The organism is Rhodococcus sp. NPDC056960, assembly GCF_042674125.1.
Taxonomy (GTDB): Bacteria; Actinomycetota; Actinomycetes; order Mycobacteriales; family Mycobacteriaceae; genus Rhodococcus_F.
The window spans coordinates 57672-113209 of sequence record NZ_JBHURF010000019.1; the positions used below are offsets into that span (position 1 = coordinate 57672).

General features: G+C 67.9%; 56 protein-coding genes and 2 pseudogenes (2 of these 58 cut by a window edge). 29 read left to right on the forward strand and 29 right to left on the reverse strand.

The features are described 5' to 3' along the window. The 3 genes from ACFTWF_RS27945 to ACFTWF_RS27955 all read right to left on the reverse strand — a co-directional run. Positions 1-655, reverse strand: the 5' portion of a protein-coding gene (locus tag ACFTWF_RS27945; protein WP_378464393.1) for a fumarylacetoacetate hydrolase family protein. It extends 173 nt beyond the left edge of the window; only the first 655 of its 828 coding nucleotides appear in the window; it begins with the start codon at positions 653-655; its stop codon lies off the left edge, out of view. Positions 656-662: 7 nt separating this feature from the next. Next, entirely contained in the window at positions 663-1739 is a 1077-nt protein-coding gene (locus ACFTWF_RS27950) for a cupin domain-containing protein (RefSeq protein ID WP_378464394.1), read from the reverse strand. 62 nt (positions 1740-1801) lie between these two features. Continuing rightward, a complete protein-coding gene (locus ACFTWF_RS27955; RefSeq protein WP_378464395.1) occupies positions 1802-2608 on the reverse strand; it encodes an IclR family transcriptional regulator in 807 nt (268 codons plus the stop codon). 48 nt (positions 2609-2656) lie between these two features. Between ACFTWF_RS27955 and ACFTWF_RS27960 the strand changes: the two genes are divergently transcribed. From ACFTWF_RS27960 to ACFTWF_RS27970, 3 genes are all read left to right on the forward strand, one after another. After that, on the forward strand, positions 2657-3886 hold the full coding sequence (locus tag ACFTWF_RS27960; protein WP_378464396.1) for an MFS transporter: 1230 nt from the start codon (positions 2657-2659) through the stop codon (positions 3884-3886). A 68-nt stretch (positions 3887-3954) separates the two neighbouring features. Then, the gene (locus tag ACFTWF_RS27965) at positions 3955-5157 is read left to right on the forward strand and encodes an FAD-dependent monooxygenase (RefSeq protein ID WP_378464397.1); all 1203 of its coding nucleotides are present in this window, start codon (positions 3955-3957) and stop codon (positions 5155-5157) included. 37 nt (positions 5158-5194) lie between these two features. Further along, positions 5195-6217: a magnesium transporter CorA family protein gene (locus ACFTWF_RS27970; RefSeq protein WP_378464398.1), complete on the forward strand. Its 1023-nt coding sequence runs from the start codon at positions 5195-5197 to the stop codon at positions 6215-6217. A 5-nt stretch (positions 6218-6222) separates the two neighbouring features. Here ACFTWF_RS27970 and ACFTWF_RS27975 read toward each other — a convergent pair whose 3' ends face one another. Continuing rightward, a complete protein-coding gene (locus ACFTWF_RS27975) occupies positions 6223-6828 on the reverse strand; it encodes a TetR/AcrR family transcriptional regulator (RefSeq protein ID WP_378464399.1) in 606 nt (201 codons plus the stop codon). A gap of 81 nt (positions 6829-6909) precedes the next feature. Here ACFTWF_RS27975 and ACFTWF_RS27980 point away from each other — a divergent pair. Next, positions 6910-7134 (forward strand): annotated as a pseudogene (locus ACFTWF_RS27980) (patatin); the annotation flags it as partial. 80 nt (positions 7135-7214) lie between these two features. Continuing rightward, the gene (locus tag ACFTWF_RS27985) at positions 7215-8693 is read left to right on the forward strand and encodes a flavin-containing monooxygenase (protein WP_378464400.1); all 1479 of its coding nucleotides are present in this window, start codon (positions 7215-7217) and stop codon (positions 8691-8693) included. Here the strand turns inward: ACFTWF_RS27985 and ACFTWF_RS27990 are convergent. The 5 genes from ACFTWF_RS27990 to ACFTWF_RS28010 all read right to left on the reverse strand — a co-directional run bounded on the left by ACFTWF_RS27990 (position 8674) and on the right by ACFTWF_RS28010 (position 15752). Beyond that, complete coding sequence (locus tag ACFTWF_RS27990; protein WP_378464401.1) at positions 8674-9819, reverse strand: acyl-CoA dehydrogenase family protein; 1146 nt, start codon at positions 9817-9819, stop codon at positions 8674-8676. The genes ACFTWF_RS27985 and ACFTWF_RS27990 overlap by 20 nt on opposite strands. A 15-nt stretch (positions 9820-9834) precedes the next feature. After that, positions 9835-11016: a thiolase family protein gene (locus tag ACFTWF_RS27995; protein WP_378464402.1), complete on the reverse strand. Its 1182-nt coding sequence runs from the start codon at positions 11014-11016 to the stop codon at positions 9835-9837. Between the two features lie 90 nt (positions 11017-11106). Beyond that, positions 11107-12663 carry a GMC family oxidoreductase gene (locus tag ACFTWF_RS28000; RefSeq protein WP_378464403.1) on the reverse strand — a complete coding sequence of 519 codons (1557 nt, stop codon included), beginning with the start codon at positions 12661-12663 and terminating at the stop codon, positions 11107-11109. Continuing rightward, positions 12660-14222 (reverse strand): APC family permease, encoded by a 1563-nt coding sequence (locus tag ACFTWF_RS28005; protein WP_378464404.1) that lies wholly within the window; start codon positions 14220-14222, stop codon positions 12660-12662. Before ACFTWF_RS28005 ends, ACFTWF_RS28000 begins: the two co-directional genes overlap by 4 nt. 27 nt (positions 14223-14249) lie before the next feature. Further along, positions 14250-15752 carry an aldehyde dehydrogenase family protein gene (locus tag ACFTWF_RS28010; RefSeq protein ID WP_378464405.1) on the reverse strand — a complete coding sequence of 501 codons (1503 nt, stop codon included), beginning with the start codon at positions 15750-15752 and terminating at the stop codon, positions 14250-14252. A 231-nt stretch (positions 15753-15983) separates the two neighbouring features. On the opposite strand from ACFTWF_RS28010, the gene ACFTWF_RS28015 reads away from it, so the two are divergent. After that, positions 15984-16931 (forward strand): aldo/keto reductase, encoded by a 948-nt coding sequence (locus ACFTWF_RS28015; protein ID WP_378464406.1) that lies wholly within the window; start codon positions 15984-15986, stop codon positions 16929-16931. A gap of 13 nt (positions 16932-16944) precedes the next feature. Here the strand turns inward: ACFTWF_RS28015 and ACFTWF_RS28020 are convergent, their stop codons facing one another. Further along, positions 16945-17862: a tyrosine-protein phosphatase gene (locus ACFTWF_RS28020; RefSeq protein ID WP_378464407.1), complete on the reverse strand. Its 918-nt coding sequence runs from the start codon at positions 17860-17862 to the stop codon at positions 16945-16947. A 224-nt stretch (positions 17863-18086) separates the two neighbouring features. Here ACFTWF_RS28020 and ACFTWF_RS28025 point away from each other — a divergent pair, with 224 nt between their 5' ends. From ACFTWF_RS28025 to ACFTWF_RS28040, 4 genes and pseudogenes are all read left to right on the forward strand, one after another. Beyond that, positions 18087-18863, forward strand: coding sequence for an SDR family oxidoreductase (locus ACFTWF_RS28025; RefSeq protein WP_378464408.1), 777 nt, complete (start codon positions 18087-18089; stop codon positions 18861-18863). Positions 18864-18896: 33 nt separating this feature from the next. After that, on the forward strand, positions 18897-19688 hold the full coding sequence (locus tag ACFTWF_RS28030) for an SDR family NAD(P)-dependent oxidoreductase (RefSeq protein WP_378464409.1): 792 nt from the start codon (positions 18897-18899) through the stop codon (positions 19686-19688). A gap of 48 nt (positions 19689-19736) precedes the next feature. Next, positions 19737-20549, forward strand: a complete 813-nt coding sequence (locus ACFTWF_RS28035) for an SDR family NAD(P)-dependent oxidoreductase (protein ID WP_378464410.1) — start codon at positions 19737-19739, stop codon at positions 20547-20549. Between the two features lie 5 nt (positions 20550-20554). Beyond that, positions 20555-20766 (forward strand): annotated as a pseudogene (locus ACFTWF_RS28040) (hypothetical protein); the annotation flags it as partial. Positions 20767-20772: 6 nt separating this feature from the next. On the opposite strand, the gene ACFTWF_RS28045 reads toward ACFTWF_RS28040, so the two are convergent. Continuing rightward, positions 20773-21384, reverse strand: coding sequence for a maleylpyruvate isomerase family mycothiol-dependent enzyme (locus ACFTWF_RS28045; protein WP_378464411.1), 612 nt, complete (start codon positions 21382-21384; stop codon positions 20773-20775). Between the two features lie 133 nt (positions 21385-21517). On the opposite strand from ACFTWF_RS28045, the gene ACFTWF_RS28050 reads away from it, so the two are divergent. Next, positions 21518-22807, forward strand: a complete 1290-nt coding sequence (locus ACFTWF_RS28050; RefSeq protein WP_378464412.1) for an HNH endonuclease — start codon at positions 21518-21520, stop codon at positions 22805-22807. On the opposite strand, the gene ACFTWF_RS28055 is transcribed toward ACFTWF_RS28050, so the two are convergent. Together ACFTWF_RS28055 and ACFTWF_RS28060 are read right to left on the reverse strand one after the other, a co-directional pair. After that, positions 22802-23218: a PPOX class F420-dependent oxidoreductase gene (locus ACFTWF_RS28055; protein WP_378464413.1), complete on the reverse strand. Its 417-nt coding sequence runs from the start codon at positions 23216-23218 to the stop codon at positions 22802-22804. The genes ACFTWF_RS28050 and ACFTWF_RS28055 overlap by 6 nt on opposite strands. After that, entirely contained in the window at positions 23215-24384 is a 1170-nt protein-coding gene (locus ACFTWF_RS28060; RefSeq protein ID WP_378464414.1) for a hypothetical protein, read from the reverse strand. The genes ACFTWF_RS28055 and ACFTWF_RS28060 overlap by 4 nt, the downstream gene beginning before the upstream one ends. A 70-nt stretch (positions 24385-24454) precedes the next feature. Between ACFTWF_RS28060 and ACFTWF_RS28065 the strand changes: the two genes are divergently transcribed. Next, positions 24455-25093, forward strand: a complete 639-nt coding sequence (locus tag ACFTWF_RS28065) for a hypothetical protein (RefSeq protein WP_378464415.1) — start codon at positions 24455-24457, stop codon at positions 25091-25093. Positions 25094-25097: 4 nt separating this feature from the next. On the opposite strand, the gene ACFTWF_RS28070 is transcribed toward ACFTWF_RS28065, so the two are convergent. Together ACFTWF_RS28070 and ACFTWF_RS28075 are read right to left on the reverse strand one after the other, a co-directional pair. After that, positions 25098-26333: a type II toxin-antitoxin system HipA family toxin gene (locus tag ACFTWF_RS28070; protein ID WP_378464416.1), complete on the reverse strand. Its 1236-nt coding sequence runs from the start codon at positions 26331-26333 to the stop codon at positions 25098-25100. Further along, positions 26333-26581: a helix-turn-helix transcriptional regulator gene (locus tag ACFTWF_RS28075; protein ID WP_378464417.1), complete on the reverse strand. Its 249-nt coding sequence runs from the start codon at positions 26579-26581 to the stop codon at positions 26333-26335. The genes ACFTWF_RS28070 and ACFTWF_RS28075 overlap by 1 nt, the downstream gene beginning before the upstream one ends. Before the next feature lie 202 nt (positions 26582-26783). Here ACFTWF_RS28075 and ACFTWF_RS28080 point away from each other — a divergent pair, with 202 nt between their 5' ends. Then, positions 26784-27554, forward strand: coding sequence for a deoxyribonuclease IV (locus tag ACFTWF_RS28080; protein WP_378464418.1), 771 nt, complete (start codon positions 26784-26786; stop codon positions 27552-27554). On the opposite strand, the gene ACFTWF_RS28085 is transcribed toward ACFTWF_RS28080, so the two are convergent. Next, complete coding sequence (locus ACFTWF_RS28085; RefSeq protein ID WP_378464419.1) at positions 27551-29014, reverse strand: SulP family inorganic anion transporter; 1464 nt, start codon at positions 29012-29014, stop codon at positions 27551-27553. The two genes, ACFTWF_RS28080 and ACFTWF_RS28085, sit on opposite strands and share 4 nt — an antisense overlap. A gap of 98 nt (positions 29015-29112) precedes the next feature. Here ACFTWF_RS28085 and ACFTWF_RS28090 point away from each other — a divergent pair, with 98 nt between their 5' ends. From ACFTWF_RS28090 to ACFTWF_RS28100, 3 genes are read left to right on the forward strand one after another with little or no spacing between them, the layout of a single operon-like run. Continuing rightward, positions 29113-29901, forward strand: coding sequence for a transporter substrate-binding domain-containing protein (locus ACFTWF_RS28090; protein ID WP_378464420.1), 789 nt, complete (start codon positions 29113-29115; stop codon positions 29899-29901). Positions 29902-29911: 10 nt separating this feature from the next. Beyond that, positions 29912-30580 carry an amino acid ABC transporter permease gene (locus ACFTWF_RS28095; protein WP_378464421.1) on the forward strand — a complete coding sequence of 223 codons (669 nt, stop codon included), beginning with the start codon at positions 29912-29914 and terminating at the stop codon, positions 30578-30580. After that, positions 30577-31338 carry an amino acid ABC transporter ATP-binding protein gene (locus ACFTWF_RS28100; RefSeq protein ID WP_378464422.1) on the forward strand — a complete coding sequence of 254 codons (762 nt, stop codon included), beginning with the start codon at positions 30577-30579 and terminating at the stop codon, positions 31336-31338. Before ACFTWF_RS28095 ends, ACFTWF_RS28100 begins: the two co-directional genes overlap by 4 nt. 4 nt (positions 31339-31342) lie before the next feature. Here ACFTWF_RS28100 and ACFTWF_RS28105 read toward each other — a convergent pair whose 3' ends face one another. Beyond that, a complete protein-coding gene (locus tag ACFTWF_RS28105) occupies positions 31343-31837 on the reverse strand; it encodes a GNAT family N-acetyltransferase (protein WP_378464423.1) in 495 nt (164 codons plus the stop codon). A gap of 123 nt (positions 31838-31960) precedes the next feature. Between ACFTWF_RS28105 and ACFTWF_RS28110 the strand changes: the two genes are divergently transcribed. Further along, positions 31961-33208 (forward strand): lipase family protein, encoded by a 1248-nt coding sequence (locus tag ACFTWF_RS28110; protein WP_378464424.1) that lies wholly within the window; start codon positions 31961-31963, stop codon positions 33206-33208. Between the two features lie 3 nt (positions 33209-33211). Here the strand turns inward: ACFTWF_RS28110 and ACFTWF_RS28115 are convergent, their stop codons facing one another. From ACFTWF_RS28115 to ACFTWF_RS28125, 3 genes are read right to left on the reverse strand one after another with little or no spacing between them, the layout of a single operon-like run. Next, on the reverse strand, positions 33212-34060 hold the full coding sequence (locus tag ACFTWF_RS28115; protein WP_378464425.1) for a patatin-like phospholipase family protein: 849 nt from the start codon (positions 34058-34060) through the stop codon (positions 33212-33214). Between the two features lie 17 nt (positions 34061-34077). After that, entirely contained in the window at positions 34078-35877 is a 1800-nt protein-coding gene (locus ACFTWF_RS28120; RefSeq protein ID WP_378464426.1) for an AMP-dependent synthetase/ligase, read from the reverse strand. Continuing rightward, on the reverse strand, positions 35870-36394 hold the full coding sequence (locus ACFTWF_RS28125) for a MarR family winged helix-turn-helix transcriptional regulator (RefSeq protein ID WP_378464427.1): 525 nt from the start codon (positions 36392-36394) through the stop codon (positions 35870-35872). Before ACFTWF_RS28125 ends, ACFTWF_RS28120 begins: the two co-directional genes overlap by 8 nt. A gap of 192 nt (positions 36395-36586) precedes the next feature. On the opposite strand from ACFTWF_RS28125, the gene ACFTWF_RS28130 reads away from it, so the two are divergent. Then, positions 36587-37090 (forward strand): GNAT family N-acetyltransferase, encoded by a 504-nt coding sequence (locus ACFTWF_RS28130; RefSeq protein ID WP_378464428.1) that lies wholly within the window; start codon positions 36587-36589, stop codon positions 37088-37090. Positions 37091-37157: 67 nt separating this feature from the next. Beyond that, positions 37158-37514 (forward strand): antibiotic biosynthesis monooxygenase, encoded by a 357-nt coding sequence (locus ACFTWF_RS28135; RefSeq protein WP_378464429.1) that lies wholly within the window; start codon positions 37158-37160, stop codon positions 37512-37514. Positions 37515-37524: 10 nt separating this feature from the next. On the opposite strand, the gene ACFTWF_RS28140 is transcribed toward ACFTWF_RS28135, so the two are convergent. Beyond that, positions 37525-38040 carry an SRPBCC family protein gene (locus ACFTWF_RS28140; protein ID WP_378464430.1) on the reverse strand — a complete coding sequence of 172 codons (516 nt, stop codon included), beginning with the start codon at positions 38038-38040 and terminating at the stop codon, positions 37525-37527. A 126-nt stretch (positions 38041-38166) separates the two neighbouring features. On the opposite strand from ACFTWF_RS28140, the gene ACFTWF_RS28145 reads away from it, so the two are divergent. The 5 genes from ACFTWF_RS28145 to ACFTWF_RS28165 are packed head-to-tail and all read left to right on the forward strand — an operon-like array spanning position 38167 to position 45422. After that, positions 38167-39504 carry an SWIM zinc finger family protein gene (locus tag ACFTWF_RS28145; protein ID WP_378464431.1) on the forward strand — a complete coding sequence of 446 codons (1338 nt, stop codon included), beginning with the start codon at positions 38167-38169 and terminating at the stop codon, positions 39502-39504. Further along, on the forward strand, positions 39501-40976 hold the full coding sequence (locus ACFTWF_RS28150) for a DUF5691 domain-containing protein (protein ID WP_378464432.1): 1476 nt from the start codon (positions 39501-39503) through the stop codon (positions 40974-40976). The genes ACFTWF_RS28145 and ACFTWF_RS28150 overlap by 4 nt, the downstream gene beginning before the upstream one ends. Then, entirely contained in the window at positions 40973-42076 is a 1104-nt protein-coding gene (locus ACFTWF_RS28155; RefSeq protein ID WP_378464433.1) for an AAA family ATPase, read from the forward strand. The genes ACFTWF_RS28150 and ACFTWF_RS28155 overlap by 4 nt, the downstream gene beginning before the upstream one ends. 11 nt (positions 42077-42087) lie before the next feature. After that, a complete protein-coding gene (locus ACFTWF_RS28160) occupies positions 42088-44265 on the forward strand; it encodes a DUF5682 family protein (RefSeq protein ID WP_378464509.1) in 2178 nt (725 codons plus the stop codon). Further along, positions 44262-45422, forward strand: coding sequence for a VWA domain-containing protein (locus ACFTWF_RS28165; RefSeq protein ID WP_378464434.1), 1161 nt, complete (start codon positions 44262-44264; stop codon positions 45420-45422). The genes ACFTWF_RS28160 and ACFTWF_RS28165 overlap by 4 nt, the downstream gene beginning before the upstream one ends. Positions 45423-45430: 8 nt before the next feature. On the opposite strand, the gene ACFTWF_RS28170 is transcribed toward ACFTWF_RS28165, so the two are convergent. The 6 genes from ACFTWF_RS28170 to ACFTWF_RS28195 form a co-directional block, all read right to left on the reverse strand. After that, positions 45431-45634 carry a hypothetical protein gene (locus ACFTWF_RS28170; protein WP_141469447.1) on the reverse strand — a complete coding sequence of 68 codons (204 nt, stop codon included), beginning with the start codon at positions 45632-45634 and terminating at the stop codon, positions 45431-45433. A gap of 185 nt (positions 45635-45819) precedes the next feature. Then, positions 45820-46947, reverse strand: coding sequence for an acyl-CoA dehydrogenase family protein (locus ACFTWF_RS28175; protein WP_378464435.1), 1128 nt, complete (start codon positions 46945-46947; stop codon positions 45820-45822). A gap of 9 nt (positions 46948-46956) precedes the next feature. Beyond that, on the reverse strand, positions 46957-48132 hold the full coding sequence (locus ACFTWF_RS28180; protein ID WP_378464436.1) for an acyl-CoA dehydrogenase family protein: 1176 nt from the start codon (positions 48130-48132) through the stop codon (positions 46957-46959). 117 nt (positions 48133-48249) lie between these two features. Beyond that, entirely contained in the window at positions 48250-48693 is a 444-nt protein-coding gene (locus ACFTWF_RS28185; RefSeq protein WP_378464437.1) for a hypothetical protein, read from the reverse strand. An 11-nt stretch (positions 48694-48704) separates the two neighbouring features. Further along, positions 48705-49220 carry a twin-arginine translocation pathway signal gene (locus tag ACFTWF_RS28190; protein ID WP_378464438.1) on the reverse strand — a complete coding sequence of 172 codons (516 nt, stop codon included), beginning with the start codon at positions 49218-49220 and terminating at the stop codon, positions 48705-48707. Next, positions 49217-49744 (reverse strand): hypothetical protein, encoded by a 528-nt coding sequence (locus ACFTWF_RS28195; protein ID WP_378464439.1) that lies wholly within the window; start codon positions 49742-49744, stop codon positions 49217-49219. Before ACFTWF_RS28195 ends, ACFTWF_RS28190 begins: the two co-directional genes overlap by 4 nt. Positions 49745-49933: 189 nt before the next feature. Here ACFTWF_RS28195 and ACFTWF_RS28200 point away from each other — a divergent pair, with 189 nt between their 5' ends. Genes ACFTWF_RS28200 through ACFTWF_RS28220 form a run of 5 tightly spaced genes read left to right on the forward strand, consistent with a single transcriptional unit; the run spans position 49934 to position 52424 of the window. Beyond that, positions 49934-50395: an Asp23/Gls24 family envelope stress response protein gene (locus tag ACFTWF_RS28200; protein ID WP_073361038.1), complete on the forward strand. Its 462-nt coding sequence runs from the start codon at positions 49934-49936 to the stop codon at positions 50393-50395. Next, positions 50392-50706 (forward strand): hypothetical protein, encoded by a 315-nt coding sequence (locus tag ACFTWF_RS28205; RefSeq protein WP_378464440.1) that lies wholly within the window; start codon positions 50392-50394, stop codon positions 50704-50706. Before ACFTWF_RS28200 ends, ACFTWF_RS28205 begins: the two co-directional genes overlap by 4 nt. Beyond that, positions 50703-50882 carry a DUF2273 domain-containing protein gene (locus ACFTWF_RS28210; protein WP_073361035.1) on the forward strand — a complete coding sequence of 60 codons (180 nt, stop codon included), beginning with the start codon at positions 50703-50705 and terminating at the stop codon, positions 50880-50882. Before ACFTWF_RS28205 ends, ACFTWF_RS28210 begins: the two co-directional genes overlap by 4 nt. Beyond that, positions 50875-51852 carry a DUF6286 domain-containing protein gene (locus tag ACFTWF_RS28215; RefSeq protein ID WP_378464441.1) on the forward strand — a complete coding sequence of 326 codons (978 nt, stop codon included), beginning with the start codon at positions 50875-50877 and terminating at the stop codon, positions 51850-51852. Before ACFTWF_RS28210 ends, ACFTWF_RS28215 begins: the two co-directional genes overlap by 8 nt. Further along, positions 51849-52424 (forward strand): hypothetical protein, encoded by a 576-nt coding sequence (locus tag ACFTWF_RS28220; RefSeq protein ID WP_378464442.1) that lies wholly within the window; start codon positions 51849-51851, stop codon positions 52422-52424. Before ACFTWF_RS28215 ends, ACFTWF_RS28220 begins: the two co-directional genes overlap by 4 nt. 70 nt (positions 52425-52494) lie before the next feature. Here ACFTWF_RS28220 and tuf read toward each other — a convergent pair whose 3' ends face one another. Then, complete coding sequence (tuf, locus tag ACFTWF_RS28225; protein WP_185725102.1) at positions 52495-53685, reverse strand: elongation factor Tu; 1191 nt, start codon at positions 53683-53685, stop codon at positions 52495-52497. Positions 53686-53774: 89 nt separating this feature from the next. Beyond that, positions 53775-55538 carry the 3' portion of an elongation factor G gene (gene fusA / locus ACFTWF_RS28230; protein ID WP_378464443.1) on the reverse strand. 339 nt of this gene lie beyond the right edge of the window, so 1764 of the gene's 2103 nt are visible here — the last part of the coding sequence; its start codon lies off the right edge, out of view; it ends in the stop codon at positions 53775-53777.

The following is a 55538-nucleotide window of genomic DNA, read 5'->3' on the forward strand; positions in this document are numbered from 1 at the left end:
CCAACTTCGCCGGGGTGAACACCAGATCGTCGGTGGTGGTGGTCTGCACCACCTGCCCCTCGAGTTTCGTGACCAGAGCACCCCCGAACGTGTAGGAGTCGGTGGTGGTCAGGAACGGTCCGAAGCCGCTGGTCTTCTCGAACGTCTTGCCCTGATCCCACTGCAGGGTGCGGTACTGGTAGTCGCGCATCGTGTAATCGTTCATCACCGAATACCCGGCGATGTACTGCTCGGCGTCCGCCTCGGACACCTGATACGCCTGTTTGCCGACGACGAACGCCAGCTCCCCCTCCCAGTCCAACTGGGCGGCCGCGTACGACGGAACGACCACGTCGTCGTACGGACCGGTGAGCGCTTCTTTGAACTTCGAGAACAGGGTGGGGTACTCCGGCAGATCCCGGCCCATCTCCTGGATGTGGTTGGCGTAGTTCAACCCGACGCAGATGATCTTCCCCGGGGACGGGACCACCGGGGCGTAGTCGGCGCCGTCGAGGCTGAGAACTTCTCCGGACGCGTTCTCGGCCAGAGACTTCCAGTCGGGGTCGGCGAGGAGCGCGGACAGGTCCGGAAACCCGTCGACGATGGTGGCGGTGGTGTCGGAATCGACGCGGACGGCGGCGGTGCCGCCGGCGCGGCGCAGGGTGGCAAGCTTCATGAGAGTGTCAGGCTCCTTCGGAAATGTACGTGCGGTGGAAGTGCAGGCGTTCGACGATCGGGGCGTCGGAGAACGCGAACAGGTCGAACTCGGTGTCGGCCTGGATGGACCATTCGGTCCAGGACGGGACCACGATCATGTCGCCCTTCCCGACGACGTGTTCGGTGCCGGCGAGCAGGAACCGCCCCTCGCCCTCGAACACCTGGTAGACGGTGGACCCGACGTCACGGCGCGGCCGGGTGTGCGCACCGGCGCGCAGCCGGTGGAACTCGGCCCGGATGGTGGGCATCACGTCGCCGCCGGTGGTCGGGTTGGTGTAGCGGACGGCGGCGTGGCCGGGTTCGGTGGTCGCCGCGTATCCCTCGTCCTCGAGTGCCAACTGTTCGCGCAGCGCGGCGTCGGTGTGCTCCCACCGGTACGCGGCGATCGGTGAGGACGTTTTCGCGTCCAGTCCGACCAGCGGTCGCAGTCCCGGATGCGCCCACAACCGCTCCGACCGGGACACGTCGGGGGTGGAGTCGTCGGTGACGTTCTCGGACCCGAATTCGAAGAATCCGGTGTCGGTGTAGTGGACGAACGGGATGTCGAGTCCGTCGATCCAGGCCATCGGCTGATCGGTTTCGTTGTGGTGGCCGTGGAAGTGCCAGCCCGGGGTGAGCAGGAAGTCGCCGCGGCGCATCGCGACCGGGTCGCCGTTGACGACCGTCCACACCCCCTCGCCCTCGACGACGAACCGGAACGCGTTCTGCGCGTGCCGGTGCTCGGGGGCGACCTCCTTCGGGCCCAGGTACTGGATGGCCGCCCACAACGTCGGTGTCACGTACGGCACCCCACCCAGACCGGGGTTGGCCAGCGCGATCGCGCGGCGTTCCCCGCCGCGGCCGACGGGCACCAGATCCCCGGCGCGCTGCGCCAGCGGATACAGCGTCGACCACTTCCACACGAACGGCACCGCCCGCGACGTCGGCGTCATCGGCATCAAATCGCCGAGCTGGGTCCACAACGGATTCAGGTGTTCGCTCTCGAAGTCCTGGTACAGCTGCGTGAGCAGCTCGTCGTCGAGATGCGGTTCGGTAGCGGTCATGGCGTCAACGCTAGAAGGGCGGGAGCCGCAGCCGGGAGGTAATTCTGCTGTGCAGAATCAGATCAGGGGGCGAGGTCGGCGATGTCCACCTCCAGTTCGCGGATCGCGTTCTTCATCTGCGACACCAACGGTCCCTGCGAGTGCTGACGGAACCGCGTGATCGGCACGGCCACGGTCATCGCTCCGACGGCCGTACGCGCCCGGTTCCGGATCGCGACCCCGAACGCCGCAACCCCCTCCTCGGTCTGCTGCACGTTGAGCGCGAACCCGACGGCACGGGCGGCGGACAGTTCACGGCAGAAGCGCTCGAATGCGTCGGCCGACAGGCGGCGGTCGCCCCACTCCCGTTCGTCGTCGGTCAGATCCGGGGGCCGCAAGTACAACTGCTCGAGGATGTCCCGCGGCAGCTCTGCCAGCAGAATCCGCCCTCCCGCAGTCAATTCCGCGTCGAGTACCTGCCCCTGACGGTCGCCGACGCGCAGCATTCCCGTCGACTCCGCGGACGAGAGGAACCGCGCCTGCGTGCCGACCCGGATCACGAGGTTGACGGTCTCACCGCACAGGATCGCGAGCGCTTCCATGTGCGGCCGGCACAGGTCGGTGAACTCGCGAGTCCACCCGCGCCGGGCCGGACCGGCGCCCATCGCCGAACCGGGGTGATACATGCGCTTCTCGTCCTGAACCGCGAACCCGCGGTACACGAGCATCGCCAGCAACCGGTGCGCGGTGGACGGCGCGATACCGAGTTCCTCAGCGGCGTCCTTGAGGCGCAATCCCCCGACGTCGCGCAGCATCTGCAACAGCCGCAGCGCGTTGTCGACGGACTCCAACATGTACGTCGGTTTCTCGATCGTCCGCTTTTTCTGCACAGCAGAACTCTATTGCACGCACCCTGTGCGCCGCATCACCCTCGAATCATGCCCCTTACCGCCACCTCCGCAGCGCCACCGGTGAACCGCGTCGGCCTGGACCGCAAGGCCACGGTCGCCGTCGTCGTCTGCTGGCTCTTCGTGGTCTTCGACGGCTACGACCTCATCGTCTACGGCAACGTCATCCCGAGCCTGCAGAAGGAATGGGGCATCAGCGCCGCCACCGCGGGCTCTCTCGGCAGCCTCGCGTTCCTGGGAATGATGATCGGCGCCGTCCTCGCGGGCCGATTGTCCGACGTGGTGGGACGCAAGCGTGCGGTGATCGGGTGCGCGATCGTCCTGTCGGTGTTCACCGCGCTGTGCGCCCTGGCGACCGGTCCGGTGATGTTCGGCGCGCTCCGCCTGATCGCCGGTCTCGGACTGGGCGGCCTCGTCCCCACATCCAATGCGCTCGCTGCTGAACTGGTTCCCGCGAAGTGGCGGGCCGCGGTGGCCACGATGATGATGTCCGGGGTTCCCATCGGCGGTTCGATCGCGGCACTGCTCGGCATCCCGGTGATCCCGCGCTGGGGCTGGGAGCCGATGTTCCTGTTCGCCCTGATCCCGCTCGTCGTGCTCGTCCCCCTCGCGTGGAAGACGCTTCCGGACCGCACGATGGGGGCCACCGGGTCGACCCCGAATCGGGTGACCGGTTTCGGCGCACTACTCGGTGCCCGTTTCCGTTCCGTCAGCATCATGTTCGCACTCGCGACGGTGGTGACCCTGCTCGCCTGGTACGGCCTCGGGACGTGGCTGCCCAAGCTCATGCAGGGTGAGGGCACCGATCTGGGCAGCGCGCTCACCTTCGCGCTGGCGCTGAATCTGGGCGCGGTGGCCGGGTCGTTCGTGACCGCGTGGGGCGGCGTCCGGTTCGGCACGATACCCACCAGCATCGTCGCCGCACTTCTCGCGGGTCTCGCCCTGCTGGCATTGCTCACGAATCCGCCGGTGGCGCTGGTTTACGTCATCTTCGTCCTCGCCGGCGTCGGGACGCACGGAACCCAGTGCCTGATCATCGCCGCGGTCGCGTCGTACTACCCCGACCATCTGCGGGGCACGGCCCTCGGCTGGGCGCTCGGCGTCGGCCGGGTCGGCGCCGTGGCCGCTCCGCAGATCGGTGGCTGGCTGCTCGCCGCGGGACTCGGCGCCGACTCGAACTTCGTCCTCTTCTGCGTCAGTGCCCTCGTCGCCGCACTGCTGCTCACCGTGATCTGGCGCCGCTTCCCCTCCCCCACGTGAGTGCCGCCGTGTGCCCCGGCACGCTTTGCCACTCACCTGCCCCGAACGCTCGAACAGAAGGAACTGTCATGTCGAACCTGCAGGACGCACGCATCATCATCGCCGGAGGCGGGATCGGCGGCGCAGCCAACGCCCTCGCCCTCGCCCGGAGAGGGGCGAACGTCACCCTGTTCGAACGCGCCGCCGAATTCGGTGAAGTCGGCGCCGGACTGCAGGTCGGACCGCACGGAGCCCGCATCCTCGACTCCTGGGGCGTGCTCGACGACGTTCTCTCCCGCGCCTTCCTGCCGAAGAACATCGTGTTCCGCGACGCGATCACCGCGGAGGTGCTCACCAAGATCGACCTCGGCTCCGAATTCCGGGCCCGGTACGGCGGTCCGTACTTCGTCACGCACCGCAGCGACTTGCACGCGACACTCGTCGACGCGGCCCGCGCGGCGGGCGCCGAACTGCGCACCGGGATCACCGTCACCGACGTGGTCACCGACGGCGACAAGGTCCTCGTCACCACCGACGACGGACACACGCACGAGGCCGACATCGCCCTCGGCATGGATGGTCTCAAATCCCGCCTGCGGGCGAAGATCTCGGACGACGAGCCCGTGTCGTCCGGCTACGCCGCGTACCGTGGCACCACCGCGTACCAGGACGTGGAACTCGACGAGGACATCGAGGACGTGGTCGGGTACATCGGACCGCACTGCCACTTCATCCAGTACCCGCTGCGCGGCGGTGCGATGCTCAATCAGGTCGCGGTGTTCGAATCCCCCGGTTACCGGCAGGGTGTCGAGAACTGGGGCGGGCCGGAGGAACTCGAACAGGCGTACGCGCACTGCCACGAGAACGTCCGTCGCGGAATCGACTACCTGTGGAAGGACCGCTGGTGGCCGATGTACGACCGGGAGCCCATCGAGAACTGGGTGGACGGCCGGATGATCCTCCTCGGCGACGCCGCACACCCGCCGCTGCAGTACCTGGCGTCGGGAGCCGTGATGGCGATCGAGGACGCGAAATGCCTCGCCGACTATGCGGCCGAGGACTTCTCCGCGGGCGGCGGGAACGCCGCGTGGCCGCAGATCCTGAAGGAGGTCAACACCGAACGGGCACCGCGCTGCAACCGGATCCTCACCACCGGACGGATGTGGGGCGAGCTGTGGCATCTGGACGGCACCGCCCGCATCGCCCGCAACGAACTGTTCCGCACCCGCGACACCTCGAGCTTCAAGTACACCGACTGGTTGTGGGGTTATTCGTCCGACCGCGCGTCGTAACCGCCTCCCGGCCCGGAGAGTTCGGCAGACTGGGTGAGTGACCCTCAACCTGGTGCGAACCCGTGTATGGCGCGATGGCCAGTGCGTGGGCAAGGATTTCCCGCTCGCCGACGTGTCCGAACGGTTGCAGGACGAGGGCGCGCTGGTGTGGGTCGACCTGTGCGACCCCGACCACGAGTGCCTGACGGAACTGGCGGCGGAACTCTCGCTCGATCCGAACGCCATCGAGGATGCCGTCGCCCGGGGTGAGCGACCGAAGGCGACGCGCTATGCGGGCCACGCGTTCGTGACCGCATATGCCACATGGTTCGACGCCGAGGACGCCGTCACGCTCGGCGTCCTCGACTCACGGCTTCGGCTCAGCCGCGTGTCGGCGTTCGTCCTGTCGAACGGGATCGTCACGGTGCGTCGCGACGACCGATTCGACATGTCCGAGGTGGTGAAGCGCTGGGAGGACGACCCCGCGCTGCTCACACGAGGTTCCGGAGCCCTGGCCCTCCTCCACGGACTCCTGGACGTCATCGTGGACGGGCAGTTCGAGACCATCGAAACGATCGACGACGCGATCGAAGCGCTCGAGGAGGGCTTGTTCGACGAGTCCGCGCGGACCCGGGAAGTCCAGCGGAGCACGTACCGGCTGCGGAAGGAACTGGTGCAACTGCGTCGCGTCGTATTGCCCATGCGGGAGGTCGTGGGCGCGATCATGCGCGGCCGCGCCGAATCCGAGCACGAGCAGTCGCCGATTCTCGACGGCCTCTACACCGACCTGTACGACCACGTGACGCGCGCGGCCGAGTGGACGGACTCATTACGCGACATGGTGGTGACCGTCTTCGAGACGAATCTGTCGCTGCAGGACGCCCGGCTCAACACCGTCATGAAGAAGCTCACCGGGTGGGCGGCGATCATCGCCGTTCCCACCGCGGTGACGGGGTGGTTCGGTCAGAACGTCCTGTTCCCCGGAGTCGGGCAGGTGTCGGGGACGATCGTCAGCACCGTCGTGATCGTGACGTCCGCCAGCCTGCTCTACATTCTCTTCCGCCGGCGCGACTGGATCTGACGGAGCTAGCTTTCACTCGGCTGCGATACCGCCAGCAGGACGCGCAGTGCGTCGGTGACCACCTGCGCGGAGACGGTGGGATCGATGGCGCGCTGAATACCCAGCCCGACACCGAGACCGAGCATGCCGCCGGCCACGTCCTCCGCAGGAATCGGCAGGACCACCCCGAGTGATTCGGTGAACGACTTCAGCAGCGACACCGTGATCTCCCGTGCGACGCCGAGCGTGGCGGTCAGTGCGTCTCGCAGTTCGGGATCGTGGCGGGACAAGACGATCAGCTCGAATTCGAGCATGGTCCACCCGACGTCGCCGAGCGTCTTCTCCGCCCAGGCCTGGAACGCCGCGAGTCGCTCCTCCATGGTGTCGCCGCCAGAGAGCGCTTCCGCGATCTCCTGCCCCTTGGTGGCGTGGATGAGGCCGAGCACCTCGAGGCACAGTTGCTTCTTGTTCTTGAAGTTGGAGTACACCGCGCCTTTGGAATAGCCGGCCACGTCGGCCACCTTGTCGAGCGACGTGGCCGCGTAACCGTCGGCCAGGAAGAGGTCGCGTGCAGTCGCGACGAGATGCGCCCGCGTCTGCGCCTGACTCTCCGACCTGGTCATTCGTGCCATATCTGCCCTTTCGCCGAAGCCTTCGGAGAATATTCTACTTTTCATATACCGTTGGTATCTGGTTTCTGCTAGCTTCTGTATATGACTTCGAGTGACAGATACCTCAGCCGCGGGCTGGTGATCGGTTGCGGAGGCACGCTCGGCGCAGCATGGACGGTGGCAGTGCTCGTGGGCACGTCCGCGGGCGCCGAACTCGTCACCATGCTGGGCGGCGGCGCCGGCGTCGACGAACTGCTCGCGATGCACCTCGGCGGGGCGACCCATCCGGCGCTCGACGGGCACCTCGCCGTCATGGGTCCGAACTTCATGGACGGCAGGCGCCGGCTCGCCACCCTCGAACATTCCCTCGTCAGCACCCGAGCCCAGTTCGCGAACGGAGTACACGCATGAAGCATTACGACATTCTCATCGTCGGCGCCGGGATCTCCGGCATCGGCGCCGCAATTCGATTGAAGCAGAGCGGAATCGACAACTTCGTCATCCTCGAGAAGAGCGACGCGCTGGGCGGTACCTGGCGTGACAACACCTACCCGGGCTGCGCCTGCGACGTCCCGTCCGCCCTGTACTCCTACTCGTTCGCACCGAACCGGGAGTGGTCGCGGCTGTTCGCCGGACAGGAGGAGATCCGCCGCTACATCGAACGCACCGCCGCCGAACACGGGGTCCCGGAACACGTGAAATTCGGCACCGAGATGCAGCGTGCCCAGTGGAGCGAGCAGAGCAGGCGGTGGACAGTGGACACGTCCGCGGGCACGGTCACCGCGAATGCCGTCATCGCCGCCGCCGGACCGTGGAACGAACCGCTCGTGCCCACCGTCCCCGGACTCGACACGTTCACCGGCGAGGTCTTCCACTCCTCCCGCTGGAACCACTCGTACGATCTCACCGGCAAACGCGTGGCCGTCGTCGGAACCGGTGCGTCCGCCGTGCAATTCGTCCCGGCCATCGCACCGAAGGTCGAGTCGCTGCATCTGTACCAGCGCACCGCCCAGTGGGTGCTGCCGAAACCCGATCACACCCTGCCGGGCGTGGAGCGCGCAGTCCTGCGGCGGGTGCCGGGTGCGATCCGGGCACTGCGACGCATCGAGTACATGATCATGGAGTCGCTCGGACTCGGCTTCCGGCACCCGTGGATCCTGCGTGTGGTGCAGCAGATCGGGAAGGCCCAACTGCGCGCGCAGGTACGAGATCCGCAGCTGCGCAAGGCCCTGACCCCCGACTACACGCTCGGCTGCAAGCGACTGTTGATGTCGAACACCTACTACCCCGCGCTCACCCGGCCCAACGTCGAGGTGCACGCGAACGCCGTGCAGTCGGTGCGCGGGAACGTGATCGTCGGCAGCGACGGCGCCGAACGGGAGGTGGACGCCATCATCTTCGGCACCGGCTTCCACATCCTCGACATGCCGATCGGCTCGAAGGTGTTCGACGGCACGGGCCGGAGCCTCGACGACCACTGGAAGGGCAGCCCGCAGGCCTACCTCGGCACGACCGTCGCGGGTTTCCCCAACGCGTTCGTTCTCCTCGGCCCCGCTCTCGGCACGGGACACACCTCGGCGTTCATGATCCTCGAGGCGCAATTGGAGTATCTGGTCCAGGCCGTCACCCGGGCCCGGAGCAACGGCTGGACCCGGATGGAACCGCGACGCGACGTACAGGACGCGTTCAACGCGCAGGTCCAGGAGGCCCTGGCCACCACCGTGTACAACGCCGGTGGCTGCCAGAGCTACTTCCTGGATGTCAACGGCCGCAACAGCTTCAACTGGCCGTGGTCGACCGACCGGATGCGGCAGCGGCTCGGCCGGTTCGACGAGGCCGCGTACGAGGTGTCGTCCGAGCCGGCGGTCACAGCGACTTCGCGATGATTCCCTTCATCACCTCGTTGGCGCCCGCGTAGATCTTCTGGACGCGGGCGTCCTCGTACATCCGGGCGATCAGATATTCGCGCATATATCCGTACCCGCCATGCAACTGCACACACCGGTCGATGACCGCGCACTGCTGCTCGGTGAGCCAGTACTTGACCATCGCCGCCTCGGACGGATCCAACTCGCCCCGCAGATGCGCCTCGATGCAATGGTCCAGGAACACCGCACACGTGCGGGCGATGGTCTGACACTCGGCGAGCTCGAATGCCGTGTTCTGGAACTCGAACAGACTGTGCCCGAACGCCTGCCGCGACCTCGTGTACGCAACCGTGTCCTCGACCGCACGATTCATCGCACCCGACGCCTGCGCACCGATGATCAACCGCTCCTGCACCAACTGCGCCATCAACTGCCCGAACCCCTGCCCCTCCTCACCGAGCAGATTCGACACCGGCACCCGCACGTCGGTGAACGACAACTCCGACGTGTCCGCGCCGTGCTGACCGACCTTGTCCAGCACCCGGCCCACGACGAATCCGGGACAGTCCCGCAGATCGACGATCAGCAGCGACACCCCCTTCGCACCGGCCTTCGGGTCGGTCTTGACCGCCAACACGATCACGTCGGCGGAAGCGCCGTTGGTGATGAACGTCTTCGACCCGTTGACGACGTACTCGTCACCGTCCCGGATCGCCGTGGTCTTGATCGCCTTGAGATCCGAACCGGCGCCGGGCTCGGTCATGCCGATGGCGCCCAGGATCTCCCCGCTCGCCATGCCCGGAAGCCACGCCTTCTTCTGCTCCTCGGTGCCGTACTCGTAGATGTAGTGCGGGACGATGCCGGAATGCACGGAAATGCCGAGCGCGAGGTCACCGGCATACCCCTGGGCCTCGAACACGGCCAGGTCGTGGGCGAACGTGCCACCGCCGCCGCCGTACTCCTCCGGGATCGAACAGCACAGCAACCCGAGCTTGCCCGCCGCCAGCCACACCTCACGGTCGATGCGGTGCTGCGCGTCCCACTTCTCGTGGTGCGCGACCACCTCACGCTCGAAGAACCCGACCGCGAGTTCGGACAGGGCCTTCACCTCGTCGTCGTGCCACGACGGAACGTGCTTCTTCATCGTCGACCCTGATTTCTAGACGCGCTTGAAGAGTGCGGCGAGGGCCTGGCCGCCGCCGATGCACATGGTGACGATGCCCAGTTCGAGGTCGCGGCGCACCAGGTCCTTCGCCAGACGCAGGGACAGGATCGCACCGGTCGCCCCGACCGGATGCCCCAGCGCGATCGCCCCGCCGTACGGGTTGGTCTTCTCCGGGTTCAGCTTCGCGTCCCGGATCACCGCGACCGCCTGCGACGCGAACGCCTCGTTCAGCTCGATCACGTCGATGTCACCCGGGGTGGTGCCGGTCTGCTCGAACAGGTTCTGCAGTGCCAGCACCGGGGCGTACCCCATCAGCGCCGGGTCCATCGCCGCGGTCGCGACCGCCTCCAGCGTGACCAGTCCGGTCAGGCCCTTCTCCTGCGCCGCGGACTGCGTCGCCAGCACCAGCGCCGCGGCGCCGTCGTTGATCCCGGACGCGTTGCCCGCGGTCACCGAGCCGCCCTCCTCGAACGCCGGCCGCAACGTCGCCAGCGTCTCGAGGGTGGTGTCCGGTTTGGGGTGCTCATCCGTGTCGATCGTCTTCGGTCGGCGGCCCCCGATCTCGACGGGGGTGATTTCCTGCGCGAACGCGGCCCGCGCCGCATCGGAGGCGGCGCGGCGCTGCGATTCGACCGCGAACTCGTCCTGCTGCTGCCGGCTCACGTCGTACTTGCGGGCGACGGCCTCGGCGGTGCGGCCCATGTGCACCCCACCGAACGGGTCGGTCAGGATCGCGACCGTGCCGTCGACGAGTGTGCGGTCACCGAGCTTGTAGCCGGAGCGGGCGGAGAAGTCGTAGAACGGCATCCGCGACATGCTCTCGTCGCCGCCGGCGAGGGCGAAGTTCACCCCACCCCAGCGCATCTGCTGCGCCGCCGACCACACCGCCTGCAGACCGGACCCGCACAGCCGGTTCACGGTGTATGCGGGGGTCTTCTCGGGCAGTCCCGCGGCCAGGGCCACGCGGCGGGCGTTGTAGGCGTCCGGTCCGACCTGACCGATGCACCCCATCACCACCTCGTCGATGTCGGCGCCGGGCACCCCGGCGCGTGTCAGGGCGGCCTTCGCGGCGGTGGCACCCAGTTCGTGGGCGGGCACGTCCTTGAACGCGCCACCGAAGCTGCCGATCGGGGTCCTCGCGCCGTCGACCACCAGGATTGGTTCAGGAGAATTCATGACGTGCCCTTCCGTCTCTCTACCGGTATGGGGAGATAGTAGGACTTCAAAGTACCCAGCGGTTCACGCAGGGCCTCCGGGGCACTCCGTTCAGGCGCCGCGGATCAGATCGGCGCACTTCTCGGCCATCGTCATGACCGTGATGTTGGGATTGACGTACGGCAGCTTCGGCATGGCCGACGCGTCCACCACCCGCAGATTGCGGACACCCTTCACCCGCAACTCCGGATCGAGGACGGCCATCGGATCGGCGGCCGCGCCCATGCGGGCGGTCCCGGCCGGGTGGTACACGGTGTTGTGCGTCCGGTGCGCGTAGTCGATCAGTTCGTCGTCGGCCTCCGCCTCCTTCCCGGGCGCCAGTTCCCGCGCAATCCAGCCGCGGAGGGGTTCCTGCTCGGCGATGCGGCGCGCCAGCCGGAATCCGGCGAGCATCACGGCCTCGTCGTGGCCGTCGGGGTCGGTGAAGTACCGCGGGTCCACTCGCGGGCGGTCCCGGAAGTCGCGGGAACGCAGTCGCACCGTTCCGCGGGACAGCCCCTGCGTGACATTCGGGGTGAGGCAGAACCCGTTGTCGGTCGTCGGGTAGCCCCACCGGAGTGTGTTCATGTCGAACGGCACACTGCCGTAATGCATCATCAGGTCCGGATGGTTCAACCCCTTCACGGTGGTGGCGAACAACCCGATCTCCCACCACTGCGTCGACGTCTCGACCATCGGCCGGGACGCGTCCCAGAACACCAGCCCCTCGACGTGGTCGTCGAGGTTCTGCCCGACCCCGGGAGCGTCGACGCGAACGCGCACACCCATCTCCCGCAGGTGCACCGTCGGCCCGATCCCCGAGAGCATCAACAGTTTCGGGGTGTCGATGGCGCCCGCCGTGACGATCACCTCGCGGCGGGCCGAGACGGTGTCGTAGCCGGAGAGATCGGGTCGCTGGTACCGCACGCCCGTCGCCGTGGTCGCGTCGTCGACGAGGATCTCGCTGACCCAGCAGTCGGTGCGCACGTCCAGATTCGGGCGGGATCCGAGAATCGGGTGCAGGTAGGCGTGCGACGTCGACATCCGGGTGCCGTCCTCGGACGCGTTGATCTGGAACCAGCCGGCCCCGTCGAGGACGGTGGTGCCGCGGTTGAACTGCACCGTCGGCAACCCGGCCTTCGCCGCGCTTTCGAGCAGGGCCACGCCGCACGGGTCGTTCGGCGGGACGTCGCGCAACCGCACGGGACCGTCGTGTCCGTGCTGGTCGCCGGGGGCGTCGTTGTTCTCGACCCGCGCCACCAGCGGGAGCACATCCTGCGCTCCCCAGCCGGTGGCGCCGGCCGCCGCCCAGTCGTCGAGCGTCTCGGCGGGCGGCCAGAACGCGATGCACGAATTGTGGGAGGAGCATCCGCCGAGGACCTTGGCGCGGGCGTGCCGCATGAAGCTGTTGCCCCTCTCCTGCGGCTCGACCGGATAGTCCCAGTCGTACCCGGAGTCCAGCAGGTGCATCCACTGCGACAAGTCCAGGACGTTGCGGTCACCGACGTCGGACGGTCCGGCCTCGACGAGGCAGACGGTCACCGAGGGGTCCTCGCTGAGTCGCGCGGCGAGTACGCACCCGGCGGTGCCGCCGCCGGCGATCACGTAGTCGAATACGGTGTCCGTCATGACAGTTCGCTCTCCGTCGTCTCGTCCTTCGACGACGCCGCGTGCGAGGCGAGACATCCGATGTGGTTACGCCCCTTCACCGCGTACCAGAGGAGACCCAGCCCGAGGATGATGCCGATGTACACGAACGCACCCCACGTGTTGTACCAGGGCGTGCCGTACACCTCGGTGCGCGGCCAGGCGAGGTTGAGCGCCATGCCCACTCCCCACAACACGGCGAAGATGTTGACGGGAAGTCCCCACCGGCCCATCGTGAAGTAGCCCTTCTCCGCGAGATCCTTCGGCGGCCAGTGCCCCTGCAGCCGCTTCTTCAGCAGCGGACCGGTGACCATGAGGTACGCCAGGTAGATCATGATGATCGCGATCGACGTCAGCACCGTGAAGATCTGCGGCTGACCGATGTTGATGACGAGGATGAACGCCGCGAGCACCCCGATCACGATGGCGGGCACCACCGGCGTCTGATGCTTCGGGTTGACGTGGGCGAGTCGCTCACCGAAGGGCAGGGCGTTGTCGCGGGCCATCGCGAACGTGAGCCGGATGGCCGCGGCGTGCACCGCGAGCGAGCACACGGTGACGGCGATGACGATGCAGACGAGGAAGACCTTGCCGAGCGGTCCCCACATCACCTGCTCGACGATGTACTGCAGGCCGCCCTCGCTGCTGCCGATCAGCGGATCGTCGAGGTCGGGCGCCGCCATGATCGCGAACACCAGGATCGCCCCGCCGATCACGAACGACGCGAGAATCGCCCGCAGGATCGCCTTGGGTGCCGTCCGCCGCGGATCGACCGTTTCCTCACCGAGCGAACTCGCGGTGTCGAATCCGTACATCACGTACCCCGACGCGAGGGACGCCACGAGGAAGACGCTCAGATAGCCGCCGGTCTCGCCGGCACCGTACCCGTGGGTGGAGAAGAACACGTCCGGACCGCGGGTGACGTTGGCGGCGAGGATCACGGCGATGAGCACGGCCGCGATCAATTCGACGAACACGCCCGTGCTGTTGATGAGCGCCATCAGCTTGACGCCGAACGCATTGACCGCCGTCGTGAACGCGATCATGATCGTGCCGAGAATGACGGCGTTGGTCGCGAAGTCGTATTCACCGCTGCCGTCGCCGACGATCTGGAACCCGCTCCACAGCCGCGGCAGGTTGAGTTGCAGTGCGAGCACGACGGCCGACAGGGTGACGATCGACGCCGTGAGCATCAGCCAGCCCGACGACCATCCCACGATCCTGCTGCCGAGCAGTTTCGCCCAGTTGTATACGGAGCCGGCGACGGGGTATTTGGCCGCGAGTTCCATGAAGCACAGGGCGACGGCCATCTGCCCGACGAACACCATCGGCCACGACCACAGGTATGCGGGGCCCGCGGTGCCGAATCCGAAGTAGAACAGTTGGAAGGTGCCGGTGAGGATCGAGATGTAGCTGACTCCCGCGGCGAAACTGGCGAATTTTCCGAGGCTCCGATCCAGCTCTTCCTTGTACCCCAGTTCGCCGAGCCCGCTGTCCCCCGGCGTCCCGTCGTCACCCACTGCCCCGTGCCGAGTTGCCATGGTTCTCTCGCCTCTCCGTGCGCCGACCTAGTCGTTGTCGAACCACCCCGCCGCCGTGGGCGAGGTGTTGTGCCAGATGTGTTTGGTCTCCTGATATTCCGCCAGACCGGCGGGTCCGAGTTCGCGCCCGTTTCCGGACATCTTGAAACCGCCCCATTCGGCGGCCGCGGTGTAGTAGCCGAAGTCGTTGAGCCACACCGTGCCGTGCCGCAGACCGCGCACCATCCGCTCGCCCCGCGCGCTGTCGGCGGTCCGGACACCGGCAGCGAGGCCGTACTCGGTGTCGTTGCCGAGGCGCAGCGCCTCCTCCTCCGTGGTGAAACGCTCGACGGTGAGGATGGGCCCGAACGTCTCTTCCTGCACGAGGCGCATGGTGCGGTCGCAGTGATCGAAGATGGTCGGGAGGTAGTAGCTCCCCTTCGCCAGCGCGGGATCCGACGGCCGCGCGCCTCCCGTCACCAACTGGGCGCCTTCGGCGAGCCCGAGCGCGACGTACCGCTCGACCTTCTCCCGGTGCGCCTCGGAAACCAACGGGCCGGTACGGCTCGCGGGATCGAGACCGTTGCCCATCCGGATCTTCTCGGCGCGCGCGGCGAGCGCGGCCACGAACCGGTCGGCGATGGATTCCTCGACGATGAGCCGGGTTCCCGCGGAGCACACCTGACCGGAGTGCAGGAACACCCCCGTGAGCACCTGGTCCACCGAATCGTCGCCGTCCGCGTCCGCGAAGACGATGTGCGGATTCTTGCCACCGAGTTCCACCGCCACCTTCGTGACGTTCTTCGCGGCGGTCTCGAGGATGACTCGTCCGGTGGCGAGCCCACCCGTGAACGAGACGAAATCGACGTCCGCGGTGCCCGTGAGCGCGGCACCGAGCACCGCGCCGCTGCCCTGCACCAGGTTCACCACCCCGGCCGGAGCGCCTGCCTCGACGATCAACTCGACGAACGCGATAGTGCTGAGCGGGGTCACCTCGCTCGGTTTGAGGACCATCGTGCAGCCGGCGGCCAGCGCGGGCGCCACCTTCCACGAGATCTGCAGCAGCGGATAGTTCCACGGGGCGATGAGCACGCAGACGCCGATCGGTTCACGTACCACCCGGCTGATCACGTCGGGCCGGCCGACGTCCACCAGGCGGTCCGCCTCGACGGCCGCGAGGTTCGCGTAGTACCGGAACACCGACACCACGTCGTCGATGTCGATCCGACTCTCCTCCAACGTCTTTCCGGTGTCGAGTGTCTCGATCCGCGCGAGCGTCTCCTTGTCCCGCACGAGCAGATCGGCGATTCTCGCGACCAGGGCCGCACGCTCGGCGACGGGGGTGCGGGGCCACGTACCCTCGTCGAAGGCCGCACGGGCCGCGGCGACGGCACGGGTGGCGTCGTCCGCAGATGCCTCGTCGACGGTGGCGACCACCGATCCGTCAGCCGGATTGATGCAGTCCCGGGTCTCACCGGAGCTCGAGTGGACCCACTGCCCGTCGATGAACAGGCCCGTGTTCAAGAGGTCGTCGATCGACTGGTCCTGCATCACTCAACTCCGTGGCTCGCCGGAACGCATGCACCCCCTTCACGGTATGCCAGTGGAGTCGCGGTGGGCTGGGTTCGATCACACATGTCCGATTCCGGGAGTTCCATCAAAACAGGGCGTTCGGTAGTCGGACGCACGTTCGCTACGCGGCTGCGATAGCGTGGTCAGCCGAACTCTTCGCACCTTCGCACATGCACACCGAGAAACAGCACACCAAGAAACGGAGCACCCGTGGTCGCGATCGGCACGTCGGATCTGGACATCTTCCCCCTGGCCCTCGGCGGAAACACCTTCGGCTGGACCAGTGACGAATCGACGTCGTTCGAGATCCTCGACGCATTCGCGGCGGGCGGCGGCAACTTCGTCGACACGGCCGACTCGTACTCGGCGTTCGCCGAGGGGAACTCCGGCGGCGAATCGGAGACCGTCCTCGGCAATTGGATGTCCTCCCGCGGCAACCGCGAACACATGGTGATCGCCACCAAGGTCAGCCAGCACCCAAATTTCAAGGGCTTGGCGCCCGCCAACGTCCGGTCCGCGGCCGAGGCGTCCCTGAAGCGGCTCCAGACCGACCACATCGACGTGTACTACGCCCACTTCGACGACGCCGAGACCCCGCTCGTCGACACACTCGGCGCCTTCGACGAACTGGTGCGCGACGGCCTCGTCCGCTACGTCGCCATCTCCAACTACTCCCCCGAGCGCATCCGGGAATGGCTGTCCCTCACGGCCGAGCACGGGTTCGCGGCCCCGATCGCGCTGCAGCCGCACTACAACCTCGTCCACCGGCACGACTACGAACCCGAGGTCGCGGCGATCGCCACCGAGAACAACCTCGGCGTCTTCCCGTACTACTCCCTGGCCGCGGGCTTTCTCGCGGGCAAGTACCGCACCCAGGCCGATCTGGACGGTCAACCCCGGCAGCGGATGGCGACCCGCTACTTCTCCGAGTCGGGCCTCGCCGTCGTCGACGCGCTGGCCGAGATCGCCGCCGCCCACTCCGCGGAGATCTCCACCATCGCGCTCGCCTGGCTCCTCACCCGGCCCGGCATCACCGCGCCGATCGCGAGCGCGAGCCGACTCGAGCAACTCCCCGCCCTGCTCGACGCCCCGACGGTGACGCTGACCGCGTCCGAGATCAACCACCTCACGACGCTCTCGGACGCGATCGGCGCCTGACGCACCACTCGACTCAGCTCAGCAGCTTGCTCCGGAGCCGGTCGATGGTCGCCGGGCTCAGGCCGAGCCCCTCGGTCAGGTAGCGGTCGACCGTGCCGTACCGCTCGGTGAGACGCCCCAGGCCTGCCTCCAGATAACTCCGGTCGACCCCCAGCAACGGCTGGTAGATCGCCGCCACCGCGTCCCCGCGGCTGGCGGCGATCTGGTTGTACGTGACCTTCATCGACGCGGCGGTGTAGTCGTTGGTCAGCAGGTAGTCGTCGAAGATGGTCTCCTGCGCAACGCCCGCGATCGACAGCAGCAATGCGGACGCCCAGCCGGTGCGATCCTTGCCCGCCGTGCAGTGGAAGACCTGCGGCCCGTCCGTCTCTGCCAGTGACGTCAGAAGATTCGCGAACCCCGCACGGGTGGCCGCGTCGTCGACGAAGCTGCGGTTCATCTGCTGCATGAACGCGACGGCGTCGGCCGGCGACTTCAATTGCGCGACCGCTGCACCCAGGTCGCCCGACAGGATGGGGATGCCCAGGTATCGCGGGCCTGCCGGGAGCCGGTCCGGTTTCGCCGCGACCTCTTCGACGGTGCGCACGTCGTACACCGCCGTCAGACCGAGACCGGTGAGGACGGCGAGATCCTGATCGTTCGGAACCAGTGCGTTCGAACGGTAGAACACTCCCCGCGTCACGTGTCCCCCACGGGCGGTGGCGTACCCACGTCCCGTTCCCCCGACGTCGCGGAAGTTGTCGACCGACGCGAGTCGTGGCGTCTCGGCGACCGGGCCCGCGCTCCCGAAGTCGGAGGAACCGAATCCGGGCAGCGTGATTCCGGGCAGCGACAACGGGTCCGCCGATGCGAGCGCCGGCGTGCCGAGACCCGCGAACAGGACGCTGCCGGTGATCAGCACCGCGGCGGTGGACGTGACACGACGAGACATGGAAGAGCCTTTCGGTGGGCTGTCGAGGAGAGCCGCCCTCCGGCGTGTCCGGAGCGTGAGCGGGTAATCCACATCACAGTGGGCTGGGGTTTCCGGTGGCTACGAGTTGTTCCGATCACCGGGAGAACCCGTTTCCCGACGGCGAAGCCCGCAGCAGACTCGGGCGGTCGGCAACCGACGCGCGCCGACGAACGAGACTTTCGAAAACGAGGATGTGAGCTGAGATGACCGAGATCGCACAGCAACTGGCGGGGAAGGTCGTGATCGTGACCGGCGCATCGCGCGGGCTCGGCGCCGCCTTCGCGCAGCGCATCGTCGACGAGGGCGGCAGCGTCGTCGTCGGCGACGTCCTCGACGAAGAAGGACAGGCCACCGTCGCCCAGCTGGGTGACCGGGCGCGGTACAGCCACCTCGACGTCACCGACCCGCAGCAGTGGCAGGCCGCGGTCGACGTGGCGACGAACGAGTTCGGACGCGTCGACGGCCTCGTCAACAACGCCGGCATCTCCACCGGCCAGTACATCGAGCACGAACCGCTCGACCACTTCCGGACGGTCCTCGACATCAACCTGACCGGTGTGTTCAACGGTCTGCAGGCCGTGATCGCCCCCATGCGCGCCGTCGGCGGCGGATCGATCGTCAACATCTCCTCGGCCGCCGGACTGATGGGCCTCGCGCTGACCGCCGGGTACGGCGCATCGAAGTGGGGCGTGCGGGGACTGACGAAGATCGCCGCCGTCGAGTTGGGCACCGACCGGATCCGCGTCAATTCCGTCCACCCCGGAATGACGTACACCCCGATGACCGCGGGCCTCGGAATCCAGGCGGGCGAAGGCAACTACCCGAACACCCCCATGGCCCGGGTCGGGGTACCCGAGGAAATCGCCGGCGCCGTCGGCTTCCTGCTGTCCGACGCCGCCGCCTACGTCACCGGTGCGGAACTGGCCGTCGACGGCGGATGGACCGCCGGACCCACCGTGAAATACGTGATGGGCCAATGACATCGAACACGGAAACACACGAGGAGTAACACCATGAATCGATTCGACAACCGGCGGATCCTGGTGACAGGCGCCGCGTCGGGTATCGGACAGGCCACCGCGCTCCGCCTGCTCGACGAGGGCGGCATCGTCGTGGCAGCCGACGTCTCCGAAGACGGCCTGGCAAAGACTGTGGAACTCGCCGACGCCGCAGGCACCGCGGGACGCCTCAGCGTCACCGGCATCGACATCGGCGACGAGAAGTCCGTCGTCGACGGCGTGAAGTCGAGCGTCGAGACCCTCGGCGGACTGGACGTCCTCGTGAATGCCGCCGGCATCCTCCGCGCCTCGCACACCCACGAGACGTCGCTGGACCTCTGGAACCAGGTGATCGGTGTCAACCTCACCGGCACGTTCCTCATGGTCCGCGAATGCCTGCCGGCACTGCTGCGGGGCGAGCGCAGCGTGGTCGTGAACTTCAGTTCCACGTCCGCCGCGTTCGCGCACCCCTACATGGCCGCGTACGCCGCGAGCAAGGGCGCCATCCAGTCGTTCACCCATGCACTGGCACTCGAATACGGCAAGCAGGGCCTGCGCGCCGTCGGCGTCGCCCCCGGCAGCATCAAGACCGGAATCACCGACGCCACATCGGGTTACGTGCCCTCCGACGCCGACTGGAGCCTGTTCTCCAAGCTCTCGCCCATCCTCCCCACCACCCTGGAATCCGGTGGCGCGGCCATGGGCGGACCCGAGCAGGTCGCCGGTGTGGTCGCCATGCTCGCCTCCGACGACGGTGCGTTCGTCACCGGAACCGAGATCCGCATCGATGGCGGAACCCACGCCTGACCCGGTGAATCCTGCGTCAGCGACGGCGGCGGCACGTAGGTTGGACTCATGACTCTTCCCACGCCTGCCGCCGATCGCACCGCGCTCGTCACCGGAGCGTCGTCCGGGATCGGCACCGCGATCAGCCGTGAACTCAGCCGCCGCGGTCACCAGGTCGTGCTCGTCGCCCGTCGGGCCGACAAGTTGGAGGAACTGGCCACCGAACTCCGGGCCGCAGGCGGTCGGGCACACGTGGTGAGCGCCGATCTGTCCGACCGCTCCGCCCGTGCGACCCTGCTCGACCGCGTCGGCGAACTCGGACTCACCCTCGACATCCTCGTCAACAACGCCGGCCTGTCCACCCTCGGCCCGGTGGCCGCGTCCGATCCGGACGCCGAGATGAACATGATCGAGGTCGATGTGATGGCTGTCGCGGATCTGTGCAGCCGCGCCCTGCCCGGCATGGTGCAACGGCGCCGGGGGGCGATCCTCAACGTCGCGTCCACCGGGGCATTCCAGCCGCTGCCCGGGCAGGCCGGGTACGCCGCTTGCAAGGCGTTCGTCCTTTCCTACACCGAGAGCCTGACCGGCGAATTGAAAGGCACCGGCGTCACCGCGACCGCGCTCTGCCCCGGGCCCGTGGACACCGGGTTCGGGGAGACCGCCGGATTCGCGAAGGAAGACGCCGAAGCCGCATTGCCCAGTTTCATGTGGGAGAGCGCCGAATCCGTGGCCGCGACCGGCATCGACGGACTCGACAAGGGGCACATGATCGCCATACCCGGCTTCGCGAACCGGGCGGCCTCCGTGTTCGCCCGCCTCGCGCCGAACAAGTTCCTCGTACCGGTCCTGGCCAGCCGTCATCCCGGTTTGCGGACGTAGCGGCCGCACGCCGGCTCACCTCGCCGTTCGGCACCGCGAACCGTATCGTCTGCACCGGATTCCACGGCGTCCTTCTCGATTGCTGGCAGGCCGACCAGAACGGGCAACCACACAAACTCGTCAAGCTGTCCATGGACTTCCCAGGATCACTCGGCGCCACCCTCCCCGGCGGAGGTCCCGGGCACTTCGTCTACCCGGGATCATCCCGGGAATCTGAACCGGACTACAGGGGGTCGCCCTCGACCCGCCCTGCAGGAAGGGTGCGGCCACAGATCATCAGCGCGAGATCTTCACCCGCTCCCCGTAATTCGGCACCGGAACCATACGACCAATCGAGGTCCGTCGCCCGCAAGCCGCGGCCCTCGATATCGATGCCGAAGTTCGAGTGACCGCCACCCGCGGTGAGATCGTTGAGAACGACACGAATCGTCGCCTCGGGAACGCGGCGCGGCACTCCGAGCGGCACGGTGGCGTCGAGACCGTGAATCACCACATGGTTGAGAGCGCCGTGATACCCACCGCGCGGCGGGGTCCAGTGGCGCATGATGTCCGAGCGCACATTGGCGACGAGTTCCGTGGTTGCCAATTCGGCATCGCGAGCGGCGATCTCGTTCGACAGCCGGGTGAAATCGAATTCGCTCTCCCGCAGACGTCTCATGAACTCGTCCTCCGAGTAGCGCGCCGCCATGGTCACGTGCGCGACGACTTCCCGAATCCGCCACCCCGCACACAGCGACGGAGTGTTCCACTCCGCATCGGAGAGCCCGTCGAGCAGATCGGCCAGTGCCGAGAATTCGTGCGCGACCGCACGTTGCAGTTCAGCGTCATCGGTCATCGCAGCCAGTCCCCACATCCTTGTTCGACGAGAGTTCTCCCGACCACCGTAGACCGAATCCGCCGAGTATTGCCCCAGTCGAACATGATTGGTAAAATCGAACAAAGTTTCGAATGGCCTTGGGGGGGTTCCATTGGGGGATGTGGTGGCACCGGATCTGGCGGAGGTGCGGGCGTTCACCGCACGGTTGCGGTGCGTGGCGGCCGGTGATGACGCCGGGGCGGGGATCGATCTGCTCGATGCGATCGAGGCGTTGAAGTCGGTGGGCTGTGCGGCGCAGGCGGTGATCACCGACCACGTCGCGACATGTGTTCGGGCGGAGCGGCAGGCCGCGGGGCTGCCGCGGGCGGAGTGGAATCGCGGGATCGGGTCGCAGATCGCGTTGGCGCGCAGGGAATCCCCGAACCGGGGTGGCCGGCATCTGGGGTTCGCTCGGGCGGTGGTGCACGAGATGCCGCACACCCTGGCGTTGCTGCGGTCGGGGCGGTTGAACGAATGGCGGGCCACCCTGTTGGTGCGGGAAACGGCGTGCCTGTCCGCATCCGATCGGGGCATCGTGGACCGCCGGTTGTGCGCCGACCCGGCCGTGCTGGACGGGGTCGGTGACCGCGGGCTGATCGCGCGGGCGGCGGCGTTGGCGGCCGAACTCGACGCCGCCGCAGTCGTCCGCCGGCACCGCAAGGCGGTCTCGGAGCGGCGGGTGACGACACGGCCGGCGCCGGACACGATGGCGCACCTGAGTGTGCTGATGCCGGTGGCGCAGGCCGTCTGTTTGCAGGCGACCCTGGGCCGGGACGCGGACCGCCTGATCGCCACCGGACAGAGCGGTGGCCGGACCCGCAATCAGCTGATGGTGGACCTGCTGTTCGAACGCGGCACCGGACAATCCGTGGCGGCGGGGGCGCCGGTGGCGGTGAATCTGGTGCTCTCCGACGACACCCTCCTCGCCGGCGGTTCCGAGACGGCACAGCTGCAGGGGTTCGGTCCGGTGCCGGCGGGGATCGCCCGGCACCTGGTGGCGGACGCGGTGAGCGCGGACACGGAGACCGCGTTGCGGCGGGTGTATGCGCGCCCGGGGTCGGGGGCGTTGACGGCGATGGACTCGCGGTCCCGCACGTTTCCGAAGAGCCTGGCGAGGTTGATCGACCTGCGGGATCGGACGTGCCGGACGCCGTGGTGTGATGCGCCGATCCGCCATCACGACCACATCCGCTCACACGACAAGTCCGGTCGGACGTCGGCGAACAACGGGTCCGGTGTGTGCGAGGCGTGCAATTACGCGAAGGAGGCACCGGGCTGGGTGGCCCGCCCGGTCACCCACCGGGGTGGTCGGCATGCGATCGATCTCGGCACCCCGACCGGGCACCACTACCGATCCACCGCACCACCGCTCCCGACTCCGACACACCTGCGAGCGTCATGAAATGGCTGGTCTTGCACCCTCGGTCGCCGGGGTGATGCGCAGAAGAACCCGCGGCTTCTGCCTGCGCGCGAGGATGCGTTCGACGAACATCACGATCCGGTATTCCAGTCCGTATTCGTCCCGGATGGTGTCGGTCATCCTTCTGCTGGTGGACTCGTCGGTGACGATTTCGGCCACTGCGGCAACGGGTTCGGAGTCGGCGTCCACTTTGCCCCGTCGGGTGCAGGGGCGAAGTTCGACGTTCCCATTGTTGCGAAGCCGCTTCACCTTTCCGCTGTCCTCGGGGGTGGTGACGATCAGGGCACCGCCGTCACGGGCAATCCACACCGGCGTCGCCACGGCCGCGCCGGACTTCCGGAACGTGGTGAGAGAGACGAACGATTCGTCACCCAACCGGTCGAAGTCGGTCACGCCCGTCCCCAGGAGGTGAGTTCGGCGATGTCGCCGTACAACGCCGACTGGTAGGTGAGCATCAGTTCCTCCACCCCGCCGAACTGATCGCCCACGTAGTGGGTGTTCTCCGCCGACAATTCGCGATCGCCCGAGCGGGCGATGAGTTCGTCGATGCGGCTGTCGAGACTCATCGCCCGGTTGACCGCCAGCACGGATCGCAGTTGCACCTCGGCCCGCGACAGCAGGTCGCCTATTCGGGCGAGGGCGGCGACGCGGTCCACCAGTTGATCCCACACCGGTTTCAGCGCGTTCCGCCGGGCCTCGACCTGGTGCCGCCCGCTGTCGGAGTGGGTGGCGCGGAGTGCGTCGTCGAGTTCGAGCCGGATGCCGCGCAGGGCGACGGTGTCGACGGCGATCTGGGTGAGTTCTTCGGCGAGGTCGAGTTGATGCCGCTGCACCGCGAAGTGCTCCGACTGCCAGACAGGGGAACCGTCGATTCGGTCGAAGAGCATCCCCGCCAGGTAGAGCAGGGTGTCGTAGCCGTCGGCGAAGGTGTCGTTGTCGAGGTCGGCGCCCTTGCCGATCGCCTCGGCGACGCGTCGTCCGACGGCGGCCATCGGTGTGTTCTCCGCCGCCTGACCGATTCGTTCCGCTGCGGTGCCGCGGGCATAGTTGCCGGCCCGTTCGAGCGGCGTGCCGACGACCGGCGCCGGTGTGCGCTGCAGCGCCCGGAACAGGGACTCCCGTTGTTCGAGGTCCAGATGCACGCCCTCACGCCGGTCCCGGCGCATCGCCCGGACGCCGCTGCCGTAGTGCGCCGTCGACATCACCACGGCAGACCGGTACGACTGCAGTTTGCGGCCCAGTTCGGTGGCGCGGTACTTGAACAGCAGTTGCGCCGGGCCGGGGCGCAGGGCATCGGCGCGGCGCACAACCTGGTTGTATTCGTCCGTCAGCAGACGCAACGCCCCGAAGCCGCCGATCGCCGGGATGGTCCGGCCCGCCCGACGGCGGTTCGTGAGCACCTGCCGGGTCGGGGCGTCGAGATGACCGGCGGCGATCAGCACCGCGGCGGCGTCCGACAGCGGGGCATGCCTGCCCGCGATCGAGGCCTGCTCACACCACTGGCGGACCTGGGCCGAGATGCGGGCACGACGCTCCTCGTAGTGGGCGTTTTCCGGCATCGGACCTCCTGGCAACTGACTGATCACCACTGTCCCAGAATTTCGTCCGGCGCGCTCTAGGCTCTCCCCCATGACCTCCACGGTGCGTGCGGTGCTCCTGTTCGCTTCACTGCTGCTGGTGGCCGGTTGCGGTCGCTCGGTCGACGGATCCCCCGAGACCGGTGCCGTCGCGGGACCGGCCACCACCCCGACGGTGACAACGCCCTCGGTGACGACCGCGCCGAGAACGACCACCACGACACCCCCGCGCACGACGTCGACAAGCCCCACCACCACCACGACCACCACGACCTCCCCGGCGCAGGCGGATCCGAAGGCGTTCGCGGGCACGGCGGCGGGGAGTTACTACTTCACCACCCCGAGCACCAAGTTCCACTGCGGCATCCTGACCGGCGGCGACCTCCCGACCGCGGGCTGTCACGGCCCGATGCCGGCGTCGGCGCCGAAGGTTCCGGGGGCCGGCGCGTCCGGCACCGCGGTGACACCGAATGCGATCGAGGTCACCGGCGCCCGCCCCGGGCAGTTCGCCAGCGCGGGTGATCCCCGGTATTACCCCCTCGACGGGTCGGCGGCCCCGGCCCTGCCTTATGCCACCGCGTTGCAGGTGAACGATCTGACGTGCCTCGTCGACGAGAAGTCCGGGGTGACGTGCCACAGCGAGGCGGGGCACGGATTCACGCTCTCCGACAGCGCGTTCCGGGTGTGGTGAGACCTCAGCCCAGCTCGGCCGAGCGCCGCTCCATCAGTGTGCGCAGCTGAGCGTTTTCCTTCGGCGTGAAACCGATTCTCTCGATGTCCCCGATGCCCCGCCCGATGCCCTTGCGGACACCGTCGAGCATCCTGGTGACGGCACGTTCGGGAACACCGAGCCGGCCACCCGATTCGACGAAATGCCTGCGGTTCAGCTTGTTCGCCTTGCCGTAGAAGTCGAGTGCCATCGGGTCGCGCCACCCGAGGTACGGCTGAGTGCACAGCAGGTCGTAGGCGGGGGTCACGCTCCACAGCCCTGATTCGGCAAGTTGCACCGAGAAGTTCTTGCCGTGCAGGTCGCCGTTGCCGATCGCGTACGAATATGCGACCAGCCGGAGCAGTTCCAGTGTCGCCACTCGCGCCGATCCGCCGCCGCGCTCGCACACGTCGGCCAGGGCGGTGATGACATTCTCGGTCTTCAACCGATACTTGGCGGCGGGGAACACGCCCATCACCTGGCAGGCGTCCTCCTGCGGTGTGCGAACGACTCGACCGGCGGAGTCGACTCGCCTGTCGAAACGCGCGACCAGCAGGCCGGCGTTGCCCTTCCCGTCGCGCACCAGTTGATGATCGGCGACGGGCAACCCGCAGTGCGCGGCGAGCCCCATGAAGAAGTGCTCGTTCTCCACCAGCTGCGGGTATCCCTGCGGTGGTGAGAGTTTGAGGATGGCAGGACCCTTCTCGGTCGCGATGGGCGTCGAGTACATCTGAGCGGACACCTTCGCCTGCACTCCGGGCAGCGAGGTGGGGTCCAGCTTCACCGCTTCGTGCCCCGACATGTGCTCGAACAGCGCCCGCAGGTCGGAGCGTTCGATGGCGTCGGGGTCGAACACGGGCGCCGTCTCGGGCGGCGGCACCCCTTCGGGCAGGACGCGCACGTCTCCGATCGTGTCTGCCCCCACGGCCATCAGGATCGTGAGGTGATCGTCCTCGGATGTCTTGGTGGCCGCGACCGCACCGCGAAGCCGGATCCCTTCCGGGAGGAGACCCGCGAAGAACGGCGGAACGCTGCCGCCGCTCGCCCGCACGTCGGGCGACGACGTGGGGATCGTCCACGCGATCTGCGGGGATTTCGGGTCCTGCAGGTACGCGGCGTCGTAGCGGAAGACGACGTCCCCGGCTTCCCTGGCGAGGCTGCCCGCGAGGCGCTCACCCTTGTAGACGTCGGCCCGCTCGACCCCGCTGAGATTCTCGACCATCAGGACGTCACCTCGACCCCCGCGCGGGTCACGAGCACCAGGCGGCAGCCCAGCGCACCCGCGACGGCGTCGACGAGATCCAGTTGGACCGTGCCCCGACCGGATTCGATCGACTGCACGCTGGACCTCGACACCCCGGCCAGGTCGGCCAGCTCCGCCTGCGTGAGCGCGAGCTGATGCCGCCGGGCCACGAATCCGTCGGCGATGCCTCCGGTTTCCGTGCGTTCGCGGCGGCGGGGGGTCGCCATGAAAGCCTCCTACTCTGTTCGCACAATGCTTGTAATCGGATGCTTAACGACAGTGTGCGCCGATTTCGCCCCGAAGTCCATGCCTATGACTGCGAGCGCAAGCCTAATGCCGATGGAGGCTCCAAAAGACTAGCCATCACGCATTAAGCCTGCGATCACAAGCACAAGCGATGTCGCCGCACCCACCCCCTACCCTGGTTACATGCGCATAGGAGCACACGTCCGCCAGGACGAAGATCCGATCGGATACGGCGAACGGCTCGGCGCCGACGTCATCCAGATGTTTCTCACCGACCCTCAGAAATGGGAAAAACCTCCGACACATCCGCGGACGGACGAGATTCGCGACAGCTCCATCGACGTCGTCGTGCACTCCTCCTACGTGATCAATGTGGCCAGCCTCAACAACCGGCTGCGGATGCCGTCGCGCAACGCCGTCGCACAGCAGGCCCAGGCCGCTGCCGACATCGGCGCGTTCGGACTGGTGGTCCACGGCGGCCACGTCCGCGACGGCGAGGACGTGCAGGCCGGGATCGTCAACTGGCGCAAACTCTTCGAACGTCAGGCCGACAAGGGCGGGTTCCCCGTCCCCATCCTCATCGAGAACACGGCCGGCGGCGACTTCGCGATGGCACGGCACTTCGACGCCATCGACCGGCTGTGGCAGGAGGTCGGCGACTTCGGCGCCGGATTCTGCCTCGACACCTGTCACGCATGGGCGGGCGGCGAGGAACTGATGGGTGTCGTCGAGCGCATCAAGGCCATCACCGGGCGTATCGACCTGGTCCATCTCAACAACTCCCGCGACGAGTTCAACTCGGCGCGCGACCGGCACGCGAACCTCGCCGACGGAACCATCGACGCCGAACTGCTCGCCGAGGTCGTCAGAACCGCCGATGCGCCCGTCGTCCTCGAGACACCGGAGGAAGGGCTGGCCGAGGATCTCGCGTACCTGCGGGAGACGGTGGGTTAGTCGCCCAGCCGGCCGGTCAGCCTGCGGTACCGCTCCTCGCTGACCGGGTTCAGGCCCTCGACGGTGACGTCGGTGCCCCGGCTCGCGTACTTGGTGGTGATGCCGTCGAGCGCGGCCACGGTGGAGGCGTCCCAGATGGTGGCGCCCGACAGGTCGATGACCACACGGCCGGGGTCGTCGGCGTAGTCGAACGAGAACACGAGGTCGTTGGACGAGGCGAAGAAGAGTTGCCCGCTGACCCGGTACGTCTTCACGCCGCCGTCGAGTTCGCCGCGCACGTCCACCATGTGCGCCACCCGGCGCGCGAACAGCACCATCGCGACGAGCACACCGACACCCACACCGATCGCGAGATTGTCCGTCGCGAGGGTGCCCGCGACGGTGCTGAGCATTACCAGGGTCTCGCTCAGAGGCATCCGCCGGAGCGTGCGCACGCTGTGCCAGTCGAAGGTGGTCGCGGCCACCAGCACCATGACGGCGACGAGCGCCGCCATCGGAATGGTCCCCACTACGTCGCCGAGCCCGACCACGAGAATCAGCAGAAACGCCCCCGACAGGAACGTCGACAGCCGGGTGCGGGCCCCGCCCGTCTTGACGTTGATGATGGTCTGCCCGATGAGTGCGCATCCGCCCATGCCGCCGAAGAGTCCGGCCACGATGTTGGCGACGCCCTGGCCCCACGACTCGCGAGTCTTGTCCGAATGCGTGTCGGTGACCGAGTCCACGAGTTTGGCGCTCATCAACGATTCGAGCAGTCCGACGACGGCCATCGCCAACGCGAACGGGGCGATGATCTTCAGAGTGTCGACGGTGAACGGAACGTCGGGCAGCCCGATCAGGGTCGGCAGCCCGTCGGGCAATTCCCCCTGGTCGCCGACGGTGGGCACCGCGACACCGGCGAGCACGGTGAACGCGGTGAGACCGACGATCACCAGCAGCGGGGCCGGCACCGCCGTGGTCAGCTTCGGGATCCACACGAGCAGCGCCAGACCGGCGGCGAGGAGCGCGTACACCGCCCACGGCACGTTCGTCAGGTACGGGAACTGGTGGACGAAGATGAGGATTCCCAGCGCGTTGCAGAACCCGACCATCACGCTGCGGGGCAGGAACCGCATGAGCCGCGCGACCCCGAGGACGGCGAGGAGGATCTGCATGGCACCGCCGAGGAAGACCGCCGCGATGAGGTACTGCAACCCGTGTGACGCCATGAGCGGCGCCAGCACCAGCGACACCGAACCGGTGGCCGCGGAGATCATCGCCGGACGGCCGCCGGTGAACGCGATGGTCATCGCCATGATCGCGGCGGTGAACAGGCCCACCCGCGGATCGACACCCACGATGATGGAGAACGACAACGCCTCCGGGATGAGGGCCATCGCCACGACGAGCGCAGACAACGACTCGATACGAAACACCGTCGGATGCAGCCACACCGGCCGTCGGAGAGCGAGAGAGGGCACGGCGGGACAAACCTTCTTCCTGAGGGGGACGCGAAGATCCTATCCGGGTGGCGTTCGACCAGTACGGTTAGCTGATCCGCCGAACGAGGAGGAACTCCGTGCGACGCACACTTCCGGCCGCCCTGATCGCCGTCCTGACCGCACTGTCGCTGGCCGGGTGCGGGAACTCCGATTCGGGGCCGGTGATCGACCAGGTTCGCGAGGCCGGGGTCCTGAAGGTCGGCACCGAGGGCACGTACACGCCGTTCAGCTACCAGGGCCCCGACGGCCAGCTCACCGGGTACGACGTGGACGTCATCCGCGCGGTCGGCGACAAACTCGGTGTCTCCGTCGAGTTCACGCAGACTCCGTGGGACTCCATCTTCGCGGGCCTCGAGGCGAAGCGGTACGACCTCGTCGCCAATCAGGTGACCGTCAACGACGAACGCACCCAGAAGTACGACCTGTCGACCCCGTACACCTACTCCGAGGGCGTGATCGTCACCCGCGCCGACGACAACTCGATCACCTCGCTCGCCGACCTGAACGGCAAGACGACGGCGCAGTCGGCGACGAGCAACTGGGCGCAGGTGGCGCGGGACGCGGGCGCGAACGTCGAATCCGTCGAGGGCTTCGTGCAGGCGATCACCCTGCTGAAGGACGGCCGCGTCGACGCCACCGTCAACGACAATCTGGCCGTCGCCGAGTACCAGAAACAGACCGGGGACACCGGCGTGAAGGTGGCCGCGGAGACCGGGGACACGAGCGAGCAGGCGTTCGCCGCCCGCAAGGACAGCGGCCTGATGCCCGACATCGACAAGGCGCTCGACGAGCTGCGGGCCGACGGTACCCTCGCCCAGATCTCGCAGAAGTACTTCGGCACCGACGTCTCGGCGCCGAGCAACTGAGAGTCTGTCCGTGGACGACGCAACGGTCCAGCTGATCCTGGACAACCTGTGGCCGATGCTGAAGGCCACGATCACCATGACCATCCCGTTGACCATCATCAGCTTCACCATCGGGCTCGTGATCGCGCTGCTGGTGGCGCTGGCCCGGATCTCGTCGATCAGACCGCTGTCGGTGCTCGCCCGCTTCTACGTCTCAATCATCCGCGGCACCCCGCTGCTGGTGCAGTTGTTCATCGTGTTCTATGCGCTGCCGCAATTCGGGATCACGCTCGAGCCGTTCCCGGCGGCGGTGATCGCGTTCAGCCTCAACGTCGGTGGCTACGCGGCGGAGGTGATCCGCTCGGCGATCCTGTCGATCCCCAAGGGACAGTGGGAGGCCGCCCAGACCATCGGGATGGGATATACCACCACCCTGCAGCGCATCGTGCTGCCGCAGGCCGCGCGCGTCGCCGTCCCCCCGTTGTCGAACACGCTGATCTCACTGGTGAAGGACACCTCACTGGCGTCGACGATCCTGGTGACCGAACTGCTGCGCGTCGCGCAGCTCGCGGCCGCGCCGACGTTCGACTTCTTCGCCCTCTACGGTGTCGCGGCGCTGTACTACTGGGTGATCTGCATCTTCCTGTCGGCCGTCCAGGGCCGGCTCGAAGCCCGACTCGACAGGTATGTGGCCCGATGACCGACACTCCTCCCCTGCTCCAGGTATCCGGCGTCGAGAAGTCGTTCGGCGACCATCAGGTGCTCCGCGACATCGGGTTCGACGTCGCCGCCGGAACGGTCACCGTCATCATCGGACCGTCGGGTTCCGGCAAGACGACGGTGCTGCGCACCCTCAACGCCCTCGACATGGCCGATGCCGGGGTGATCTCCATCGGCGACGTGTCGGTGGATTTCGGCACGGAGGTGGGCCGTTCGATGCTGGCCCGGTTCCGCGCGCAGAGCGGGATGGTGTTTCAGTCCCACAACCTGTTTCCCCACAAGACGGTGCTGCAGAACGTCACCGAAGGCCCGATCGTCGTGCAGAAGCGTCCCAAGGACGAGGCGTGCGCCGACGCGATGCGGTTGCTGACCCAGGTCGGCCTCGCGGAGAAGGCGGACCGGTACCCGTATCAGCTGTCGGGCGGTCAGCAGCAGCGGGTCGGGATCGCCCGGGCGCTCGCGCTGAAGCCGAAACTGATGTTGTTCGACGAGCCGACGTCCGCACTCGATCCCGAACTGGTCGGTGAGGTGTTGCGCGTGATCCGCGACCTCGCCACCGAGGGCTGGACGATGGTGATCGTGACGCACGAGATCCGGTTCGCTCAGCAGGTGGCCGACCAGGTGCTGTTCATCGACGGCGGCGTCGTGCTCGAACGCGGCACACCGAAGGAGGTACTCGCGAATCCGGCCGGGCCACGGCTGCGGCAGTTCCTGCACCGGATCCTCGACCCGCTGTGAACGGTCAGAGCAGGGACTTCTCCATCAGCACGACGCTCGGCCACTCCACCTCGAAGTCTCTGCGACCCACCGGGAAGAAGCCCTGCTCCTCGTAGTAGTCGCGGAGTCGCGAATTGGTTTCGACGCACTCGAGCCGGACGACGGACGCCGCCTCTGAGCGGGCGTGCTCGTCGACCCACCGGAGCAGTTGGGCGCCGAGTCCCGCGCTGGCGTGGCGGCGGTCGGTCATGACGCGGGCGACGTACGCGGCCGGGGTGTCGTCCTCGGTCCACACGTCCGGGTCCGACCGCAGCACCCGCAGCGCCCCCACCACGATCCCGGCGAACAGCGCGACACGCCATTCTCCGAACTCGATCTGTTCCCGCACGTCGGCGAGCGACACCTCACCTCGGGCGGGCGGATCGATTTCCCTGGCCAGGAGCCAATCCTCTGCGTCCCAGTGCATCTGAACGATGTCTTCAGCCTGCTCGAGTACTGCCCGCTCCACGGTGACCGCCATGCACACACAGTAACCATCCGGCAGCGAAAACAAACCACCGCTGTAGCCGTGTCTATCTGCGACGACGTGACTGGAGTTACAGTTACATCCCGGGACAGTTACCTCAGGGCGGCGGTGGTAGCGATGAAGCTGTTTCGCGCAGTGGTCCTGATGACACTCTCCACCTGCGCGGCCGCGTACGTCTGCGCCCATCCCCCGCGGGTGTCCGCGCAGCCCCTCGGGCCCGAATCCATTCTCCCGTCCCCCATCCTGGACGACGACTTCTTCGTGTGGCCGCCGAATGTCGCGGACTTCGCGGCGGGCGAGATCATCCGCTCGCGGGAGGTGACGCTCCGCGCGTTCCCGAACCCGCTGGTACCACACCGGGCCCACCAGATCATGGTGCGCTCCAACGATTCCAAGGACCGTCCCGTGCCGGTGACCGCGACGGTGCTGGTCCCGACCGCGGAATGGACTGCGCCGGGGCCGAGGCCCGTCGTCGACTACAACATGCCCATCGACTCGCTGGGGGCCCGGTGCACCCCGTCGTACAAGATGGTCCACAACTGGCAGACCCTCGACCTGGACATCCCCCCGGTGCTGTCGCTGTTCCTCGCGAAGAACTACGCGGTGCTCGTGCCCGATCACCAGGGACCGCGGATGGCGTACAGCGCGGGGCGCATGGCGGGTCATGCCGTGCTCGACAGCATCCGCGGCATGAAGCGACTACCGGGGCTGGGACTGTCGGACAGTCCCGTGGTCGCGACGGGGTACAGCGGCGGCGCGATCGCCACAGGGTGGGCCGCGCAACTTCAGCCGACGTACGCACCGGACGTCGCACTCGCCGGGGCGGCCGCGGGCGGAACCCCCGCAGACTTCGGGCTACTCCGCAGGACGCTGAACGGTCAGATCGGTTCGGGTGTGTACCTGTCCGCCGTCCTCGGGCTCGCCCGCGAATATCCGGAGATGCTGACCCTGGCGAATCCGCTGGGTGTGCTGCTGGCGACGTCACCGCTGCGGGATCAGTGCATCATGGCTCTCGCCCCGGCCGGGGTCGCCTCGATTCCCGCCGAACTGCTCGCGTCCGTGCCCGACCCGTTCGACTCGGTCACGGCACGGACGGTCGTTGCCGAGAACCGTTTGGGCGCAGTCGCGCCGACCACCCCGGTGCTGCTCTATCACGGGTCGTCGCGAGTGTTCCTCGGCGACGAGTGGATTCCGGAGGAGGGGGTGATCGCCCTTCAGCAGGAGTGGTGCCGCGGCGGCGCGAATGTCACCTACGCCCCGCAGTTCGGGGAACACCTCACCGCGGCCGTGTTCGCGCTGCCGGAGGTGGTGCACTGGATCGACGAGCGACTCGCCGGTGTGCCGGCGCCCGACGGGTGCCGCTGACCGTCACCGATGCCGATGCGGCAGCAGCAGATCGGCCTGCCCGACCTCGACGGGCGCCTCGTCGAGCCACTTCGCGGTCTGCTCCCGGGCCCGCGTGATCAGCTCGTCGGCGTCGCCGAAATCGGCGGGACTCGTGTCCAGCGGACACAGCGGCGGCACGACCCGGATGTCGGCGACGCTCTCGTACCGCTCGATATCCAGGGCGAGACGCTGATTGATCGCGAGGGTCACCCCGAGCAACCCCATCCCCAGGGCACTTCCGGGGACCTTCGACAGCGTGCAGGAGTACCCGGTGGGCAGCACCCACACGGTCGTGGCACCCAGTTCGATCGCGTGGGAGATGGGGGTGTTGTTCACGACCCCGCCGTCCATCAGGGCCCGGCCGTCGATCACCACGGGCGGGAGGATGCCCGGCAGCGCCGCGCTCGCGGTGACGGCGTCGACCGCGGGGCCCGTCGACAACCGAACGTCCTTGCCGGTCAGCACGTCGACGGCGATGACGTGCAGCGGAATGGGTGCGTCCTCCATCCGCTCGAACCGGAGATGGGTCTCCAGTAACCGCTTGATGGCCCGGTTGGACACGAGATGGTTCCGGAGCCCGACGAAACCGGTGAAGCCGGTAAGCAACCCGGCGGGGAATACCGCGCTGCGCTTCAGCCCGCGCCACAGGTCGGCCAGGTCACGAAGGTCCGCGTCGGAGGAGCCACCGGCGAGCCACGCGCCGTTGAGCGCTCCGACGGACGTGCCGACGATGAGGTCGGGCCGAATTCCCCTGCCGATCAGGGTCTGCAACATCCCGACCTCGATGGCCCCGAGGCTGGCTCCACCCGACAGAACGAAAGCTGTGGTCATGTCGCCACCGTATCCGGTCAGCCCCGGCGGTACAGGTTCGCGATGTCCGCGGCGAAGCGTTCGGTCACGACGGGACGCTTGATCTTCAAGGTCGCGGTCAGTTCTCCGTCGGCCTCCGTGAGGTCGCGGCCCAAGATGACGAAACGTTTGATGGATTCCGTGTGGGAGACGGTGGTGTTCGCGTCGTCGACGGCGTCCTGCAGATCTCCGCGCAGTTCCTCGTCGTCGCGCAGATCCGCCACCGACGCGTCGGAGGGCTTGCCGTGCGCGGACTTCCACTTCTCGAATTCCGGTGGATCGACGGTGAGCAGGGCGCCGACGAACGGGCGGCCGTCGCCGACCACCACTGCCTGCGAGACGAGGGGGTGCGAGCGCAACCGGTCTTCGAGCGGACCCGGCGACACATTCTTGCCCCCGGCCGTGACCAGCAGATCCTTCTTGCGTCCGGTGATGGTGAGGTACCCGTCGTCGTCCAGTTCACCGAGGTCGCCGGTGCGGAACCAGCCTTCGTCCAACGCTTCCCGGGTGGCGTGCTCGTTGCGCCAGTACCCGCCGAACACGACGCCGCCGCGCAGTTCGATCTCGCCGTCCCCGGCGATGCGCACGCTGTTGCCGCCCAACGCCCTGCCGACGGTCCCGATCTTCTGGGCACCCGGGACGTTCACGCAGTGCGCGGCAGTAGATTCGGTGAGGCCGTACCCTTCGTAGACCGGAACGCCCATGCCGCGGAAGAAGTGGCCGAGTCTCGGCATGAGCGCGCCGCCGCCCGAGATCGCCCACCAGCAGTCGCCGCCCAGAGCGGCACGCAGTTTCGCGTAGACGAGCCGGTCGGCCACCATCCGCTCGAGCCGGAGCCGCAGTGACGGGCCGCCGTTGTCCTGAGCCTCGCTGTACGCGACCGCGGTGGCCTCGGCGAAGTCGAAGATCCGGGTCTGCAGACCACCGGCCGACGCCGCCGAGCGGGCGGCACCGTCGCGCACCTTCTCGAACACGCGCGGAACGCCGAGGATGGTGTTGGGCCGGAAGCGTGCGAATTCGCCCGTCACCGTGCCGAAGTCGGACCAGTGGGCCTGGGTGGCGCCGGCCTCGAACATCGCGAGCGACACCGCCCGCGCCAGCACGTGGGCGAGCGGGAGGAACGTCAGGACGCGGTTGCCGGGGCGGGCGACGTCACCGATCGGCGCCGCGAGCAGCGCCCGCACCTCCGACAGGAAGTTGCGGTGGGTGAGGATGCATCCCTTGGGACGGCCCGTCGTCCCGGACGTGTACACCAGTGACGCGAGATCGTTGGCGGTCAGGGCCACCACCCGTTTGAACACCTCGGAATCGTCGATCGACAACCCGTCCGTGATGAGGGTGCCGACGGCGTCCTCGTCGATGGTCAGGATGCGCTTCAGCGTGTAGGGGATTCCGTCACCCTCGAAACTCGACGCGTGCGCCGGGGTCTCCACGAGGGCGGCCACCGCGCCCGAATCCTCGATGATCCAGCGGATCTGGTCGTGGGACGAGGAATCGTAGATCGGGACGGACGCCGCGCCCGCCGCCCAGATCGCGTAGTCGAGCAGCGACCATTCGAATCTCGTCGACGACAGCAGTGCCACCCGGTCGCCCGGGCGGACTCCGTTGGCGATCAGGCCCTTCGCGACCCCGGTGACGAGCGCGCCGAAGTCCTTGGCGGTCACGTCGACCCACCCACCGGACTCCGGGCGGGAATACATCACGCGATCCGGGTTGCTCTCGGCGTGCGCGAACACCGTCAGCACGGCATTCTCGTGGTCCGAGACGGTGACCGTCTCGGCGCTGGCGTACTCACGCACGGGGGTCGTCTCCGATGCTCTCGTGGTCCGTGTCGCCGCCCTGGCGGAATTTGCGGAGATCCCGGGCGAATGCGGCGATCTCACCGTCCGACCACGAGGCCACGCGGTCGCGCACCTCCTCGACCCGGCGTGCGTCGGCACCCGCGAGCACCGCGATGCCGACGTCGGTGAGGCTCAGGGGATGCCCGCTGCGGAGCGGACCCGGCTCGGCGTGCACCCAGCCCTCGTCGACACAGCCGCGCAGTTGCCGCGACACGGTGGAGCGGTGCACTCCGAACGCGTCCGAGATCTGGGTGGCCCGGCACCCGGGATTGCGGGCGACGAACGAGAGCAGCGAATGTTGAGCGAACGTCGGCGATCCCGCGGGCGGACGGTCGCCGGCAACCAATTGTCGGACGAGGCGGACGAGTTCGTCATGGACGGCCACCACGCCCGATGCGGGCGTTTCCTCCGGCTCGACCCCGTTGTGTTGCACACTGCAACTATAACCGACCACCCTGGCCTCGACCACCCGCACCCCGTTTCCCCGTTGTCCTTCGCTCGACTCACGTTCTGCCCATACTGCTACCGACTCCCCGGAATTTCATTCGGCCGGAAACGTCACACGGTCACAATTGGAGAACGCTTTCGCCACACGGCTACCGGCCGGACAACCCACGACGCCGAAAAAACCGTTGCGACCACGATGCCTTCGATGCACGCTGGCGGCATGCTGATCAGGCGAGAGAATCCGAACGACGTCGCCGCCGTGGCGGAGGTGCACCGGCAGGCCTTCGACGGCGACGTCCCCGTCGAGGTCGACCTCGTCACCCGGTTGCGGTCGAGCGATGCGTGGATTCCGCAACTGTCCCTCGTCGCCGAACTGTCCGGCACCGTTGCCGGCCACGTCTGCCTCACCCGCGCGACCGTCGACTCCGCGGACGTCCTCGCGCTCGGTCCGATCGGCGTGCTCCCGCACGTCCAGCGCGACGGGGTCGGCTCCGCGCTGATGCATGCCGCTCTCGGCGGCGCCGACGCCCGCGACGAACCTCTGGTCGCGTTGCTCGGCCACCTCGACTACTACCCGCGTTTCGGCTTCGTCTCGGGCACGTCGGTCGGGATCGAGCCGGACGAGCCGTCGTGGTCGTCCCACTTCCAGGTCCGCCGTCTCGCACGCTGGGAACCGACCCTCACCGGCACGTTCCGGTACGCGGCGCCGTTCTACGACCTGTGACGACGAATGCGCTGGTAGTTTGAGGTGGCACGTGTCACGGGGGTGAGCGGAACCGAGGTAGGAAACGATGGAGAACGCGGCCGAGGACGCCCGGCCAAGTGAATCGGCGGATGCGTCCGTCACGACGACGATCGTGCGCCGGGTCCTCGCCGGCTGTGACGAGGAGTTCGCCGACTGGATCCAGACCGGCCTCGGCCTCGCCAGGCTGTTCCCCGGATTCCTCGGCGGCGGCTGGCTGAAGGAAAGCAGCACCTCCGACGTGTGCGTGATCGTGCTGAAATTCGAAACCCAAGCTGCGCTGGACAACTGGCTCACGTCGTCGTTGCGCAACGGGTGGCTGCGGACCGGCGGCAACATCGCGGTCGAGGAACCGAACGAGCGGGTGTCGAACGTCGAGAGCCTGTTCGAGCGGCCTCGACTCTGACGGCGAGGGGTCAGGCGGATTCGCCCGGGATCTGGGCGCCCGACGGCATCCCCTCCCCCAGATACGTCTGATAGAACGGCCGCCAGTCGGACGACGCGTCCCGGCGGTGGCCGGACGCGTCCGTCCCGTCGAGGTGCCGGTCCAGGTCGGCGAGACACACACTCCACCCGGCGGCGTTGCGGGCCGCGGTGTTGCGGACCTCGAGAACGTTGACGAGCGTCAGGGCGCACCCGTCCGCGGTCGGCTCCACCTCGAAGTGGATCTCGTCGCCGCCCCACGTGAATGCGAGTGCGCACGGCGCGCCGTATACGAGGACCGTCCCCGTCTCGACGTCGCTGTGCGGTTCCGGGACGAATTCGATGTCGCCGCCGGCGTAGGGGTCGATCCGGACGCGCGACGGAAACCAGTGGGCGAGTTCGTCCGGATCGGACACCGCCGCCCACAACCTCTGCACCGGGAACGGGTACGTGCACCGGAACCGCACGGCGGGACGACCCTTGAACTCGAAATACCTTCCGTGGATCACCGGCCCACTCCTCGCTGTCGCACCTGACGACAGCTTGACACGCGAGGCCGCCGTGCACATCGAAGTTCGCCGACATTCCGCGCACCCTCCTCCCTTCGTGTCGGACAATTCCCTTACGGTGACGGAGTGACGTCGCCTTGGTCGGAGGGACAGGTCGCATCGGTCGCCCCCGATGCCGGCTCGCTCGCTGCCGCGCGAAAGCTGTCGACCGCGTGGTCGCAGACGGGCGCCGCAGGCGACGCACTGTGGGGACTGTGCCAGGGCAGCGGCGCGAACCCGTACCGCGCGGTGGTCGACCTGTCCGGGCCCGCGTATCACTGCTCGTGTCCGAGCCGGAAATTTCCCTGCAAGCACGCACTCGGCCTGCTGCTGATGTGGTCGGCGGGCCGGGTTCCCGACGTGTCCGCGCCGCCCGCGTTCGCGGAGGAATGGCTGAGCCGCAGAGCCGCGCGCGCCACCGCGCCGCCCGCCGCAGCGGCGCCGGCCACCACCACCGTCGGCGCGAAGTCCGCGGAGCGCCGGGCCGAGCGAGTGACAGCGGGGCTCGACGAACTCGACCTGTGGCTCACCGACCAGATCCGGGGCGGCCTCGGCGCGGCCGACATCTCGGCTTCCGCGTTCGACGCCATCGCGGCCCGGATGGTCGACGCGCAGGCGCCCGGTGCCGCGTCCGCCCTGCGTCGTCTGCCGATCGTCGTGGCCACCCGGACGGACTGGCCCGACCGGTTGCTCCGCGAATACGCGAGGCTGCACCTGCTCGTCGTCGCGCATCGCCGTCTGGGCGAGTTGCCGGAACCGCTGCAGGCATCGGTGCGCGCGCACGTGGGTTACCCGATCTCCACCGACAGCGTGCGCGGTCAGCCCGGGGTCCGCGACCGGTGGATGGTCCTGGGAGTGCAGACCACCGAGGAGAAGCGGCTGTTCACCCGCAAGGTGTGGCTGCTCGGCCGCGACCGCGGTCGCCGCGCGATCCTGCTGGACTTCGCGCACGGCTCCGCCAACTTCGCGACCGCGGTCCCGCCGCCCGGTTCCCTGGTCGACGCCACCCTGCACTTCTATCCCGGCGCGGCACCGCTGCGCGCCCAGTTCGGCGACGTCCACGAGAGCCCCGAACCGTTCACCACCGTCGCACCGAGCGGCGTCGACACCGCCCTCGACCACTTCGCTGCGGCGATCGGCGCCGACCCGTGGGTCCGGTCGTGGCCCGCTCTGCTCACCGAGGTCACCCCCGCATTCGACGACGGGAACTGGGTGGTCGTCGACGCGGAGGGCCGGGCGCTGCCGCTGTCCGGCGAGGACCCGGTCCTGTGGCGGCTCCTCGGAATGTCCGGGGGCCATCCGGTCACCGTGTTCGGGGAATGGAACAGCGAATCGCTCGTTCCGGTGTCGGTGTTCGATCGCGGCGACGTGTACCCGCTCGGGGCGGGCACGCCCTCGTCCGCGGCGGCGGTGCGCCGACGATGAGCGAACTGCTGTCCTCCGCACTGCTCGGCACCGCACGCGCAACCCCGTCGTTCCACGGTTCGGCCACCGGCGAACTCGCCGAGTCGATCATCGGCGATGCAGCGGAGACACTGCTGGGCGCGGCAGCCCTCGAGAACGCCTACCGCGACGGCGGCGTCGTCGCGACCGCGCACGTGCTGCCCGCACCCGCCGAGGACGATCCCCGGCTCCAGTTGCCGCCCGCCTCCGCGGCGCATCTCATGCAGTTGCTCGCCGCCAAGTCGTGGACCCTCACCGAATGGTTCGCGGTGGCCGGCGAACGTGGATACCGCGCCCCCGATCACCTCGTGGCCGATCTGATGGCCGTCGCACGCACCAACGACACGCACCGCGAGAGCATTCTGCGGTTGACCGGCGCCCGCGGCCAGTGGCTCGCCGCGCAGAATCCGGAATGGTCGACGCTGGTCCGTCGGTCCGATCGCACCGACGTCTGGACGCACGGTTCGCACCAGGAACGCATGCAATGGCTCACCACGATGCGGGCGGAACACCCCGTGGTCGCGTCGGCGGAACTGAGCCGCACCTGGGATTCCGAACGGGGTGAGCACCGGGCGGCATTCATCGCCGTCCTGGGAACGGGGCTCGGCGATGCGGACGCCGCGCTGCTCGAACACGCACTCGACGACCGGCGGAAGGAGGTGCGCCAGCAGGCGGTCCAGCTGCTGCGGCAACTGCCGAATTCCGCCTATGCCCAGCGGATGGCCGCACGCGCCCGGGCGTGGGTGCGGGTGGAGAAGAAGCCGCTGCGCACCCGGCTCGTGGTGAACATGCCCGGTTCCCTGGACGATTCCGCCCGTCGCGATGGGATCGAGGACGTTCACTTCAAGAACAAGGGAATCCGCAGTTGGTGGTTGCGGATGGTGGTCACCGCCGCGCCCCTGTCGGTGTGGGAAGGAATGATCGGCTCCGCCTCCCAGGCATGGGAGATCCGGATCGAGGACCAATGGCGGGAGGTGATGACGGAAGCGTGGACCAATGCCACTGTGCTTCAGCGCAATCCGCGATGGGCGTCCGCCCTGCTGCACCGCGAGGGTCGCACGACCGAACGTCGCGTGGTGCCGATCGTCCCCGCCCGCGAACGCCTCGAGTACATCCTGTCGGGCCGGGCCGACTCCTACCTGCTCGGAGTGGAGGGCGCCGCCCTCTTCGACGGTCTGCCGCATCCCTGGCCGCTCGACCTCGCCGCGCGGGTGATCACCCGCCTCGAGGACGTGGCCGGACGGCACGCCGCAACCGGCAAGGACCTCGGGCAGTTCTCCCGGCACAGCCACTACTCGACCCTCCGCAGCGCCGAGACGCATTTCCCGTTCACGGCGGTTCCGCTGCTGCGTGCGGCCGCCGAACGGACCCGTGACCCCGGCTGGCACCAGGCGTTCGCCACGGTCGCCGCCAACATCGACCATCGCCGAACAGTGTTGAAGGAGCTCGAGTGACCGAGATCGCGGCCGCCCAGGCCGACCTGCTGCGCCCCCACGCGGAGCAGGCCTACGCCGACGAACTCACGGCCCTCGCCGCGCACGACACCCGGCCCCGGCCGCCGTCGTGGAAGTTGTCGCCCTGGGCTGTCGTGACATACCTGCTCGGCGGCGAACTCGACGACGGCACCGTGATCACCCCCAAGTACGTCGGTCCCCGCCGGTTGATGGAAGTGGCGGTCGCGACGCTCGCCACCGACCGGGCACTGCTTCTGCTCGGCGTTCCCGGAACCGCCAAGACGTGGGTGTCCGAGCACCTGTCGGCCGCGGTGTCCGGGGAGTCGACCCTGCTCGTGCAGGGAACGTCGGGGACGCCGGAGGAGGCCATCCGGTACGGATGGAACTACGCCCGGCTTCTCGCCGAGGGCCCGACGGCGGGCGCGCTCGTGCCGTCCCCGGTCATGACGGCCATGGAGGGCGGCCGGATCGCACGGGTCGAGGAACTGACCCGCATCCCCGCCGACGTGCAGGACGCGCTCATCACCGTGCTCTCCGAGAAGACCTTGCCCATCCCCGAACTGGGCACCGAGGTCCAGGCTGCCAAGGGTTTCAACCTGATCGCCACCGCCAACGACCGCGACCGCGGGGTCAACGAATTGTCGTCCGCGCTGCGCCGACGTTTCAACACGGTGGTGCTGCCCCTGCCCGCCAGCGAGGAAGACGAGGTGGCCATCGTCGCGCGGCGCGTCGAACAACTCGGAGCGTCGCTCGAACTGCCGACGGTCCCGGCGACGGTCGACGAGATCCGGCGGGTGGTCACCGTATTCCGGGAGCTGAGGTCGGGCGCCACCGGCGACGGCCGCATCAAGCTGAAGTCGCCGTCCGGAACGTTGTCGACGGCGGAGGCGATCTCCGTCGTCACCAGCGGACTCGCCCTCGCCGCGCACTTCGGTGACGGCGTGCTCCGCCCGTCCGACGTCGCCGCCGGAATCCTCGGGTCCGTGCTGAAGGATCCGGTGGCCGACAGGGTGGTGTGGACCGAGTATCTGGAGGCCGTGGTCCGCGAACGCGAGGACTGGGCCGACTTCTACCGGGCGTGCCGCGAGGTCACCGGGTGAGCAACAGGGCGATGAGCCCGCCGGCGGGCGACGTCCGTGTCTTCGGTATCCGCCACCACGGGCCCGGCTCGGCGCGTTCGGTGCGCCGCGCGCTCGACGAGTTCGTCCCCGACATCGTCCTGATCGACGGGCCTGCGGACGCCGATCCGCTGGTCGCGTTGGCCGGCTCCGACGGCATGGAACCGCCGGTCGCGCTGCTGGCGTACGCCACCGGCGAACCCAGGACCGCGGCGTTCTGGCCGTTCGCCGTGTTCTCCCCGGAGTGGCAGGCGTTGTCGTGGGCGGCCGGGCACGGCGTCGACGTCCGCTTCTGCGATCTTCCCGCCGCCAACACCCTCGCCGCCGACCGCTCCGACCCCGCTCGTGAGGACCCGCTCGCGCAGCTCGCCGCGGCGGCCGGTTACGACGGCACCGAACGCTGGTGGGACGCCGTGATCGAATCGGGTTCGGGAGCTGACGCTTTCGACGCGATCACCGACGCCATGACCGCGCTGCGGGACACCGTCGAACTCGACGAACCCACCAGCAGGCGCGAGGCGTACATGCGCCAGACCCTGCGGAAGGCGATCAAGGGCGGCGCCCAGCGGATCGCGGTGGTGTGCGGCGCCTGGCATGCCCCGGCACTCGCCGGACCCCTGGGCCCGGCCACCGCGGACGCCCGAATCCTCAAGGGAATCCCCAAGATCAAGACCTCCCTCACCTGGGTTCCGTGGACGCATTCGCGGTTGTCCACGGCGTCCGGATACGGCGCCGGCATCACCTCCCCCGGCTGGTATCACCACCTGTTCACCGCACCGGACCGGACGATCACCCGTTGGCTCACGAAGGTCGCGCGGGTGCTGCGTGCCGAGGACCTTCCAGTGTCGAGCGCGCACGTCATCGAATCCGTCCGTCTCGCAGACACACTGGCCTCGATGCGGGCGCGACCGCTGGCAGGTCTCTCCGAGGTCACCGAGGCCACCCGGGCCGTGATGTGCGACGGCAACGACGTCCTGCTCGACCTGATCACGCGGCGGCTGGTCGTGGGCGAGGCCCTCGGCGCCGTGCCCGACGACACCCCGACAGTTCCCCTCGACGCCGATCTGCGGGCGCGGGCGAAAACCCTCCGGCTGAAGCAGCAGGCCACCGAGAAGACGCTCGATCTCGACCTCCGCCGGGACAACGACGTCGCGCGGTCCCGCCTGCTGCACCGCCTGCAGATCCTCGGCGTCGGATGGGGGACCCCCGCCGAGAGCGAGGTCCGCGGCACCGGCACGTTCCGCGAGACGTGGTCGCTCATGTGGAAACCCGAACTGGCGGTGTCGATCATCGAGGCGTCGCTGTGGGGCACCACCGTCGAGGCCGCGGCGACGGCGAAGGTCCGGGACGAGGCGTCGTCCGGCGACGTGTCCCTCGCGCAGCTCACCCGGCTGCTCGAGCAGGCCCTGCTGTCCGATCTCGGTGCCGCCCTCGCCGAGTTGTTGCGCGCACTGGAGAGCGCTGCCGCACTCGACCACGACGTGATGCACCTGATGGACGCCCTGCCCGCCCTGACCCGCACCCTGCGCTACGGCGACGTCCGCGGCACCGACGTCTCCTCCCTCACCCGCGTCACCGACAGCCTCCTCGTCCGGATCTGCGCGGGACTCCCCTCGGCGGTGTCCGGCCTGGACGACGACAGTGCACTCGACGTCCGCCGTGCCGTCGACGACGTCCACGCCGCGGTGATGTTGCGCGACGACGACCGTGCCTCGGCCCGGTGGCTGGGCACCCTCGTCGGCCTGGTCGACCGCGGCGACGTGAACGGACTGGTGATCGGCCGGATGGTCCGGTTGCTCCGCGACGCAGGCACCGTCAGCGAAGCCGAATCCGCCACCCGGCTGTCGCGGGCGCTGTCCGTCGGCGCCGAACCGTCCGCCAAGGCGGGGTGGGTCGACGGTTTCCTCGGCGGCGGCGGGCTGCTCCTGGTCCACGACCGGCAACTGCTCCGATTGCTCGACGGATGGGTGTCCGGACTGCGTGAGCAGGATTTCGTCGACGTGCTGCCGCTGCTGCGGCGCACGTTCGGCAGCTTCGAGACCGGGGAACGCCGGGCGATCGGACAGTCCGTCGAGGGTGGTTCCACCGCCGATGCCCCCGCCCCGGTCGATGCCCGGCGCGGCACCGTCGCGATCCGGACCGTCGCCGACATCCTGGGAGTGACGTCGTGAGCGAAGACGCGGAGCGGTTACGCCGGTGGCGCCTGGTCCTCGGCAATGCCGCCGAGGAGTCCACCGGCGGGCTGGCGTCCCGGGCGGACACCGCGATGGACGGCGCACTCGCCGCCCTCTACGACACCAGTAGCGAGGCGTCGAAGAGCAGGCGCGGCGGCACGGGCCTCGGTGGATCCGCCCCCAAGGTCGCGCGCTGGCTCGGCGACATCCGCACCTACTTTCCGAGCAGCGTCGTCCAGGTGATGCAGAAGGACGCCATCGACCGGCTCGGACTCACCCAGCTGCTCCTCGAACCCGAACTGCTCGACGCCGTCGAACCCGACGTCCACCTCGTCGGCACACTGCTGAGCCTGAACCGGGTGATGCCCGAGACCAGCAAGGCCACCGCCCGGATGGTCGTCGAGAAGGTGGTCCGGGAGGTGGAGGACCGGATCGCGCAGAAGACCCGGGCCGCGGTGACCGGCGCACTCAACCGGTCGGCCCGCATCACCGCCCCCAAGTACCGCGACATCGACTGGAATCGCACCATCCGCGCCAACCTCGCGAACTACTTGCCCGAACACAAGACGGTGGTACCCGAACGGCTCCTCGGATACGGCCGCCGATCGCAAGCCGTGCACCGCGACGTCGTCCTCGCCATCGACCAGTCCGGCTCGATGGCGTCGAGCGTCGTGTACGCGTCCGTGTTCGGCGCCGTGCTCGCGTCCATGCGCGCACTGAAGACGTCGCTGGTCGTGTTCGACACGGCGGTCGTGGACCTCACCGACCGGCTGTCCGACCCCGTCGACGTGCTGTTCGGGACGCAACTCGGCGGCGGCACCGACATCAACCGGGCCATCGCCTACAGCCAGTCACTGATCGACAGGCCGGCCGAATCGCTCTTCGTGCTGATCTCGGACCTGTACGAGGGCGGCATCCGCACCGAGATGCTGCGGCGGATGGCGGCGATGAAGAGCGCCGGCGTGCAGGTGGTGGTGCTGCTGGCACTGTCCGACGACGGCGCGCCGTCGTTCGACCACGACAACGCGGCGGCACTGGGCGGGCTCGGCATCCCCGCGTTCGCGTGCACCCCGGACAGGTTCCCGGAACTGCTGGCGCTCGCACTCGAACGCGGAGACATCGCCCGCTGGGCGGACGGTCTACGGACGGCCTGAGCGCCGGGTCAGCCGGCAGCCATCCGGCGGTCGCTGTGCAGTTCGGGATGTGCGTCGGCGCGGATCCTCAGCAGGACCAGACCGGACACCGAGGCGACGATCAGCGACGCGACCGTCCATGGAACGTGCAGTTCGGAGATCCCGACTCCCGCACCGACGAGCCCGACAACGAGCAGGCTCCACATGATCGCTTTGACTGGACCGGACCCCATGACAACGCTCCTTCACCGAGATACGTACATCCCCCGTGAGTTCTGATGTGCGCGCAGAACGTTAGCTGCGTCACACGGGGGTCCTCGTGCGACACGTCGAAAACGCCTTTTCCGATACCAATCCGAGACCTGCACCCGTGAGTACTTGTTAACCGCCCGCGGTTAACAAGTACTCACGGGTGCGGCTAGATGATGCTGACCGTCCCCTGCGTGGTCGCCGCCGCGAGCACCCGCAGGTGGTCGTCGGAACCGCCGAGCGTGTGCTCGATGGCGGTCAGCCGGCTGAGGTAGTGCCCGACCGGGTACTCGGCCGTCATGCCGATGCCGCCGTGCATCTGGATCGCTTCCTGCCCGATCGTGCGAGCGGAACGGCCGATCTGCAGCTTGGCGCGGGAGGCGACCACCGGATCCACGGTGCCGTCGGCCAGCGACATCGTTGCGTAGAGACTCATGCTGCGCGCCAGTTCCAGCAGCACGTACATGTCGGCCGCCCGGTGCGTCAGCGTCTGGAACTTCGCGATCGGCACACCGAACTGCTTGCGGGTCTTCAGGTACTCGGTCGTCAGCCGCAGCGCTTCCTCCATCGCACCGACCGCCTCCGCGCACAATGCCGCCTGCGCCCGGATCTGCGCGCCCACGATCGCCGACGACGCGTCGCCGCCCTCACCGAGCGGCTCCGCCGGGGTGTCCGACAGTTCCACCTGCGCGGCCCGCAGTCCGTCGTGAGTCGCGTACGGGGTGCGGGTCAGACCGGTCGCGTCGGCGTCGACGAGGAACAATCCGACCCCACCGTCCGGGAGGGCGGCGGTGACGACCAGAGTGTTCGCGCTGCCGCCGTGCGGGACGGGGTTCTTGGTGCCGGTGAGGGTCCACGCGTCACCGTTCTTCGTCGCGGTCGTCGACACCTGGGGAGACGGCCAGCGCACACCCGGTTCCCGATCGGCGAAGGCCAGCAGGAGGTTGCCCTCCGACACGTCGGGCAGAATCCGGCGCCGCTGCTCCGCGCTGCCCGCGGCGGCGATCAGTCCACCGGGCACGAGGACCGCGTCGAGGACGGGTTCGGGTGCGAGGCGGCGGCCGATCTCGGTCATCACCGACGCCACCTCGACGGGTCCGGCACCCATCCCGCCGTCCTCCTCCTCGAAGCTCAGACCCAGCAGTCCCACCTCCGCGAGTTGCTTCCACACCTGCGGGCTCCACCCCTGCTCGGTGTCGGTAACCGTGTTGCGCTTCTCGGCGTCGTAACTGCGGCCCAGCAGTTCCCGGGTGGTGTCGCGCAGCAGTTTCTGTTCGTCGGTCAATTCGAAGTCCATGTCACGCCCTCACAATCCGAGGATCGAGGAGGCGATGATGCTGCGCTGCACTTCGCTCGATCCGCTGTAGATGGAAACCTTGCGGTAGTTCAGATAGGTGGGAGCCGTCCGCTGCGCCCAGCGCGGGGAGGAGATCCCGTCACCAGCGGCGAAGGGCAGCGAATCCGGTCCCGCGACGTCGGTGAGCAGTTCGAGCGTCGCCTGCTGCAGTTCGGAACCGCGCAACTTCAGCAGCGACGACGCCGGGTTCGGCTTGCCGTCGGCGGAACTGGCGACCACCCGCAGCTGGGTGAGCTCGAGCGCGATGATCTCGTTTTCCAGTTCCGCGATCCGGGCCGCGAACAGCGGGTCGTCCAGCAGCGTTCCCTCCCCCACCGAGATCTGGGCGGCACGTTCCTTCGCCTGCGCGAGCCGAACCTTGGAGAATCCCAGGCGGGTGACGCCGGTGCGCTCGTTGCCGAGCAGGAACTTGGCGTAGCTCCAGCCCTGATTCTCCTCACCGACCAGATTCTCGGCGGGTACGCGCACGTCCTCGAAGAAGATCTCGTTGACCTCGTAACCGCCGTCGATCAGCTTGATCGGACGCACCGTGACACCGGGCGTCTTCATGTCGACGAGGATGAAGGAGATGCCGGCCTGCTTCTTGGGGGCGTCCGGGTTCGTGCGAGCGAGGACGAAGATCCAATCGGCGTGCTGCGCGAGGGTGGTCCACGTCTTCTGGCCGTTGATCACGTAGTCGTCGCCGTCGCGGACGGCGCGGGTCTTCAGCGACGCGAGGTCGGAGCCCGCCTCGGGTTCGGAGAATCCCTGGCACCACCAGATGTCGAGGTTGGCCGTCGGCGGAAGGAACTTCTCCTTCTGCTCCTGCGACCCGAACGCCGCGATGACGGGGCCGACCATGCTGGTGTTGAACGCGAGCGGTTCGGGGACCGACGCGAGCTGCAACTCGTCGAGCCAGATGTGCTTCTGCACGGCGGTCCAGTCGCGGCCGCCCCACTCGACCGGCCAGTGCGGCGTCGCGAGGCCGTTGGCGTTCAGAATCCGCTGGGACTCGATGAAGCTTTCTTTCCCCACTACTTCGCCGCGCGCGTACCGCTCGCGGATCTCCGCCGGAATCTGTGTGGTGAAGAACGTTCGCATCTCGTCGCGGAACGCCAGCTCCTCGTCGGTCAAGGCCAGATTCATCGGAATTCCTTCGCACTCGAGGTCGGATTCATGTTCTGGTTCCGACGGTACTCCCTCGTGCGGCTCCGCCGCCCGTGAGTACTTGTTAACCTCCCGCGGTTAACAAGTACTCACGGGTCAGGCGGTGCGCAGGACGAGCAGATAGGCGCCACCCGCGGCTTCGATCTGCGTCTCCACGTTCAGTTCCGGGGCGAGGCGCGACAACCGGTCGAGCAACCACTCCGACGCGTCCTCCGCGTCCGATTTGCCCGGGCACCGCGCCACCGCGACCCGCCCGCCCTTGCGGCCGAGTTGCTCGACCACGCCGATGATCGGGGCGGGATCGACGACGAACAACCGGTCGGGCCACGGCACGACGGGTTTCACTGCACCCTTCTTCGTGTTGCACGCACGGTGGGCGAGGCGTTCGACGCCGCCCTTGGCCTTCGCCTTCTTCGCGGTGACGACGCTGTCGATGCTGGGGCCGCGCGGATCGTTGACCGACATGTCGGGATCCACCGGTTCGTCGCACAGCCAGCAGCGCCACGACTCCCGGTCGCCGACCTCTCGAAGAGTACTCATGGGCGCCAACGCTACTCGTGGGGTTGTACGGGATCGAAGCCGGAGATCAGCCAGTTGTCGCCGGATTTGGTGAGTGTGACGTCGATGCTCGTCGCCGTCGTCGCCGGGTCCGGCTTCGCCGCACTGGTGGTGGTCTGGTTGACGAACAGCAGCACTCTCGCCGTGTCGGCCTGCACCTCGACCGGGCCGGACGCGGCGACGGCCGCCTGGGTGGCGACCTGACTCTCCTTCGCCGCCGGGATGACGACATCGGTGGTGAACTTCGTGTAGTAGTCGAGGAACTCGCCCGTCAGACGATTCCGGGCGGATCCGACGTCGTTCTCCACCGTGTCCGGCCGATACGACAGCAGCGCGATCGCGCCCTGCGATGCGGTGTCGGTGACGGCCGCGCGGACGGAATCGTCGACGCGCCGGTCGGACCGGTAGAGCGAGAAATACAGAACTCCGGCCAGCACGGCCGTGATCACGGTGAGCGCGCCCAGGATCCGGAGGAGTCTGCGTGGTTTCGGTGACGTCTCGGAGCTCACTGCACGAACCCCGCTTTCACGATCTTGTACGAGCCGTCGTCGAGTTGCATCGTGACGCGCATTCGCTGGCCGCGCGGTTCCTCCGCCGCCCCGCCCGCGTTGGACACCTTCTGCGCGACGGCGACGAGCACGTCCGCGGAGTCACCGTTCTGCGTTTCGATCGCCGCCTGCCGCACCTCCCCTTCGGACTTGACCTTGGCCTCCTGCATGACCGCGACGAGATCCTCGGACCGGGCCTCGAACTCGTCGCGGAAGTCTCCGGCCGAGCCGTCGAGCACCTTTTGCACGTCCTCGTCGGCCTGCTCGTAGTCCATCGTCGTCAGGTTGACGACGCCCTGTCGTGCTGCCGCCAGGATCTCGGACCTCTGCTGCGCCTGCCGCTCGGCCTGCCAGTGCCCGTAGCCGAAGTAGCCACTGACTGCGAGGAAGGCGAGGGTGAGGACGGACAGCATCACCACACCCGGGGTGACTGCCCGCGACCGGGCGTCGGTGACGACGTCCTCAGCGGGCGACTCTTCCGTCATCGGGTTCCTTTCGTCGTGCCGTGGTCGTGTTACCTGGATCACGCCAGATGCTACCGCGTAGTCATATCAAATATTTTTGGCCGTCCTCCCGCGGCAGATCCGCGGTCGCAAAGGCGCGTGGGAAACCCCGCGTAGCGTCGGTGGTCATTACTGTTGAAGGCAAGGCAGGCGACTCGAAGGGGATCCACGATGACCAGCGATTCAGGCGCGCGTAGCCGCGTGCAGTTCGGTGCGGGGGCGACGCCGGAACTCGTCAGTTCCGAGGGACGCACCATCATCGCGGACGCCGTGGTCGCCAAGATCGCGGGAATCGCCACACGCGAAATCAACGGCGTGTACGACGTGGGCGGCGGCACCGCGCGCGCCGTCGGCGCCCTCCGGGATCGAATCCCGGGTGCCCGCGTCAACCACGCACAGGGCGTGGCCGTCGAGGTCGGGGAGAAGCAGGCCGCCATAGACATCGGCATCGTCGCCGAGTACGGCGTAGCACTGCACGAACTCGCGGTCGGCATCCGCCGGAACGTCATCGCCGCCGTCGAGCGCATGACCGGACTCGAGGTGACCGAAGTGAACATCACCGTCTTCGACGTCATGTTGTTCGACGAATCCGAGGCCGTGACCGAACTCGACGGCAAACCGAGGGTGCAGTGACCGGGCCCCTCACACCGGGCGACCACACCGAGGACATCTCCGAACGCATCGTCGCCGCCGTGCTCGCGACCCCCGGAGTGGCGGCGATGCACGGCGGCACCTTCGGTGAAGTCGCCACCTACCTGCCGGGACGCCGGGTGACCGGCGTGACCGTCGGTCCCGCGTCCTGCGCCGTCCACCTCGCGGCGCGCTACCCCGCCAACGTCGTCGACACCGCCGACCGAGTGCGGGCCGCAGTGGAATCGCTGGTGGACGTCCCCGTCGACGTGATCATCGAAGATCTCCTGACAGAGACAGGACAAGCTCAATGAACAGCACAATCACCGGCCTGATCGTCGGATTACTCCTCGCCCTCGCCGGGATCCTCGGCGGGTTCAGCGGGTTCGTCTTCGCAGTCCTCCTCGGCGCACTGGGCATGGCCGTCGGCGCGCACCGCGACGGCCACCTCGACCTCGGTGCCATCCTCCGAAGCCGCGGCCGTGGCTGAACCGTCCACCGCAGCCGCCGGCCCCCAGGACGAGGCACTGCTCGACGACACCGCCCTGCGCGGCGAACTGGTGATCAAGGAACGCGCCGTCGTGAAGATCGCCGTCGCCGCGGCGCTCCAGGTGCCCGGCGTCGTCAAGCAGTCGGGCGGGCTGTCCCGCCTCACCGGTCGCGAACTCCCCCGCGCCGACGTCTCCACGGGGGCGGACGCCGTCGCGATCAACCTCTACATCGCGGTGCAGTGGCCGTGCCACCTCGACCTCCTGGGCCGCCGGGTCCGCGCGCAGGTGCACCGTCAGGTCGAGGAGATGACCGGCATGCCGGTCATCGAACTCAACATCGTGGTCGTCGGAACGGAATCTGCTGCGCCCGAAGACAGTTCGACCGAGAGCCTCTTCGCCGAGCAGGGCGATCCGACCGCGCCGCCCACCCCGGTGGCGCCCGTCCGTCCACGCACGCCGCGGGCCACTCCGGCCGCGGTGCCCGCCGCGATCCTCGTTGCCGTCGGAGCCCTCGGTCTCGCGGTCGTCGCCGCGCGCGAACTGCTGATCATGCGCGGCACCTTCGCCAACGCACCGTGGATCCGCAACACTTTCCAATGGCTCGGCCGGCTGCACTGGTCCGACTGGATCGTCCCCGTCGCAGTAGGCGCGATCGTTCTCGGGATCGTCTTCATCGTCGCGGCCCTCAAACCGCGCCCGCGTACCCATCTGCCGCTCGCCGTCGGTGACACCCCGATCGTGTGGCTCCGCCCCACCGATCTGGCCCGCAATTCCAGCAGCCACGCCAACACCGTGCCCGGGGTGCTGTCGGCGCACACCACGGTCGACCGTAAACACGTCACGGTCCGCGTGGTGCGCACCGAGTCGACACCCGCAGGCGACGTGGCCATCTCCGTCCGCGAGGCCGTCGAACCGACGCTGTCGCTGCTCGGCCGATCCCCCGAACTCCGAGTGCAGGTGAAGCCGTGAGACATCGGACCGCCGCCGTCAACCGCGTGATCGTCCTTCTCGTCGGCCTCGCACTCCTCGGATTCGGCGCCTACGCCGTCGCCTGGGACCTACGGGTTCCCCTCGTCCGCGAATGGGTCTCGCGGTACGACCGCGCACGCGTCACCGCACTCCCCGACCAGGACTGGTGGGGCTGGGCCCTCGCCGCGACGGTGCTCGTGGGACTGGTGTTCGGGATCGTGCTCCTCGCCCTCGACCTCACCCGGCGTCGCACCTCGCCCGTCGCCGTGCCGGACCGCGAGTCGGGCACGTTCGTCACCGTCGATCTCGGTTCCCTCGCGAACGGGGTCGCCAGCGAACTCGCCGAATACCCCGGCGTCCGGCAGACGCGCGCCCGCGCGGTGATCGAACGCGGTCTCCCCACACTCTCGATCGTGGTGACCGCCGACGCCACCCTCGACATCTACGACTTCACCCGCAAATCCGAGGACGTCGCCTCGTGGGTCGCATCGACCCTCGGCGGACAAGAGGTCGCCACGCAGGTCCTGCTCCACCTCGACCGCGCCGACCACCCGGTACACGCCGAAAGCTGAGTTCCCGCCCCGAAAACGCCGATGGCGCCCACCCCGGAGGGTGAGCGCCATCGGCGTTGGTGAAGCTAGATCACTTGTTGATCTTCGTGACCTTGCCGGCGCCGACCGTACGGCCGCCTTCGCGGATCGCGAAGCGCAGGCCCTCGTCCATGGCGACGGGCTGGATCAGCTTGACGGACATCTCGGTGTTGTCACCGGGCATGACCATCTCGGTGCCCTCGGGCAGCGTCACAACGCCCGTCACGTCCGTGGTACGGAAGTAGAACTGCGGACGGTAGTTGTTGAAGAACGGCGTGTGGCGGCCGCCCTCGTCCTTGGACAGGATGTACGCCTGGCCCTCGAACTCGGTGTGCGGGGTGGTGGTGCCGGGCTTGACGACAACCTGTCCACGCTCGACATCTTCGCGCTTGATACCACGAACCAGCAGACCGACGTTGTCGCCCGCCTGGCCCGAGTCGAGGAGCTTGCGGAACATCTCGATACCCGTGACCGTGGTCTTGGTCTTGGTTTCCTTGATGCCGACGATCTCGACGTCCTCGTTGACGTTGATCACGCCACGCTCGATACGACCGGTGACGACGGTGCCACGACCGGTGATCGTGAAGACGTCCTCGACGGGCATGAGGAAGGGCTTCTCGGTCTCGCGAACCGGGTCCGGGATGGACTCGTCGACCGCAGCCATGAGCTCGAGGATGTTCTTGGTCCACTCCGGGTCGCCCTCGAGCGCCTTGAGAGCGGAGACCTTGACGACGGGGGCTTCCTCGTCGAACTCCTGCGCAGCGAGGAGCTCACGGACCTCCATCTCGACGAGCTCGATGATCTCGTCGTCGTCCACCATGTCGGCCTTGTTCAGGGCGACGAGGATGTACGGCACGCCGACCTGGCGGGCGAGCAGCACGTGCTCACGCGTCTGGGGCATCGGGCCGTCGGTGGCCGCGACCACGAGGATGGCGCCGTCCATCTGCGCCGCACCGGTGATCATGTTCTTGATGTAGTCGGCGTGACCGGGAGCGTCGACGTGCGCGTAGTGGCGCTTCTCGGTCTGGTACTCAACATGCGAGATGTTGATCGTGATACCGCGAGCCTTCTCCTCAGGAGCCTTGTCGATCTCGTCGAAGGCCGAGGCCTCGTTGAGATCCGGGTACGCGTCGTGCAGAACCTTGGTGATGGCCGCGGTCAGCGTGGTCTTGCCGTGGTCGACGTGACCGATGGTGCCGATGTTCACGTGCGGCTTCGTCCGCTCGAACTTCGCCTTCGCCACTGTGTGTCCTCCTGGACTGATTGATGCTTGCGGTATGCAGCAGTGCGGTTGTTATTACTGGGTCGTGCTTCGGCCGGCTGGAACCGAGGTTACTCGCCGGTCGCCTTGGCGATGATTTCCTTCGAGACGTTCGCGGGAACCTCTGCGTAGGAATCGAACACCATGGAGAAGTTCGCCCGGCCCTGGGTCTTCGACCGCAGATCACCGATGTAACCAAACATCTCCGAGAGCGGAACCAGCGCCTTCACGACACGGGCACCACTGCGTTCCTCCATGGCCTGGATCTGGCCACGGCGGGAGTTCAGGTCGCCGATCACGTCACCCATGTACTCCTCGGGTGTCGTGACCTCGACAGCCATGAGCGGCTCGAGAATGACCGGGCCGGCCTTGCGGGCGGCTTCCTTCAGCGCCTGCGAACCGGCAACCTTGAAGGCCATTTCCGACGAGTCGACGTCGTGGTATGCACCGTCGAGCAGCGACAGCTTCAGGTTCACCAGCGGGTAGCCGGCGAGAACGCCGTACTGCATCGCGTCCTGCGCGCCTGCATCCACGGACGGGATGTACTCGCGAGGGATGCGACCGCCGGAGACCTTGTTCTCGAACTCGTAGGTGGCACCGTCTTCGCCGACGAACGGCTCCAGCGCGATGATCACCTTGGCGAACTGGCCCGATCCACCCGTCTGCTTCTTGTGGGTGTAGTCGTGCTTCTCGACCTTCTTGGTGATGGTCTCGCGGTAGGCGACCTGCGGCTTGCCGACGTTGGCCTCGACCTTGAACTCGCGGCGCATACGGTCGACGAGGATGTCGAGGTGGAGCTCGCCCATGCCGCCGATGACGGTCTGGCCGGTCTCCTCGTCGAGCTCGACGGAGAACGTCGGGTCCTCTTCGGCGAGCTTCTGGATCGCGGTGCCCAGCTTCTCCTGGTCGGACTTGGTCTTGGGCTCGATCGAGACCTGGATGACCGGGTCCGGGAAGCTCATGGACTCGAGCACGATCGGGGCGTCCTGTGCACACAGGGTGTCACCGGTCGTGGTGTCCTTCAGACCGATCATCGCGTAGATGTGGCCGGCCACGGCCTCGTCGACCGGGTTCTCCTTGTTGGCGTGCATCTGGAAGAGCTTTCCGATGCGCTCCTTCTTGCCCTTGGTCGCGTTCATGACCTGGGCGCCCGGATCGATCCGGCCGGAGTACACGCGGACGAACGTCAGCTTGCCGAAGAAGGGGTGCGACGCGATCTTGAAGGCGAGAGCCGAGAACGGCTCTTCCTTGCTCGGCTTACGCGTGAGAACTTCTTCTTCGTTGCCGAGGGCGTGACCCTGGACCTCGCCGATGTCCAGCGGGTTCGGCAGGTAGTCGATGACCGCGTCGAGCATGGGCTGAACGCCCTTGTTCTTGAACGCGGAGCCACACAGCACCGGGTACAGCTCGGAGTTGACCGTCATCTTGCGGATGGCGCCCTTGATCTCCTCGACGGAGAGTTCCTCGCCGGCGAAGTACTTCTCCATGAGCTTCTCGTCGGACTCGGCGACCGTCTCGAGCAGCTTCTCGCGGTACTCGGCAGCCTTGTCGGCGAGATCAGCGGGGATCTCCTCGATGGTGGGCTCGGCGCCGATGGCGACCGTGCCACGCCAGGTGACAGCCTTCATCTCGACCAGGTCGACGACGCCGTCGAAGTCGTCCTCGGCGCCGATGGGCAGCTGCAGGACGAGCGGCTTCGCGCCGAGGCGGTCGATGATGGTCTGGACCGTGAAGTAGAAGTCCGCGCCCATCTTGTCCATCTTGTTGACGAAACAGATGCGCGGAACGTCGTACTTGGCGGCCTGACGCCACACCTGCTCCGACTGGGGCTCGAC

What these genes read in the sequence shown, in the direction of transcription:
- ACFTWF_RS28105 (WP_378464423.1), bottom strand. Translation starts at nt 31,837, where the DNA reads ATGGCGGTCACCGTGGAGCGGGCAGTACTCGAGCAGGCTGAAGACATC.
- ACFTWF_RS28025 (WP_378464408.1), top strand. Translation starts at nt 18,087, where the DNA reads ATGACCGAGATCGCACAGCAACTGGCGGGGAAGGTCGTGATCGTGACC.
- ACFTWF_RS28100 (WP_378464422.1), top strand. Translation starts at nt 30,577, where the DNA reads ATGACCGACACTCCTCCCCTGCTCCAGGTATCCGGCGTCGAGAAGTCG.
- ACFTWF_RS28175 (WP_378464435.1), bottom strand. Translation starts at nt 46,947, where the DNA reads ATGGACTTCGAATTGACCGACGAACAGAAACTGCTGCGCGACACCACC.
- ACFTWF_RS28035 (WP_378464410.1), top strand. Translation starts at nt 19,737, where the DNA reads ATGACTCTTCCCACGCCTGCCGCCGATCGCACCGCGCTCGTCACCGGA.
- ACFTWF_RS27965 (WP_378464397.1), top strand. Translation starts at nt 3,955, where the DNA reads ATGTCGAACCTGCAGGACGCACGCATCATCATCGCCGGAGGCGGGATC.
- ACFTWF_RS28180 (WP_378464436.1), bottom strand. Translation starts at nt 48,132, where the DNA reads ATGAATCTGGCCTTGACCGACGAGGAGCTGGCGTTCCGCGACGAGATG.
- ACFTWF_RS28000 (WP_378464403.1), bottom strand. Translation starts at nt 12,663, where the DNA reads ATGACGGACACCGTATTCGACTACGTGATCGCCGGCGGCGGCACCGCC.
- ACFTWF_RS27960 (WP_378464396.1), top strand. Translation starts at nt 2,657, where the DNA reads ATGCCCCTTACCGCCACCTCCGCAGCGCCACCGGTGAACCGCGTCGGC.
- ACFTWF_RS27990 (WP_378464401.1), bottom strand. Translation starts at nt 9,819, where the DNA reads ATGAAGAAGCACGTTCCGTCGTGGCACGACGACGAGGTGAAGGCCCTG.
- ACFTWF_RS28005 (WP_378464404.1), bottom strand. Translation starts at nt 14,222, where the DNA reads ATGGCAACTCGGCACGGGGCAGTGGGTGACGACGGGACGCCGGGGGAC.
- ACFTWF_RS28195 (WP_378464439.1), bottom strand. Translation starts at nt 49,744, where the DNA reads ATGACGGAAGAGTCGCCCGCTGAGGACGTCGTCACCGACGCCCGGTCG.
- ACFTWF_RS28160 (WP_378464509.1), top strand. Translation starts at nt 42,088, where the DNA reads ATGAGCCCGCCGGCGGGCGACGTCCGTGTCTTCGGTATCCGCCACCAC.
- ACFTWF_RS28070 (WP_378464416.1), bottom strand. Translation starts at nt 26,333, where the DNA reads ATGGTCGAGAATCTCAGCGGGGTCGAGCGGGCCGACGTCTACAAGGGT.
- ACFTWF_RS27995 (WP_378464402.1), bottom strand. Translation starts at nt 11,016, where the DNA reads ATGAATTCTCCTGAACCAATCCTGGTGGTCGACGGCGCGAGGACCCCG.
- ACFTWF_RS28020 (WP_378464407.1), bottom strand. Translation starts at nt 17,862, where the DNA reads ATGTCTCGTCGTGTCACGTCCACCGCCGCGGTGCTGATCACCGGCAGC.
- ACFTWF_RS28030 (WP_378464409.1), top strand. Translation starts at nt 18,897, where the DNA reads ATGAATCGATTCGACAACCGGCGGATCCTGGTGACAGGCGCCGCGTCG.
- ACFTWF_RS28135 (WP_378464429.1), top strand. Translation starts at nt 37,158, where the DNA reads ATGGAGAACGCGGCCGAGGACGCCCGGCCAAGTGAATCGGCGGATGCG.
- ACFTWF_RS27975 (WP_378464399.1), bottom strand. Translation starts at nt 6,828, where the DNA reads ATGGCACGAATGACCAGGTCGGAGAGTCAGGCGCAGACGCGGGCGCAT.
- ACFTWF_RS28110 (WP_378464424.1), top strand. Translation starts at nt 31,961, where the DNA reads ATGAAGCTGTTTCGCGCAGTGGTCCTGATGACACTCTCCACCTGCGCG.
- ACFTWF_RS28185 (WP_378464437.1), bottom strand. Translation starts at nt 48,693, where the DNA reads ATGAGTACTCTTCGAGAGGTCGGCGACCGGGAGTCGTGGCGCTGCTGG.
- ACFTWF_RS28115 (WP_378464425.1), bottom strand. Translation starts at nt 34,060, where the DNA reads ATGACCACAGCTTTCGTTCTGTCGGGTGGAGCCAGCCTCGGGGCCATC.
- ACFTWF_RS28210 (WP_073361035.1), top strand. Translation starts at nt 50,703, where the DNA reads ATGAACAGCACAATCACCGGCCTGATCGTCGGATTACTCCTCGCCCTC.
- ACFTWF_RS28045 (WP_378464411.1), bottom strand. Translation starts at nt 21,384, where the DNA reads ATGACCGATGACGCTGAACTGCAACGTGCGGTCGCGCACGAATTCTCG.
- ACFTWF_RS27985 (WP_378464400.1), top strand. Translation starts at nt 7,215, where the DNA reads ATGAAGCATTACGACATTCTCATCGTCGGCGCCGGGATCTCCGGCATC.
- ACFTWF_RS28010 (WP_378464405.1), bottom strand. Translation starts at nt 15,752, where the DNA reads ATGCAGGACCAGTCGATCGACGACCTCTTGAACACGGGCCTGTTCATC.
- ACFTWF_RS27950 (WP_378464394.1), bottom strand. Translation starts at nt 1,739, where the DNA reads ATGACCGCTACCGAACCGCATCTCGACGACGAGCTGCTCACGCAGCTG.
- ACFTWF_RS28150 (WP_378464432.1), top strand. Translation starts at nt 39,501, where the DNA reads ATGAGCGAACTGCTGTCCTCCGCACTGCTCGGCACCGCACGCGCAACC.
- ACFTWF_RS28200 (WP_073361038.1), top strand. Translation starts at nt 49,934, where the DNA reads ATGACCAGCGATTCAGGCGCGCGTAGCCGCGTGCAGTTCGGTGCGGGG.
- ACFTWF_RS28075 (WP_378464417.1), bottom strand. Translation starts at nt 26,581, where the DNA reads ATGGCGACCCCCCGCCGCCGCGAACGCACGGAAACCGGAGGCATCGCC.
- ACFTWF_RS28170 (WP_141469447.1), bottom strand. Translation starts at nt 45,634, where the DNA reads ATGGGGTCCGGTCCAGTCAAAGCGATCATGTGGAGCCTGCTCGTTGTC.
- ACFTWF_RS28130 (WP_378464428.1), top strand. Translation starts at nt 36,587, where the DNA reads ATGCTGATCAGGCGAGAGAATCCGAACGACGTCGCCGCCGTGGCGGAG.
- ACFTWF_RS28080 (WP_378464418.1), top strand. Translation starts at nt 26,784, where the DNA reads ATGCGCATAGGAGCACACGTCCGCCAGGACGAAGATCCGATCGGATAC.
- ACFTWF_RS28060 (WP_378464414.1), bottom strand. Translation starts at nt 24,384, where the DNA reads ATGCCGGAAAACGCCCACTACGAGGAGCGTCGTGCCCGCATCTCGGCC.
- ACFTWF_RS28065 (WP_378464415.1), top strand. Translation starts at nt 24,455, where the DNA reads ATGACCTCCACGGTGCGTGCGGTGCTCCTGTTCGCTTCACTGCTGCTG.